The sequence below is a fragment of the Lacihabitans sp. CS3-21 genome, from assembly GCF_024343675.1.
In the GTDB taxonomy this organism is placed as follows: Bacteria; Bacteroidota; Bacteroidia; order Cytophagales; family Spirosomataceae; genus Leadbetterella.
The window spans coordinates 1-57,671 of sequence record NZ_RJUD01000022.1 but is presented as its reverse complement, the minus strand read 5'-3'; the positions used below and the strand labels follow the sequence as shown (position 1 = coordinate 57,671).

General features: G+C 36.8%; 42 protein-coding genes, 1 tRNA gene, 2 rRNA genes and 2 pseudogenes (1 of these 47 running past the window's edge). 22 read left to right on the top strand and 25 right to left on the bottom strand.

Annotated elements, in window-relative coordinates; translation table 11 throughout:
• Positions 1-216, bottom strand: a pseudogene (locus EGI24_RS12990) (hypothetical protein); its annotated part reaches 281 nt to the left of the window's first position; the annotation flags it as partial.
• A 91-nt stretch (positions 217-307) separates the two neighbouring features.
• Positions 308-380, bottom strand: a tRNA-Met gene (locus EGI24_RS12985).
• A gap of 165 nt (positions 381-545) precedes the next feature.
• On the opposite strand from EGI24_RS12985, the gene EGI24_RS12980 reads away from it, so the two are divergent.
• Together EGI24_RS12980 and EGI24_RS12975 are read left to right on the top strand one after the other, a co-directional pair.
• Positions 546-1,496 (top strand): alkaline phosphatase family protein, encoded by a 951-nt coding sequence (locus EGI24_RS12980; RefSeq protein ID WP_255048853.1) that lies wholly within the window; start codon positions 546-548, stop codon positions 1,494-1,496.
• An 87-nt stretch (positions 1,497-1,583) separates the two neighbouring features.
• Complete coding sequence (locus EGI24_RS12975; RefSeq protein ID WP_255048852.1) at positions 1,584-2,846, top strand: sorbosone dehydrogenase family protein; 1,263 nt, start codon at positions 1,584-1,586, stop codon at positions 2,844-2,846.
• A gap of 66 nt (positions 2,847-2,912) precedes the next feature.
• On the opposite strand, the gene EGI24_RS12970 is transcribed toward EGI24_RS12975, so the two are convergent.
• Entirely contained in the window at positions 2,913-3,377 is a 465-nt protein-coding gene (locus tag EGI24_RS12970) for a lipocalin family protein (protein ID WP_255048851.1), read from the bottom strand.
• Positions 3,378-3,623: 246 nt separating this feature from the next.
• Here EGI24_RS12970 and EGI24_RS12965 point away from each other — a divergent pair, with 246 nt between their 5' ends.
• A complete protein-coding gene (locus EGI24_RS12965; RefSeq protein WP_255048850.1) occupies positions 3,624-4,205 on the top strand; it encodes a TIGR00730 family Rossman fold protein in 582 nt (193 codons plus the stop codon).
• 75 nt (positions 4,206-4,280) lie between these two features.
• On the opposite strand, the gene EGI24_RS12960 is transcribed toward EGI24_RS12965, so the two are convergent.
• The 3 genes from EGI24_RS12960 to EGI24_RS12950 are packed head-to-tail and all read right to left on the bottom strand — an operon-like array spanning position 4,281 to position 8,805.
• Entirely contained in the window at positions 4,281-4,751 is a 471-nt protein-coding gene (locus tag EGI24_RS12960) for an FKBP-type peptidyl-prolyl cis-trans isomerase (RefSeq protein ID WP_255048849.1), read from the bottom strand.
• A 13-nt stretch (positions 4,752-4,764) separates the two neighbouring features.
• Positions 4,765-7,923: a PVC-type heme-binding CxxCH protein gene (locus EGI24_RS12955; protein ID WP_255048848.1), complete on the bottom strand. Its 3,159-nt coding sequence runs from the start codon at positions 7,921-7,923 to the stop codon at positions 4,765-4,767.
• Positions 7,924-7,950: 27 nt separating this feature from the next.
• A complete protein-coding gene (locus tag EGI24_RS12950; RefSeq protein WP_255048847.1) occupies positions 7,951-8,805 on the bottom strand; it encodes a ThuA domain-containing protein in 855 nt (284 codons plus the stop codon).
• 299 nt (positions 8,806-9,104) lie between these two features.
• On the opposite strand from EGI24_RS12950, the gene EGI24_RS12945 reads away from it, so the two are divergent.
• The gene (locus EGI24_RS12945; protein WP_255048846.1) at positions 9,105-11,591 is read left to right on the top strand and encodes a DNA translocase FtsK; all 2,487 of its coding nucleotides are present in this window, start codon (positions 9,105-9,107) and stop codon (positions 11,589-11,591) included.
• A gap of 67 nt (positions 11,592-11,658) precedes the next feature.
• Complete coding sequence (locus EGI24_RS12940) at positions 11,659-12,303, top strand: outer membrane lipoprotein carrier protein LolA (RefSeq protein ID WP_255048845.1); 645 nt, start codon at positions 11,659-11,661, stop codon at positions 12,301-12,303.
• On the opposite strand, the gene EGI24_RS12935 is transcribed toward EGI24_RS12940, so the two are convergent.
• Both EGI24_RS12935 and EGI24_RS12930 read right to left on the bottom strand, forming a co-directional pair.
• Entirely contained in the window at positions 12,304-13,836 is a 1,533-nt protein-coding gene (locus EGI24_RS12935) for a trehalase family glycosidase (protein ID WP_255048844.1), read from the bottom strand.
• Between the two features lie 54 nt (positions 13,837-13,890).
• Complete coding sequence (locus EGI24_RS12930) at positions 13,891-14,310, bottom strand: nucleoside-diphosphate kinase (protein WP_255048843.1); 420 nt, start codon at positions 14,308-14,310, stop codon at positions 13,891-13,893.
• Positions 14,311-14,432: 122 nt separating this feature from the next.
• On the opposite strand from EGI24_RS12930, the gene EGI24_RS12925 reads away from it, so the two are divergent.
• The 7 genes from EGI24_RS12925 to EGI24_RS12895 all read left to right on the top strand — a co-directional run bounded on the left by EGI24_RS12925 (position 14,433) and on the right by EGI24_RS12895 (position 21,489).
• On the top strand, positions 14,433-15,479 hold the full coding sequence (locus EGI24_RS12925) for a bifunctional oligoribonuclease/PAP phosphatase NrnA (protein WP_255048842.1): 1,047 nt from the start codon (positions 14,433-14,435) through the stop codon (positions 15,477-15,479).
• 28 nt (positions 15,480-15,507) lie between these two features.
• A complete protein-coding gene (locus EGI24_RS12920) occupies positions 15,508-16,344 on the top strand; it encodes an FKBP-type peptidyl-prolyl cis-trans isomerase (RefSeq protein WP_255048841.1) in 837 nt (278 codons plus the stop codon).
• A gap of 76 nt (positions 16,345-16,420) precedes the next feature.
• Positions 16,421-17,254, top strand: a complete 834-nt coding sequence (locus EGI24_RS12915) for an FKBP-type peptidyl-prolyl cis-trans isomerase (protein WP_255048840.1) — start codon at positions 16,421-16,423, stop codon at positions 17,252-17,254.
• Positions 17,255-17,479: 225 nt separating this feature from the next.
• The gene (gene ahcY / locus EGI24_RS12910; RefSeq protein ID WP_255048839.1) at positions 17,480-18,793 is read left to right on the top strand and encodes an adenosylhomocysteinase; all 1,314 of its coding nucleotides are present in this window, start codon (positions 17,480-17,482) and stop codon (positions 18,791-18,793) included.
• Between the two features lie 63 nt (positions 18,794-18,856).
• Positions 18,857-19,417: a GNAT family N-acetyltransferase gene (locus EGI24_RS12905; RefSeq protein ID WP_255048838.1), complete on the top strand. Its 561-nt coding sequence runs from the start codon at positions 18,857-18,859 to the stop codon at positions 19,415-19,417.
• 186 nt (positions 19,418-19,603) lie between these two features.
• Complete coding sequence (locus EGI24_RS12900) at positions 19,604-20,761, top strand: 1-deoxy-D-xylulose-5-phosphate reductoisomerase (protein WP_255048837.1); 1,158 nt, start codon at positions 19,604-19,606, stop codon at positions 20,759-20,761.
• Positions 20,758-21,489 carry an RluA family pseudouridine synthase gene (locus tag EGI24_RS12895; protein ID WP_255048836.1) on the top strand — a complete coding sequence of 244 codons (732 nt, stop codon included), beginning with the start codon at positions 20,758-20,760 and terminating at the stop codon, positions 21,487-21,489. The genes EGI24_RS12900 and EGI24_RS12895 overlap by 4 nt, the downstream gene beginning before the upstream one ends.
• Here EGI24_RS12895 and EGI24_RS12890 read toward each other — a convergent pair.
• Positions 21,486-21,641: a hypothetical protein gene (locus EGI24_RS12890; protein ID WP_255048835.1), complete on the bottom strand. Its 156-nt coding sequence runs from the start codon at positions 21,639-21,641 to the stop codon at positions 21,486-21,488. The two genes, EGI24_RS12895 and EGI24_RS12890, sit on opposite strands and share 4 nt — an antisense overlap.
• A 145-nt stretch (positions 21,642-21,786) precedes the next feature.
• Positions 21,787-23,706 (bottom strand): glucosamine-6-phosphate deaminase, encoded by a 1,920-nt coding sequence (gene nagB / locus EGI24_RS12885; RefSeq protein WP_255048832.1) that lies wholly within the window; start codon positions 23,704-23,706, stop codon positions 21,787-21,789.
• A 214-nt stretch (positions 23,707-23,920) separates the two neighbouring features.
• Between nagB and EGI24_RS12880 the strand changes: the two genes are divergently transcribed.
• A complete protein-coding gene (locus EGI24_RS12880; RefSeq protein ID WP_255048830.1) occupies positions 23,921-26,311 on the top strand; it encodes a TonB-dependent receptor in 2,391 nt (796 codons plus the stop codon).
• Positions 26,312-26,316: 5 nt separating this feature from the next.
• The gene (locus EGI24_RS12875) at positions 26,317-27,213 is read left to right on the top strand and encodes a DUF4249 domain-containing protein (RefSeq protein ID WP_255048829.1); all 897 of its coding nucleotides are present in this window, start codon (positions 26,317-26,319) and stop codon (positions 27,211-27,213) included.
• Positions 27,214-27,217: 4 nt separating this feature from the next.
• Here EGI24_RS12875 and accD read toward each other — a convergent pair whose 3' ends face one another.
• Together accD and EGI24_RS12865 are read right to left on the bottom strand one after the other, a co-directional pair.
• Positions 27,218-28,066: an acetyl-CoA carboxylase, carboxyltransferase subunit beta gene (gene accD, locus EGI24_RS12870; RefSeq protein ID WP_255048828.1), complete on the bottom strand. Its 849-nt coding sequence runs from the start codon at positions 28,064-28,066 to the stop codon at positions 27,218-27,220.
• Positions 28,067-28,212: 146 nt separating this feature from the next.
• A complete protein-coding gene (locus EGI24_RS12865) occupies positions 28,213-29,313 on the bottom strand; it encodes a M48 family metalloprotease (protein ID WP_255048827.1) in 1,101 nt (366 codons plus the stop codon).
• Positions 29,314-29,534: 221 nt separating this feature from the next.
• On the opposite strand from EGI24_RS12865, the gene EGI24_RS12860 reads away from it, so the two are divergent.
• Positions 29,535-31,520 carry a hypothetical protein gene (locus EGI24_RS12860; RefSeq protein ID WP_255048826.1) on the top strand — a complete coding sequence of 662 codons (1,986 nt, stop codon included), beginning with the start codon at positions 29,535-29,537 and terminating at the stop codon, positions 31,518-31,520.
• Here EGI24_RS12860 and EGI24_RS12855 read toward each other — a convergent pair.
• The 4 genes from EGI24_RS12855 to mnmD all read right to left on the bottom strand — a co-directional run bounded on the left by EGI24_RS12855 (position 31,510) and on the right by mnmD (position 35,980).
• Positions 31,510-32,781: an aminotransferase class V-fold PLP-dependent enzyme gene (locus tag EGI24_RS12855; RefSeq protein ID WP_255048825.1), complete on the bottom strand. Its 1,272-nt coding sequence runs from the start codon at positions 32,779-32,781 to the stop codon at positions 31,510-31,512. The two genes, EGI24_RS12860 and EGI24_RS12855, sit on opposite strands and share 11 nt — an antisense overlap.
• Positions 32,782-32,863: 82 nt before the next feature.
• Positions 32,864-33,763, bottom strand: coding sequence for a Fic family protein (locus tag EGI24_RS12850; protein WP_255048824.1), 900 nt, complete (start codon positions 33,761-33,763; stop codon positions 32,864-32,866).
• Between the two features lie 168 nt (positions 33,764-33,931).
• A complete protein-coding gene (locus tag EGI24_RS12845; RefSeq protein ID WP_255048823.1) occupies positions 33,932-35,278 on the bottom strand; it encodes a sugar porter family MFS transporter in 1,347 nt (448 codons plus the stop codon).
• A gap of 69 nt (positions 35,279-35,347) precedes the next feature.
• The gene (mnmD, locus tag EGI24_RS12840) at positions 35,348-35,980 is read right to left on the bottom strand and encodes a tRNA (5-methylaminomethyl-2-thiouridine)(34)-methyltransferase MnmD (protein ID WP_255048822.1); all 633 of its coding nucleotides are present in this window, start codon (positions 35,978-35,980) and stop codon (positions 35,348-35,350) included.
• A gap of 80 nt (positions 35,981-36,060) precedes the next feature.
• Between mnmD and bshC the strand changes: the two genes are divergently transcribed.
• The 6 genes and pseudogenes from bshC (at position 36,061) to leuB (ending at position 43,073) form a co-directional block, all read left to right on the top strand.
• The gene (bshC, locus tag EGI24_RS12835; RefSeq protein ID WP_255048821.1) at positions 36,061-37,605 is read left to right on the top strand and encodes a bacillithiol biosynthesis cysteine-adding enzyme BshC; all 1,545 of its coding nucleotides are present in this window, start codon (positions 36,061-36,063) and stop codon (positions 37,603-37,605) included.
• 279 nt (positions 37,606-37,884) lie between these two features.
• Positions 37,885-39,282: a 3-isopropylmalate dehydratase large subunit gene (gene leuC / locus EGI24_RS12830; RefSeq protein WP_255048820.1), complete on the top strand. Its 1,398-nt coding sequence runs from the start codon at positions 37,885-37,887 to the stop codon at positions 39,280-39,282.
• 48 nt (positions 39,283-39,330) lie between these two features.
• Positions 39,331-39,924, top strand: a complete 594-nt coding sequence (leuD, locus tag EGI24_RS12825) for a 3-isopropylmalate dehydratase small subunit (RefSeq protein WP_255048819.1) — start codon at positions 39,331-39,333, stop codon at positions 39,922-39,924.
• Between the two features lie 88 nt (positions 39,925-40,012).
• The gene (locus EGI24_RS12820; protein ID WP_255048817.1) at positions 40,013-41,524 is read left to right on the top strand and encodes an alpha-isopropylmalate synthase regulatory domain-containing protein; all 1,512 of its coding nucleotides are present in this window, start codon (positions 40,013-40,015) and stop codon (positions 41,522-41,524) included.
• 26 nt (positions 41,525-41,550) lie between these two features.
• Positions 41,551-41,937 (top strand): annotated as a pseudogene (locus EGI24_RS12815) (GxxExxY protein).
• 65 nt (positions 41,938-42,002) lie between these two features.
• Positions 42,003-43,073: a 3-isopropylmalate dehydrogenase gene (gene leuB / locus EGI24_RS12810; RefSeq protein WP_255048816.1), complete on the top strand. Its 1,071-nt coding sequence runs from the start codon at positions 42,003-42,005 to the stop codon at positions 43,071-43,073.
• Positions 43,074-43,149: 76 nt separating this feature from the next.
• On the opposite strand, the gene nth is transcribed toward leuB, so the two are convergent.
• The 7 genes from nth to EGI24_RS12775 form a co-directional block, all read right to left on the bottom strand.
• Positions 43,150-43,677, bottom strand: a complete 528-nt coding sequence (gene nth / locus EGI24_RS12805; protein ID WP_255048815.1) for an endonuclease III — start codon at positions 43,675-43,677, stop codon at positions 43,150-43,152.
• A 185-nt stretch (positions 43,678-43,862) separates the two neighbouring features.
• Positions 43,863-44,525, bottom strand: coding sequence for a hypothetical protein (locus EGI24_RS12800; protein ID WP_255048814.1), 663 nt, complete (start codon positions 44,523-44,525; stop codon positions 43,863-43,865).
• Positions 44,526-45,039: 514 nt separating this feature from the next.
• Positions 45,040-46,875 (bottom strand): RagB/SusD family nutrient uptake outer membrane protein, encoded by a 1,836-nt coding sequence (locus EGI24_RS12795; protein ID WP_255048813.1) that lies wholly within the window; start codon positions 46,873-46,875, stop codon positions 45,040-45,042.
• A gap of 11 nt (positions 46,876-46,886) precedes the next feature.
• Positions 46,887-50,027 (bottom strand): TonB-dependent receptor, encoded by a 3,141-nt coding sequence (locus EGI24_RS12790; protein ID WP_255048812.1) that lies wholly within the window; start codon positions 50,025-50,027, stop codon positions 46,887-46,889.
• Positions 50,028-50,113: 86 nt separating this feature from the next.
• On the bottom strand, positions 50,114-51,493 hold the full coding sequence (locus EGI24_RS12785) for a Gfo/Idh/MocA family protein (RefSeq protein WP_255048811.1): 1,380 nt from the start codon (positions 51,491-51,493) through the stop codon (positions 50,114-50,116).
• Positions 51,494-51,501: 8 nt separating this feature from the next.
• Positions 51,502-54,114 carry a family 20 glycosylhydrolase gene (locus tag EGI24_RS12780; protein WP_255048810.1) on the bottom strand — a complete coding sequence of 871 codons (2,613 nt, stop codon included), beginning with the start codon at positions 54,112-54,114 and terminating at the stop codon, positions 51,502-51,504.
• Between the two features lie 35 nt (positions 54,115-54,149).
• Positions 54,150-55,049, bottom strand: a complete 900-nt coding sequence (locus EGI24_RS12775; RefSeq protein ID WP_255048809.1) for a PmoA family protein — start codon at positions 55,047-55,049, stop codon at positions 54,150-54,152.
• 322 nt (positions 55,050-55,371) lie between these two features.
• Between EGI24_RS12775 and EGI24_RS12770 the strand changes: the two genes are divergently transcribed.
• Positions 55,372-56,538: a LacI family DNA-binding transcriptional regulator gene (locus EGI24_RS12770; protein WP_255048808.1), complete on the top strand. Its 1,167-nt coding sequence runs from the start codon at positions 55,372-55,374 to the stop codon at positions 56,536-56,538.
• Positions 56,539-57,127: 589 nt separating this feature from the next.
• On the opposite strand, the gene rrf is transcribed toward EGI24_RS12770, so the two are convergent.
• Both rrf and EGI24_RS12760 read right to left on the bottom strand, forming a co-directional pair.
• A 5S ribosomal RNA gene (gene rrf / locus EGI24_RS12765) occupies positions 57,128-57,239 on the bottom strand.
• A 148-nt stretch (positions 57,240-57,387) separates the two neighbouring features.
• Positions 57,388-57,671, bottom strand: a 23S ribosomal RNA gene (locus tag EGI24_RS12760); the annotation flags it as partial.

The window sequence follows — 57,671 nt, the reverse complement described above, 5'->3', positions numbered from 1 at the left end:
TAAAATAAATGGCAGATTTAGGTAAAGAATACTAACTATATCGAACCTAATGCCGCCCTGTAAAATCTTTGTGAACTCTTGAAAGCTTATATTATCAAAAAAATCGAGATTGGAAAAATAGAAGTGTACGCGAGACAGGGAAAACAAAACGAGAATGGCTAAGATTCTGAAAACAAGAACAGAAATAGGCAGAAATAAGTTGGATTTTGAATTCATAATTGGCTTGTTTTCAACTAATCTACACGATCTAAAAACCAAAAATAGCTATTTGAAGAAAAGAAAAAAGGAGGCCGAATGACCTCCTTAGTAGCGGGAACAGGACTCGAACCTGTGACCTTCGGGTTATGAGCCCGACGAGCTGCCAACTGCTCCATCCCGCGATATTGGACTGCAAAGGTAATACAATTTTCTTAAAAATCAAGCATTTTGTTAAATATTCAATAATTTAAAGACATCAAATTATAAAATCTTTGTTTCACAACGTATTACCTTTCATATTGAAAATAAAATCTATTAGTTTCGAACCCTTTAACAATTCATCCCCCATGAAATATATAAGCACTTTGGTTTTCTACTTTTGTTTGATTAGTTTCTCCTTTGCCCAGCAAAAAAAAGTACTAGTCATACTGGTTGATGGAATCCCATACGATGTAATTAAGAAGGTAAAAACTCCTAATATAACCAAAATTGCCCAAAAAGGTGCTTTGGACAAAGCCTATGTTGGAGGAGAAAAAGGTGGAAAAACTGAGTCTCCAACGATTTCGGCGGTAGGTTATAACTCCATGCTGACAGGAACTTGGGCCAACAAACACAATGTTTGGGGTAATGGAATAGAGGCTCCTAACTACAATTATCCTACATTTTTTAGGGTGTTCCGAGAGGCAAAACCAAATCTCAAACTGGGTATATTTTCAACTTGGCTTGACAACCGCACAAAACTTTTGGGTGAAGGATTAGTGGCCACAAATAATCTACATATCGACTATAAATTTGATGGTTATGAAAAAGATACCGTTGCTTTTCCTCATGACAAAAACGCCCTTTACATTAAAAATATAGACGAACATGTAACGAGCATGGCGGTGGAAACTATCAGAGAAAATGCACCTGATATTTCGTGGGTATATTTGGAATACACCGATGATATGGGCCACAGGTTTGGAGACAGTCCTGAATTCTACCAATCTGTTGAAAATATGGACAGACTAGTTGGAAAAATGTATGAGGCGGTCCAATATCGAGAGAAGAATTTTAAAGAAGACTGGCTGGTAATTATCACTACCGACCATGGCCGAGACGCTCAAACGGGCAAAAATCATGGTGGACAGTCTGATAGAGAACGTGAAACCTGGATAGCCATTAATAAAAAGCCAAAAAATACAAGATTCAAAAATGGCTTGGCTATAGTAGATGTTTTTCCATCAGTATGTAAATTTTTAAACATCGGAATCCCGAAATCTGTAAAAGAAAACTTGGAGGGTGTTTCCTTTTTTTAAAGTCTAAAGTTGGTTTTGGAAGAATTATTTGTGGGTTTTTCAAAAAATCCATTTACTTTTATAAAACATTTATTCTTCCTTAAAAACATGAAAAAAACTTTGATTTTGGCCGCAATGGCTGTGTTCGGTATTCTTGCTCTTAAACCCTCTGAACTAATCCAGAAGAAAACACCGAACGATCTTCCCAAAAGTGAAATCTCTGTCCCAGCTGGTTTTGTAACAACAATTCTTGGAACGGAACTAGGAGCCACTCGTCATTTAACAGTTTCGAAAAATGGAGTAATCTATGCCAAACTTTCGAAACTAAAAGACGGAAAAGGCATTGTAGTTCTTAGAGACGAGAACAAAGATGGTAAAATAGACAAAACAGAGATGTTTGGCGAATATCCTGGAACGGGTATTACCATAAAAAATGGCTACCTATATGCATCATCCAACACCGGGGTTTTTAGATATAAACTCAATGAAAAAGAGGAAGTTATCAATCCAAATGCCCCAGAAAAACTTGTGGAAGGCCTGCAAGACAAAGGTCGTGACAATGCCAAACCGTTTGTGTTAGACAATGCCAACAATATGTACGTAACCATAGGTTCTCCTAATGATCCTTGCCGAGAAAAAGGCACAGGAAAAGGTATGATGCCTTGTACAATTTTGGATTCTGCAGGTGGTATCTGGAAATTTCATGCCGATAAACTCGGCCAAACATTCGCAGATGGTCAAAGATATGCTACTGGTGTTAAAAATGCTGTTGGAACAGCATGGAATAACAAAACGAATACTTTGTTTGCGACAATTCATGGTCGCGGGCAGTTTCATGACTTTTATCCGCAATATTACACGCCTAAACAAAGTCAGGAACTTCCTGCTGAAACTTTATATGAGCTGAAAGAAGGAGACGATGCTGGCTGGCCATATATCTATTATGACCAATTTCAGAAAAAGAAAATCATTGCACCAGAATATGGCGGTGATGGCAAAATGACTGGAGGTGAAAAAGCTATTGACCCTTTAGTTGCTTTTCCAGCACATTTGGGACCAAATGATTTGCTATTTTATACTGGAAAAATGTTTCCTGCAAAATACAGAAACGGAGCCTTTGTTGCTTTTCATGGCCAATCTCCAGAACTAAAAAAGGGATATTTTGTAGCATTTGTACCTTTCATAAATGGAAAACCGACAGGCAAATGGGAGATTTTTGCTGACAATTTTGCAGGAACGGATTTGGTGAAACCTACTGGGCCAATTCAACATCGCCCATGTGGATTAGCACAAGGCCCCGATGGAGCATTGTATGTAAGTGATGACCTTGGAGGAACAATCTTCAAAATAACATACAAAAGCAAAAAATAGAAAACACAAAGAAAAGTGGATTCCATTAGATAAATGAAATCCACTTTTTCTTAAATAACAATTATTTTATTTGACCTGAGTAAATATTACAGTAAGCGTAGTGGCTTCTCCTTGAAATACTTCATCGTACGTCCAAGTAAATTTACCATCTGCAAACACAACTTTACCTTTGTAAGGCGTCATGTCATCTTCAATAATATCAAGAGAAATGTTATCTGTCAAAGTAAATGTTCCAGTTTTAGAAAAAAGGAATAAAGATAGTCCATCTTCATCAACGCAGCCATTAGGCTCCGTTACTGAATACTTCCCATCTTCAGTGAAAGACATTGTAATCTCCTTTGTACATGGATAAAACGCATTATAAAGAGCCCAAAAATCTAATGGTCCTGAAGAATCTTTAAAAACACCGCTGGAAATTTTCCAAGTTCCTACAATTTTTGCGTTAGGACCAACATCCTCTTTTTTACAGCCTATCAAACCTATAATTAATACAGATACGATGGCGAATGATTTTAGTTTCGAAAATTTCATATTTAAAATTTAGTTAAATCGGCTACTATTATATCTAAAAGTAAGTAAAAATTCTTTTAAGATTCAAGAAATTGAAAACTTTAGATTTCATTACTTTTAGAATAAACTAGTTCAATAAATACTTCATAGCAAATAACACGCCAAATATTGATTAAATGGAAATTTCAAATAACAACCACCTTGCAAAAAATTGCTGTAATTTTGAGAAACCAATTTTTTATTTATTAAAAATATTTAGACCTAAAAATGAAATCAATTTTAGTGTATTGTGGGGCCAACACTGGCAATAAAGAAATTTATGTAGAAACTGCCAAAAACCTAGGATTGGCACTCAATAAAAGAAACATAACGCTAGTATACGGTGCTGGAAATGTAGGACTTATGGGCGTTATTTCAAGAACTGTCATGGAAAACGGCGGAAAAGCAATCGGTATAATTCCAGATTTTCTGGTAAAAATGGAAGTAGCGAATCCCAACTTAACTGAAATGATTGTAGTAGAAACCATGCACCAGAGGAAAGCCAAAATGGAGGAAATCTCTGATGGAATCATCACTATGCCTGGCGGGTTTGGCAGTATGGACGAACTTTTTGAGATTCTCACTTGGGGACAATTGGGCCTTCATCAAAAACCGGTGGGGATTTTGAATGTAAACGGGTTTTATGATCCTCTTCTCAAACAAATGGATGTGATGGTAGGAGAGGGTTTCTTGAAAAAGGAAAACAGAGATCTTTTGGTAGTAGATGAGAATATCGACCACCTTTTAGTAAAAATGGAGAACTACACACCTAAATATGCCGAAAAGTGGCTCAAAAAAGAGCAATTATAATAATTTTCCTAAATTGCTCTACGATCTTCTAGAATATTCAAAAACCGCTATGTAGAACAATTTAGGGAAATCGTTCTACCTTGCTGCTAAAACTTCAATTTCGAAAATCAACGGTGCGTTTGGTGGAATGTCACTTCCTGCTCCAGCCGCTCCATATCCTATAGAAGAAGGAAAAATCAAAGTACCTTTTTCGCCTACTTTTAGTTTAGCGATGCCTTCATCGAATCCAGTAATTACTTGCCCAACACCCAAAATAAAATTAAAAGAACCTGCATCAAACTGCTTATCATTGAGCAACCTTCCCGAATATTTTACTTTTACCGATTGTCCTTGTTTTAAAGACATTCCATCTTTTGCTTCCTGGTTAAGTATGAACCTCAAGCCACTATTAGACTTGAAATCCACCTTTATTTCCTTCTTCTTTATATAATTTTCTATCTGTACTTCTTCTGATTCTTGCATTATATTTTCTTTAACTTTCTTCGTTCCGCAGGCCATTGATATTGCCACAATTCCAAATAAGGTAAATAATTTAAATTTATTCATTCACAAATTTACGCTATTTTTCCATTGGATGCATTTCTAAAAGCTGCCTAGGACTATAAAAATCTTTCTTTTTTGCTGTAGCCGCCCTTACCTGCTTCACTTTTTCTTCTTGAACAGGCGATGCTTGGTTTCCGAACGAATTTCTGACATAAGTGGCTACAGCTGCTATATCTTTGTCATTTAATAAACCGCTGTAGGGGGTCATAGGTACTTGTCCTGGGAATTTTTTACCATTTACTTCTATTTCTCCCATCAAACCATTCAAAACTATCTTTATGAGTCTTTCTTCACTTCCCTTTACCCAGTTTGTCCCTGCCAATGGAGGAAAACCAGATGCAGGAAGTCCTTTACCATCTAGTTGGTGACAGGTTCCGCAGTATCCTTCTTTGTTATAGATTTCTCTTCCCAGGTTAAACATTTCTAAGTCTTTTCCTTTCAAAGTACTAGCGACCACAGCAACCTTTTCTTTTACTACAGCTTTTCCACTGAGATGTGCCACTGAAGTTTTGTGGGCATGAATCATCCATTCGTCTAAAGGTTTTTTCTCGGCTGCTGCCAAAACAGGTAAACCCTTCGTTTTTCCTATCCATGAAGCGGCAACAATAGCATCCAATCTGACCCTACTATTTTCATCTTGAGCTGCTTGTGTCAACAACAGAACATGATCTGGCACTTGATGTGTTGTAAATCTTAAAACCTCCACCGCTGCTGCTCGTGCATGATAATCTTTTGCTTTCAGCATTTGTTTTAAGAGTTTTTGATCTACTTTGCCTAAACCCCAAGTAACCCAAAGTGCCTCTAAAACATGATGTTCATACTTAGAATCATTTTTGTCCAAAGCAGCCACCCAAACAGTCACTTTTGGTAAAACTTCTTTAGGGTTTCTTCCTCTCAGCTCTCTACGCGTGCGGTATCTGGTACGATATTCAGGTAGTTTGAGATTATCTAACAATGTTTCTATACTTGCTCCATCTATTTTGGCTGGGATAACGAATGGCCTTGAAGGGTAGGTGACTCTGTAAACTCTCCCATGCACATGGTCTCGTAACGGGTCACGGGCGTTGTGCTGCATGTGGCCAATGAGAATATTGTGCCAATCAATAACATACAATGAGCCGTCAGGAGCTATTTCCATATCTACAGGTCTGAAATTTCGGTCTTCGCTAACAATCAAATCTTGACGGTGCTTGGTTTTATAACCTGTGCCGTCATCTACGATACTGTGCTGTTTTGTTCCTAAAAAACCAATCGTATTGTTTATCAGCATGTCTCCCTGTACTTCGTCAGGAAAATGTCTGCTCCAAAGAAATTCTAAACCAGAAGTTGGACGCACCATATGATCTTTTTCTATCAATTGAAATCCTTTATGGGTAGCCTCTCCATATCTAGGCAAAACAGTTCCTGGCATCATCCACCTAACGTCTGGACTAGATGTTTCTGCAAAAAAAGGCTGTCCCCAATGATCAAAAGCTATACCCCAAGGGTTTGGAATGGCAAGCTGAGCTGTTCTTTCTAGTTTTTTTAATTGTGGACTATATCTGTAAAAGCCGCCATTTGTGGCTCTTACCGTTCCATAAGAAGTTTCAACATTGGTGTGTAAAAAAACTCCTTCACCCATATAAATAGCCCCAGAAGGATCCGCACAAAATGCACTGCTATTATGGTGTGTATCGTGGTCGTCAAATCCACTTAGCAAAATTTCCACTTTGTCTGCTTTGTCATCACCATTGGTATCTGTAAAAAGCTTAAGATTTGTGCCTTGAGAAACATAAACGCCCTCAGGGGCAATTTCAAAGCCCAATGGAAGATGTAAACCCTCCACAAAAATCGTTTGTTTGTCAGCTTTACCGTCGTTGTTGGTGTCTTCCAAAATCAATATTTTATCATTTGGCTTGCTATCACCTGGTTTGTAATGCGGGTAGCTCGGCATGGTAGCTACCCAAAGACGCCCTTTCCCATCAAAAGACATTTGTACGGGGTTGGCCAAATCGGTAAATTCTTTTTCTGAAGCAAATAGTTCAATTTTATAACCAGCCGGCACTTTGAGCTTATCCAAGGCATCTTGTCCATATAAATATTCAAGACTACCGTTTTTCTCCGGATTAAAATTGGTTTTTACTGGTGGTAAAACCCTCGTTTTTTTATCCTCTGCTGCCACATCGAGTTTTTCGCCTTTTGATGCCGCTAGCCAAATGGCTCTATCTCTGATATCAGTCATTTCTCTGATTTTGGCTATTTCATCAGGATAGTTGTCCGGTCCAAAAGGATTGTATCTCCGGCCATAAGTATGCACACCATTCGGTATTTTGTAGTCGTTGTGCCACATCCAATTTTTTTCCATTACTGCGGCATGGATTAGGCTTCTATTTTGATCCTTCATTGCTTCAGCGTGGCCAAAAATAGAATCCGTAATAAGAAGTGAGAATTTTTTATATCCTTCCTCATTTAATTGCGAACCATCTATGGTTAGTGCCTCCTTTGTGGTGGCATACCATTTTTTTGAAGGGGTAAAGGCGTCTACAAATAGGACATCATTTTTTGCACATATTTCTTGCATTCCTTGGGTGTACAACCATAAATTTGCGTTTTCCTTAACGCCATTTGGTAAATCAAATTGAGCTGATAAATTCTCAAAAGCTATTGGAGAAACAATGGCCAGTTTTGGGGCTTCTTGCCCATTATATTTTTGGCTTTTAGTATGTTTTACAAATGCATCTAGTTCATTCTTGAAGTTTTGTAAGCCCGTTGGTCCTTGAAAAGACTCACTGTATCCAAAAAAGCCAATGATTACGTCAGTTTTCAAACGGCTTAGCCATTGATCAGGAGTTTCAAAATGACCTTCGCTCTCCGAATTCTTAGCATATTCGGTCTGGAATTTCTCGGCACCTGGAAAAGCCCAAGGTAAATTTCTGCTTGCATGAGGCCTGAAACCGGGTGTATCACCTCCATCGCACATGTTTCTGATAATAAGGTTTTTATCTGGATTTCGAACATATATTTCTGTCTCGAAATGACCATAATTCATCATTCTAGAACCCAAATTTCCACCAACCATTGAAATATGATTCTCGTTTTTCAGTTCTATGATGCTTGGTTTATACCAAAGGAATGAGTCAAAATTTGAAAAAGTAAAAACAAAGAATAGGAGAATAAATTTTATACTAAAGGCCATGACTTTTATGGAATAATGTTTTAATAATTAATTGACCATGCCTCTGTAAGGCACATTGATTTCTATTTTTCCTTTCCATTTCTTAGGCACTTTTTGTCCAAGTTCCCAATGAATGGCATTAATGAGTAGTCGCTGGAAAGCCTCTACTGAAAAATCCTCTGGATGTCCAAGTGTAGTAGTGAAAACTTTGGCTCCGAAAGAATTTGTTCCAACCCAAGCTACAGGATTATCTATGGCGGCTTTGTCAGGGTTAACCGATTTGCCCATCAAAAGCCACTCAGACCCTTTGGTCGGATAGTCTGGTAAAACTCTATACAACCACGAACTGACATGAAAATTTGGAGATACGCCTTTGAGAATAGGGTGCTTTTTTGCGGCCTGAATTACAGAAACATCGGTGGTGCTATTGTGCCCATAATGCGTGTGAGCAGCCTTACCGCCCCAGCCTGGAGGAGCATTGAGGGCAAACTCACCGAAGGCATTCCATTTTTCGGATTCATGACCTTTAGGAAAGTTGAATGCATGGGTTGTAGTTCTGAAACCTATGATGGGCTTTCCAGATTTCAAATAATCATCTATCATTGCGAGTTGTTCAGGAGCCAACTGCCTCCACCTCAAATAAAATACGGCTAAATCGGCATCCTTTAGAATTTCTAAACCTGGAATGTTTTTTTCAGCGTTTTGATTGGGATAGGATTTAAGCACTTTTACGCTAAAACCGTAGTTTTTTTCTAATTCGGCTGCCAAAATTGGCAATGTTTCTTCTCCGCTGTACTCATGATCGCCACATACAAACACCACGAGAGGTCTTTTCTGAGCCAAAGATTTTTCGCTAAAAGATAGAACAAGGACAAGTCCTAAAAGTACGATTAATTTATGCATTTCTTATGGTTGAATATTGTCGAATAAATTTAGTCATTTGGTTTTAATAAAAAAAATTAATAACTTTCTTACATTAAATATTTCATCGAAAAGGTTCATACCGTCTATAGGACAATATTAAAATATGAAAACAATAAATCATTGATATTTAATTAATTAGTTCCTATTAAACTATGGGAATTTGAAAATTAGCATTAGATTTAGACAATTTTTATCCAAAAAGAAAATGAAGTTTAGCTGATGTTCGTTTAAAATGTTTTAAATTTGTTGAACATTCGCTTTCCCATAAAAATACTACGATGTCCAATTCTTTCAGAGCAAAAAAGAAGGCTTCCAAGCCCTCTGAAAAGCGTCCGTCTTCCCTGAGTTCGGGACCCATTATTCCGCAAAATGGCCAATTGCCTTTTATTGCTGGGGTATTCCTTATTATGTTGTCGGTTTTTCTATTGATTGCTTTCTTTTCCTATGTTTTCACAGGTTCTTCGGACCAAGATGTACTGCAAGAAAGTATGCAAAATGTCCTATCAAAACTTGACAAAAAGACCAATAATACGCTTGGTTGGTTTGGGGCAAATATAGCTCATTGGTTTATTTATATTTGGTTTGGCATTTCTGCCTTTTTGTTAATTCCAATACTGTTTTTTTCTGGTTTTCGACTTGTTTTCAAAGAAGACCTATTTCCTTTTAACCTAAACAGATACACAATTGGGTCTGTATTTTACTTGTTTTTCATCTCTATTTTCCTAGGCTATTTTGTTTATGTTTTTGAAATAAAAACACTTACACTTACGGGCAACTTGGGCTTTCATACCAACGAATTCCTTTTTGCCATGTTTGGCTATGGGGGTATCCTTGTTATCCTATTGGCTCTATTTATTTGGTTAGTTTTTTTTCATGGTTTTACCAAAATCGACGATTATGTCTTGAGCAGATATTTCCCTAAAAAACGAAAATTTACGTTCGGAAATGAGGAAGAAGAAGACGACGCTGTGGAAGTTGAAGATGACCTAGATGAAACCAAATCCACCTCGCTAGCAGATATGATTTTGGATAAAATAAAACCACATCAAAAAGTTGAATCTAGCTCAACTATTACTGAAAAAGAAGTTGTTTTTCAGCCATCTTCTTTAGCAAAAGAACCTTTTAAAGGTGGCAATATAGCTTTCACTGTAGAAGCTCCAGAAGAAGAAAAACCTTCTGATGCAGATACTAAAGTGAGTGCTTTGTCCAAAATACAAATAGAGGAAGATTCTGATGAATTGTTGAAGGAATTTGGAGAATATGACCCCAAGCTCGACCTTTCAAACTATCAGTATCCACCGCTATCTCTTTTGCAAGAATATGGCAATAATGGCCCAAAAGTAAGCAACGAAGAACTAGAAGCCAACAAAAACAAGATTGTAGAAACCATAAACAATTTTGCTATTGGTATTGCCTCAATAAAAGCCACCATCGGGCCTACGGTAACGCTTTATGAAATTGTACCCGAAGCTGGTGTAAGAATATCTAAAATTAAAAATCTCGAGGATGATATTGCTTTGAATCTCGCAGCATTGGGCATTCGTATAATAGCTCCAATGCCAGGCAAAGGTACAATTGGTATAGAGGTACCCAATAAAAACCGTGAAATGGTTTCCATTAAATCGGTTTTGGCTTCTGACAAATTCCAAAAATCGGGCTATGAATTGCCCATAATTTTAGGAAAAACAATTTCAAACGAAATTTTCATAGCCGATTTAGCCAAAATGCCTCACTTGCTGATGGCAGGTGCTACTGGACAAGGAAAATCTGTAGGATTGAATGTAATTTTGACCTCCTTGCTCTACAAAAAACATCCATCTGAGGTAAAATTTATTTTGGTAGACCCCAAAAAAGTAGAACTTACCCTATTTAACAAAATAGAAAGACATTTTTTGGCCATGTTGCCCAATGCCGAAGAAGCTATAATTACCGACACTAAAAAAGTAATAAATACACTTAATTCGCTTTGTATTGAGATGGACAACCGATACAATCTGCTAAAAGATGCTGGGGTAAGAAATATAAAAGAATACAACGCGAAATTTATCAAACGTCGGTTGAATCCTGAGAAAGGTCACAAGTTTTTGCCCTATATTGTTTTAGTTATAGACGAATTGGCTGACTTAATGATGACTGCAGGCAAAGAAGTCGAACAGCCGATTGCACGTTTGGCTCAGCTTGCTAGGGCTATTGGCATCCACTTGATTGTTGCTACACAAAGACCTTCGGTAAACGTTATCACTGGTTTGATAAAAGCCAACTTCCCTGCAAGGCTTTCTTTCAAAGTTACTGCCAAAGTAGACTCTAGAACTATTATGGATACTGGTGGAGCGGAGCAATTGGTGGGAAATGGAGACATGTTGCTATCCACAGGTTCTGAAATTATACGTATTCAATGTCCGTTTGTGGATACGCCTGAAGTCGAAAGCATCTGTGAATATATTGGAGAACAACGAGCATTTGAGTCGGCCTATCTTTTGCCAGAATTCTATGGGGATGACGAACCTGATACACTGGATTTTGATCCAAAAGAATTAGACCCACTCTTCGACGATGCCGCACGGCTTTTGGTTATTCATCAACAAGGAAGTACTTCACTCATACAAAGAAAAATGAAGCTCGGTTATAACCGTGCTGGCCGAATTATTGATCAACTTGAGGGTGCAGGAATTGTGGGACCTTTTGAAGGGAGCAAAGCAAGAGAAGTTTTGATTAAAGATTTAGAACATTTAGAAGAAATTTTACGAAATTTGCAGCGGAGCTAAAATGATTTACGTAGGTTTAGGTAAACTATTAGCTCAAGATGAAGTCTAACCTATAAACAAACTAACAATGATGAATAAAGGATTTTTGATAATAGCCGTTTTGTTCTTTGGATGGACTGCTAGTGCACAAGACAAAAAAGCCGAAGCAATACTTGATGCCATGAGTGCAAAATATAAAGCCCTGAAAACTTTCAATGCAAATTTTACTTACGGCGTAGAGGGTTCTAACATGAAATTGACAAATGTTTTTACTGGAAATGTGACTGTAAAGGGAAATAAATTTAAATTAAAAACCGCTGGTCAAGAGATATTTAACAATGGCAAAGACATATATACTTATGTGAAAGAAACCAATGAAGTTAATATTTCTGACTTTAACCCGAATGATGATAGTGATTTTTCTCCTACCAAAATTTATAGCATCTACAAAAAAGGCTATAAGTATATTTTTAAAGAAGAGAAAAAAGAAGGAGCGGCCTCATACGAAGTGGTTGAACTCTCTCCTACCTCAGGAAAATCTAACGTAGCAAAAATACAAATATCTGTAAATAAGAGCGATAAGAGTATAAAAACTTGGAAAGTTTGGGATAAATCTGGCAAAAAGACGGTTTTCAGAATCGATAAATTTGTTCCAAATGTGCCAGCTGCTGATGCACTTTTTACTTTTGACAAAGCCAAATATCCTGGTGTTGAAGTTGTGGATTTAAGATAATCACTTTTTCAGAAGAACCAATAAAACACTTAGGCTCCCGTCAATTCTCTGTTGATGGGAGTTTTTTTGTAAAATCAATGGCTGAGCAACATTATAACTTTCTTCAATCTTCCCAAATTTTGCAAAATATTCCCAATTGGTGTTTACCCACCTTTCTTTAATTTTTTTAGCTAAATCTAATTTTTCATTCTTTTTAAGTGATTCTATTGCAAAAAACTGAAACTCGGCAGCTCCTATTCCAGAACCATTTAACTCATTCAATAAACCACCATTTTTCAAGAATTCTCTCTCTAATTTTTCTGCAACTCTATCCGCTTGTTTCTGATCTGCCAAACCTACCAAAAGTGGAAAAACGGCTGCAAGTGTGGACAGCTCTCTCTGTTTTTGATTTACAAAATCGAAATCGTAATAAAATCCTTGTTTATCATTCCAAAAATATTGATTAAAAATAGCTTTTCTTTTCTGAGCTAACTTACCAAAACTTTTAGCGTAATCTTCCTTTCCTTTTGCTTTATAGACCTCACTCAATGTAACTTCCATGAAATATAAAAGGGCATTCAAATCAACAGGTAAAATATCTATGGCTCTATTGACATCAGAATCAGAAGACCATCTTTTACCTTCTACCCATTCAGATTCATGTGATGCTCTAAGGTTTTTATAGAAATCTTTTGTGGTCTTTCCATTGAAAGGTTTTTCTACCATAGACGTATTTTCATTATCTAAATACCGATTCAGTAGATTATTGTTAGGCAAAAAAACCACTTTTTGATAAGCTTTTTCTCCTCGTCCTTGAGCTTGTTTTTGCTTCAAAACCTCCTCTTTTGACTCTGAAGACATCCAATATTGGTATTCTCGCATAAGCTGAGTACCAAAAATCTCCAGCTGCTTCGGATCTTTTTCCGCAAGTTTATTTATCATTAATGCAAATACTGGCGGATTACTTCTTGACATACAATAGGTACGATTTCCTGCAGGTACATGTCCAAAATCTTGAATAAACTGTGCACTATTGATAGCTTGATTCAGAGCCAATGTGTCTTGATTTAAGGTTTGGAGAGCTAAAAGTGTCAAATAACTTCTGAAATAATTTAATTCCTCAAATTTGCCTCCACCTGCAAAGTAGCTTTTTCGAGTTGGAATCAATGAGCCACCATCGTCTTTGGGTTCTCGCATTAAAGCTAACAAAGTGGTTTCTATATATTTTTCAAAGGCCAAACTTGATTTTTCTTCACTCACTGTATAATTCGGCAAATTGAAGTTTTCATATATAAATCTCTTTAAATCAAACCCTTTTACTGATTTTGCCTTTTCAAAACTTAGAAGAATAGAGTCTACTTTAAACTTTGGGACGGCATCGGCAAACACCTTGGAATCATTGAAAATTCTCTGGTTTTGTACCTCTAAGAAAAGTTCGCCCCATTTCTTATCGGGTGACTGATACTCTTTTTTAGTAACCGTCTCTCCACAAGAAATAAGTAAAAAAAACAAACCAAAATACAACAAAACCCTCATTTTGAACAATTTATTCATAAAAAATGGCATCTCGAATATCCGTAGATGCCATTTTCTAATATTTTCTAAAAATTAATATCTCTCTGTACCACTGAAGAAAAACGCACTTTCTATTGCAGCATTTTCATCAGAATCCGAGCCATGCACAGCATTTTCAGCTTTTGATTTAGCATAAGCTTTTCTAACTGTACCATCTGCCGCCTCAGCTGGATCAGTAGATCCTATCAATGTTCTGAAATCTGCCACTGCATTTTCTTTTTCTAATATCATGGCTACAATTGGTCCTTCTGACATCATTTCACACAATTCGCCATAAAAAGGACGTTCAGCATGAACTTCATAAAATTTTCCGGCCTGAGCAGCGGTCAATTGAGTCTTTTTTAAGGCAACAATTCTGAATCCGCCTTCTTCTATCATTTTCAAAATTCCTCCCACATGATTATCAGCAACAGCATGTGGTTTTACCATAGAGTATGTTCTATTATTTAGCATGTTAATTTATTTTTTTGCAAAAATAATACATTTTGGCCTCGTTTCAATAAGTTCTATTATTTGTAGCAAGTAGAGATTTTAAGAAAATAGCTTCGTAAATTGCGAACGAATTGAAAAATAATATGGTAGAGTACTTTACAGACGACAAACACAAGCTGGATTTATATTTAGATTGGACAAAAAAAGCAAGAAATATTGTAATCACAAGTCATCAAAACCCCGACGGCGATGCCTTTGGCTCAGCTTTGGGACTTTGGAATTATATCAAGAAGTTTGATTTTGAAAAAGTCACTTTTATCAGCCCTACTGACTACGCAGAATTTATAGCATGGATGCCCGGCGTTCCTTCTATTGTGGTTTACGATAATAAAAACAAAGCACTAGCTAATGGGCTAATAGCCGAAGCCGACTTGATTTATTGTACGGACTTTTCATCTGGTTCAAGGATGAAAGACATGAAAGATGTCGTACTGAATTCTTCTGCCAAAAAAATAATCATTGACCACCACGAACAGCCCGAAGATTTCGGAGATTTAATATACTGGAACGAACACGCTTCATCCACATGTGAGCTTATTTATCAAATGATTGTTAAACTAGGTCATGAGTCTATGATAGACCTTGAGGTTGCCACTTGTTTATATACAGGTCTTTTGACCGATACTGGTTCATTTAAATATCCAGCCACTACGCCTGAAGTACACAGTATTGCTGGCAAATTACTGGCAAAAGGCGTAGTCCCTTCATCCATTCATAGGAGCCTATTTGACCAAAATGATTTTGAGAAACTTCAGTTTCTTGGCTATGTATTGAGCAAAAAAATGACCTATTTGCCCGAATACCGAGTTTGCTACACTTATATATCAGAAAAAGAATTAAAAAAATTTAACTCAAAAAACGGCGACACAGAAGGAATTGTAAACTACGGCTTATCCATTGCTGGCTCGGTAATGTCGGCCATTTTTATCGAAAAAGAAGGACTTATCAAGATTTCATTTCGTTCAGTTCATGACTTTTCAGTTGCTGATTTAGCACGAGATTACTTCGAAGGTGGAGGACATAAAAATGCTGCCGGTGGAAGGTCAAGTCTTTCACTAGAACAAACTGTCCAAAAATTCTTAACTTTGCTGCCTTATTTAAAATCTCAAATAGAATTACAACCAAATTAACATTTTTATAATCATAAAATACAAACAGATGAAATTTACATTTAGCGTTTTGACAATCCTTGCTGTTTTGGGCTTGGTTTCTTGTGATAAGTTCAAAGTAACCACCACAAAAGACGGTGACAGATTGCAAATCCATGAAAAAGGAAAATCAGGCAAAGTCGGTAAAGACGGCGATATTATTTCTTTTGATTTAATTATTAAAACGGCCGCTGATTCGGTTATTAAGGACAGTTACAAAGAAGGACAAGCTTTTATAGTTCCTATCCAAAAAGGTGCGTTTAAAGGTTCTTTTGAAAACGCTCTTTATCATATAGGAGAGGGAGATAGTACAACTGTACTTGTAAACGCTGACTCGCTATTTAAGTTAATGGGACAGCCGCTTTCGCCAGGAATTGCTAAAGGAAGCGATTTGAAATTCATCGTGAAAATGCACAAAGTGCAAACAAGAGCTGAATTTGACAAAGAGTTGGCCGATAAAAAATCTCTTGAGCCAAAAACCGTTGCTGATTATGCTGCGAAAAGCATGAAAAACGCACTAAAAACTGCCGAAGGTATATACTACACTGAAAATAGTGTGGGCACCGGGGCAACGCCAGTGGATGGTGAGACCGTAGTAGTAGAATATGTTGGCAAGTTTATGGACGGCAAAATATTTGACCAATCAAATGGTCAGCCTTTCGAAGTGCCACTAGGTCAAAGCAAAGTAATTCCTGGTTGGGAATTTGCTTTAAAAACAATGAAAAAGGGTGGAAAAAGTACATTTATTATCCCTTCGGCATTGGCATACGGAGAGCAAGGTGGTGGTCCAATACCCCCTAATACTCCTTTAGTTTTTGATATTACCTTAAATGATATCAAGAAATAATAGCTTGAGTTTATCGTTTTATATTTATTAAATAGTAGTTGAAATGTTTTTATTGAAGAGGTTCGCAGTTTTAATAGTGTCGAGTATTTTATTGTCTTCTTGTTTAGGAAAATATGTGGAAACTGACCTAGACCTTTTAGCAAAAAATGAAGAGTTGAAGATAATAGAATATGGACAAACCAATTCTTTAACACTCACTAAAAATGCTGCAACGGGCATATACTATAATATTTCAAAAACCAACAGTGCTGGTCTTGCAGTTTCTTCCGCCTATGATTTGCATGTTGCCTACACTTTGAAAACAATTGACGGTAAAGAAATTGTAAAGAAAACAACTGCCGATTCAGCTATGTTCAATTTTTATACAACACAGGCATTCGACGGATTCAAATTTGCCTTGTTGTTGCTCAAAGAAGGAGAAAAAGGAACATTCTTAATTCCATCCTATCAAGCATATTATGAAAATCCGCCCACTGGTGTAGAGAAATATGCTGTAATAATTGCTGAAATAGAATTAGTAGATTTGTTGTCAGAAGATGACAAAATCAATAATTATGTTAAAAAGAAAGGTTTGACACTTACAGAAAAAACAACCTCTGGCTTGCGATTTATTAGAACAAGTGCAAAAACCACCAATGATTCGCTGAAAACTGGAGATAATGTTTCTGTAAAATATAACGGCATGTTCTTAAACGAAACCAGCTTTGACAGTGGAACTTTTGGTTTAGTAATCGGTTCTTCTTCGGCCATCGCCGGATTTTCGGAGGGGATTTCAAAACTCAGAAAGGGCGAAAAGGCTAGAATCATATTCCCTTCTTCAATTGGGTATGGTACCAACGGCAGTGGTTCTATTCCGCCATATACTCCATTGATATTTGATATAGAGATTCTTACCGTAAATGGTTTATAGTAAAAGTATTCAATATAATTCTTAAAAAAAGACTTGGTAAGGCCAAGTCTTTTTTGTTTTCAGACACCCAAAAAGTGATGCTTTTTGAACAAAAACAACTTTCGATAAGTCAAAATAGATATTTTTACTAAATTTCTTTTAGTTTGTAGATATTTTATATTATTTTTGCAATGTTATTAGACAATAGCAACATATTATCAAGTATTTATAGATAAAATACCTTTTATGAAATCAGAAAATGCATACGTTCCTTACAAAGTTAAGGACATCTCTTTGGCCGAATGGGGTCGTAAAGAAATACAATTGGCCGAAGCAGAAATGCCAGGTTTGATGGAAATCAGAAAAGAATATGGTCCATCTAAGCCTTTAGCAGGTGCAAGAGTAGCTGGTTGTCTTCACATGACTATCCAAACTGCCGTTTTGATCGAAACTTTGGTAGAACTTGGAGCTGAAGTAACTTGGTCATCATGTAATATCTTCTCTACGCAAGACCATGCTGCCGCTGCTATTGCCGCTGCAGGTATTCAGGTTTATGCTTGGAAAGGCCAAACAGCCGAAGAGTTTGACTGGTGTATTGAACAAACATTGTTTTTCGGAGAAGAAAAACAACCGCTAAACATGATTCTTGATGATGGTGGTGATTTAACCAACATGGTTTTTGATGTTTATCCAGAACTCGCAAGTGGTATCAAAGGACTTTCTGAAGAAACTACTACAGGTGTTCACCGTCTTTACGAAAGAATGAAAAACGGCACATTGTTGTTGCCTGCAATCAATGTAAATGACTCAGTAACAAAATCTAAGTTTGATAACAAATATGGCTGTAAAGAGTCGTTAGTTGACGCTATCCGTCGTGCTACTGACTTGATGTTGGCTGGAAAAGTTGCAGTAGTAGCTGGTTATGGCGACGTAGGTAAAGGTTCTGCTGAATCATTGAAAGGAGCTGGATGTAGAGTGTTGGTAACCGAAATTGACCCAATATGTGCTTTGCAAGCAGCTATGGACGGTTTTGAAGTAGTAACTATGGACGAGGCTTGTACAAGAGCTCAAATCTTTGTGACTGCTACTGGTAACTACAAAATCATCAGAAGCGAGCATTTCTTAAAAATGCGTGACAAAGCAATCGTATGTAACATCGGTCACTTCGACAATGAGATTGATATGGCTTGGTTAAATCAAAACTATGGTAGCACTAAAAACGTCATCAAGCCACAAGTAGATATGTACAATGTAGAAGGTAAAGATATTATAATTTTGGCTGAGGGTAGATTGGTGAACTTAGGTTGTGCTATGGGTCACCCATCATTCGTGATGTCTTGCTCGTTCTCCAACCAAACATTGGCACAATTGGAACTTTGGAACAATACAGCTGCCTATGAGAAAAAAGTTTACGTATTGCCAAAAGCATTAGACGAGAAAGTTGCAGCTTTCCACTTGGCTCATGTAGGTGCTAAATTAGACATCTTGAGCAAAGAGCAAGCCGACTACATCGGTGTTAGTGTAGATGGCCCATTTAAAGCAGAAATGTACAGATATTGATATACATTATTGTTTCTTAAGACAACCATTCTTACCTTTGGTGAGGATGGTTTTTTGTTTATTATGAAATTTGAAAGGGCGTATTCGGACGAAAGTATAAGGCAGATTTTAAATCTGCAAAAACGAAATCTCAAGAAACATTTGTCAGATGCCGAAAAAGAATCTCAAGGGTTTGTGACAGCTGAACATACTTTTGAGCAATTGAAAAAAATAAATGATGCCGAGCCTTCTGTTGTAATTACCGAAAATGGTATAGTTGTAGCATATGCCATAGCCATGCTTGAAAGTGCCGCCAAAGACATGCCAGTTTTCGACGAACTGTTTTCAACCGTGGCTAGTTTGACTCACAAAAATCGTCCTATGATTAGCTACAAATACATTTTTGTAGGCCAACTCTGCATCGACAAAAACTACAGAGGGCAGGGTTTGGTAGAAAAACTCTATGCTTTTTACAAAGAAGAACTAAAGTCCAATTACGATTTCGCTGTAACAGACATCAGTGAGTATAACCCGCGTTCACTAAAAGCCCACCAAAAAAGTGGATTTGAAATAATACATTCGTTTTTCGACAGTTTTACAGAAAGTAACTGGAATATTGTGGTGATGGATTTTGCAGATCAATAGAAATTGATGCCATAAACAAACCGTAGAAAAAGAACCAGCGATATTCGTAATTGCTTGCTTCTGTTTTATCTGTGTGCCATTATCCCTATTATTAAATATATATAACACACATATTCCTTGCGAATAGCCACTTTTAGCTCTAAAACCACTACTTTTGCAAACCATTTTAGTTTTTAAGGATTTTTGATGAAGAAAAAAATAGCCATATTAGGTTCTACAGGTTCGATCGGAACACAAGCCTTGGACGTAATTGCTGCCAACAGTGACCTTTTCGAGGTGGAGGTGTTAACTGCTCAATCCAATGCTGATTTGCTAATAGAACAGGCGGTTAAATTCAAACCAAATGTGGTCGTTATAGGTGAAGAAACACTCTATGACAAAGTAAATGCCGCCCTTGATCCATTGGATATCAAAGTTTACTGTGGTCAAAAATCTCTAGCATCAGTAGTAGAAAACGAAAATGTTCATACGGTTTTAACAGCTCTTGTTGGGTATTCTGGTCTGATTCCTACAATCAATGCCATAAAAGCAGGTAAACATATAGCTTTAGCAAATAAAGAAACATTAGTAGTTGCTGGTGAGATAATTACAAAGCTAGCAATAGAAAACAAAGTTGATATCCTTCCTGTTGATTCTGAGCATTCGGCCATATTTCAATGTTTGGTAGGCGAATATGTTAATCCTATCGAAAAGATTATATTGACTGCCTCGGGTGGCCCTTTTAGAGGAAAAAATAAGGTTTTTCTTGAAAATGTAAAAAAAGAACAAGCCTTAAAACACCCTAACTGGGACATGGGAGCCAAAATAACCATCGACTCCGCTAGTATGATGAACAAAGGGTTGGAGGTTATTGAAGCCAAGTGGTTGTTTGACCTTAAACCAGACCAAATAGATGTGGTCGTTCATCCTCAAAGTATCGTGCATTCGTTGGTGCAGTTTGAGGACGGCAGCATAAAAGCCCAACTAGGTTTGCCAGACATGAAATTGCCAATTCAGTACGCTTTGGGTTTCCCTAAAAGACTAAAGTCTGATTTTCCAAGATTTGATTTTATAAATTACCCAAATCTGACTTTCGAAAAACCCGATTTGGAGACATTTAGAAACCTGGGTTTGGCTTTTGAAGCATTAAAAAAAGGCGGAAATATGCCTTGCATACTAAACGCTGCCAATGAAATTGCAGTGGATGCGTTTTTGAAGGATAAAATCGGATTTTTAGAAATGTCTGACATCATATCATACTGCATGCAGACCATTCCTTTTGTAGAAAAACCAACTATAGACGATTATATAGAAACAGATAAATCAACAAGACAAGCAGCTTTAACAAAAATATCAAAATCATGAAGCAAAAAGAGCCATTTCACGTAATATATGAGGACAATCACCTGATAATTGTAAACAAAGCAGCAGGAGTGCTGGTGCATGAAGATATTACTAAAGATAAAACTCTTGAGGATTACGTAAAAGAATACATTAAAGTAACTCACAATAAACCTGGGGATGTTTTCTTGGGTACTATTCATAGACTAGATAGACCTGTAAGTGGAATAGTGGTGTTTGCAAAGACCTCCAAAGCACTCACAAGAATGAACGAGATCTTCAGAAAAAGACTGGTACAGAAAACATATTGGGCAATAACCTACAAAAAACCAGAAAAGAAGGCAGGCAGACTAGTACATTGGCTAAAAAAAGACAGTGCATCAAATACAGTGACTGCCTATGATACAGAAGTTCCCGACTCACAAAAAGCCGAGCTTACTTACCGATACATGGGTAACATCAATAAATATCATTTGATAGAAGTAAGCCCAATCACTGGCAGACCACATCAAATTAGGGTACAGCTGGCATCATTGGGTTGCCCAATAAAAGGTGATGTAAAATACGGATCGCCAAGGGGTAATCAGGATGGATCGATAAATCTCCACGCAAGACGAATTTATTTCATGCATCCAGTAAAAAACGAGCCCATTATATGTAGGGCAGCTGTACCAGAGCAGCCATTTTGGGAAGAGTTTCTAAGCCTCGATGATGAGGATATCAAATTAGAAAATCTCGGCTTTATACATTAAGAAATAACTTCTTGCTTTTCGAGTATATCCGACGAGGCTTGTTCAAATATTTTCTTCACGCCTTCAAAAGCACCAGTGATTATTCCTAAAGGGAGTATCAGCGGCATGAAAATTAGCCACTGAACAGTCATAAAAAAATTTATTTTCTTCATAATGGTTGGTTAAGTACGTGACCCTTCGAAAAGATATAAATTTCGTCGCAAGAAACGTACCATTTGACCATAAAGTAAAATAAAATATTTGAATAATACAAATTTTTGATTAAAGTATTTTAAAAAATACCTTAATCAAAAATCATCAATATTTCCATCTTACAAATGCTTCCATAGCTTCGTATTCTGCTAATCCAAGTTTATTATAAAGTTCGGCTGTTGTACCATTTCTTTCCTCCGCTCTTTGCCAAAATTCTCGAGCATCTGATCCTTGAAACACAACACCATCTTTTTGTGATTGATGCTTGAATATACCCAGCCTTTTCTGAATTACTTGATCAGGACTCATTGGTACGGCCATCTCAATCTCATGTATTTCCCACTCAGCCCATGCTCCACGGTATAACCAAACCCAGCAATCCTTCATGAAGTTTTTATGCTTCAAGTCTGAAACAGCCTCCATAATAGCATCAAGACAAACTTTATGTGTTCCGTGTGGGTCAGCCAAATCACCAGCGGCGTATATTTGATGAGGTTTTATTTTCTCAATCAAGTCTTTGGTAATTTCTATATCTATTTTACCCAGTGGAGCTTTTTGCACCTGCCCTGTTTCATAAAATGGCATATTTAGAAAGTGAGCGTTTTCTACAGGAATTCCCACAAATCTACAAGTATTTTTAGCCTCTCCTTTACGTATTAGACCTTTTACATGTCTCACTTCCGAGGTGTCAAGTTCACTGTCTTTTTTGTTTTGAAGAAACGATTTTGCATTTTCAAATATCGTGGAAGTTTCATCATTGTTAATTCCAAACTGCCTATTGAAGTCAACCACAAAATCAATAAATCTTATTGCTTCATCGTCTGAAACTGCAATATTTCCAGATGTTTGATAAGCTACATGGACTTCATGACCTTGATCCACTAATCTTTGAAAAGTACCACCCATTGAAATAATATCATCGTCGGGGTGCGGACTGAAAATTATAACTCTTTTTCTTTCTGGAAGAGCTCTTTCAGGTCGATTTGTATCATCCGCATTAGGCTTTCCTCCTGGCCATCCTGTGATAGAATGCTGAAGTTGATTAAATACTTCAATGTTTATTTCGTATGCTTGACCATACCCTGCCAGTAAATCTGACAAGCCATTGTCGTTATAATCTTTGTTGGTAAGTTTGAGTACTGGCTTTTTCAAATCTAAAGCTAAACTACAAACCGCTTTTTTAGTCAATTTGCTGTCCCAAATAACATCTTCCACTAACCACGGAGACTTCATCCTCTTAAGCTCGGAAGCAGCAGCACTATCTACTACAAACAACACATTATTGTGATTCTGTAAATAAGATGACGGATTATGCTCTGATACAGAACCCTCAACAGCATCAGCTATCATAGTTGCCTTTCTCTCTCCCCAGGCTAAAAGTACTACCCGCTTTGCTTGTAGTATTTTAGAGACACCCATTGTGATGGCTTTCTTTGGAACTTTAATGAGTTCTCCTCCAAAATCCATAACGGCTGCGGCCCTAGTGGAATGATCTAACATCATCAAACGAGTTTTGGAGTTAATTAAAGACCCAGGCTCATTAAATCCTATGTGTCCGTTTCCACCAATTCCCAAAAGCTGAAAATCTAATCCTCCTAAATCATCTATTTTTGCTTCATAGCTTCTGCAAAAATCTTCTATTTGATTCTGAGGAATATCTCCAATAGGTAAAAAATAATTCTCCTTTGGAATATCCACTAAATCAAACAATTGTTCCTTCATAAATCTCCAGTAACTTTGAATAGCGTCTGGCTCCATCGGATAGTATTCATCAAGATTGAATGAAACTACATTTTTGAAGCTCAAACCTTCTTCTCTATGCATTCTTACCAGTTCAGCATAAACTGTTTTAGGAGAAGAGCCTGTTGCAAGACCCAAAACACACCTTTTTCCTTCTTGTTGCTTTAATTTAATCAAATCCGCAATTTCATGTGCCACCGATTTCGATGCTTCTCTTGGATCATTAAAAATTCTCGTTGGTATTTTTTCGTATGCTATCGGTTCTTTGAAAAGAGGATTACCCATAATGAATCAATTAGATGTTTTTTTAACAAAAATAATACAAATTTTCTCTTTCGGATTATACTTATTAAAATATTTTAAAAACTAAATATCATAAATTGTATAATTTATAGATATTCTTGTGACTAAATCATAAAATAAACAATTAAAAACTATTTAACTAAGTGAAACGTTAAAATAAGACATCCAAATAATACAAGAGACTGAATATCAAATAATGTCAAACATTTATAAAGAACATTTTCCCGTTAAGCTTTTTTATTTCCTACTAATTTACGCAATCGGAATTTCAAATATTGCAATTAGCCAAAATAATTATACCATTAGTGGCAAAATAAGCGATGCAAAGAATGGTGAAGGCATGATAGGCGTGAACGTATATTTAAAAGAACTGAAAATTGGTACAAGTACCAATGTTTACGGCTTTTATTCCATCACTGCTCCAAAAGGTAAGTACACATTAACAACTAGCTACATTGGCTACAATAGCGTATCCAAAGAATACGTTTTGGAGCTAAATCAAACACTGAACATCGAGCTTATAGAGGAAGGTAAACTGCTGGAGGAAGTGGTAATAACCGGAAAACGAGAAGACGATAATGTAAAAAACATTGAAATGTCAGTAAATAAGGTAGAAATGAAAACCATCAAAAAAATGCCAGCCTTTTTAGGAGAGGTAGACGTGATACGAAGCATTCAGTTTCTTCCAGGGGTAAGTTCTGTGGGCGAAGGTTCATCAGGTTTTAACGTCAGAGGTGGTGGAATCGACCAAAACTTGGTATTACTTGATGAAGCTCCTGTTTATAATTCTTCTCACTTGTTTGGATTTTTCTCAGTATTTAACCCTGATGTGGTGAAAGACGTAAAACTGATAAAAGGTGGGATACCAGCTACCTATGGTGGAAGGGTTTCATCCATATTAGACGTAAGAATGAAAGAAGGAAACTCAAAAAAACCTGAATTCTCTGGTGGCTTGGGCACTATTTTTTCGAGGTTTGCTTACGAAAGACCTTTTTTAAAAGAAAAAGGAAGTTTTATTGTCGCCCTAAGGAGATCTTATATCGATATTTTAGCTAAGCCATTTTTAAATGCTGACCTAAAAGGTTCGAGGTTTTATTTTTATGATTTTACGGCCAAAACCAATTACAAAATAAACGACAAAAATACCATTTTCCTTTCTGGATATTTTGGTAGAGATGTATTTGGTGCTGATTTTGGTTTCAATTGGGGAAATTCTACGACTTCTTTTCGCTGGAATCACGTTTTCAACAATAAATTATTCCTGAATACCACAGTTTTTTACTCCAACTATGACTATTCTTTAGATTCGGATTTATCTAATGAAAATGCCCAAGATTCTTTCGAATGGAAATCTAACATATTGAATTATAGCATAAAACCTGATTTTAATTATTACCTAAATTCTAAAAATACGATATCATTTGGTGGCCAAGCCATTTATTACACTTTTAATCCTGGCCAAGCCACAGCTGTTTCTGGTGGAGAATCTCGGTCTATTGGACTGGATAGTAAATATGCCATCGAATCGGCCCTATACGTTGGAAATGAACAAAAACTGAGCGATAAACTAACGATAAACTATGGACTGAGGTATTCTTTCTACAGCTATATGGGCCCTGGAACAGTTTATACTTTCAATGAAAACACCACTCCAGGGGAAAGAAAACCGATAACTTCTACAAGGACATCAGAAAAAGGCGAGGCAATAAAAAATTATGGCAATTTGGAGCCCAGAATAGCATTTAATTTAGGAATTAACAACAGTACTTCCATAAAATTAGGGTATAACCGATTAGCACAATATATTCACTTACTTTCAAACACTGTGGCGTCTTCTCCTTTAGACGTTTGGACACCGAGTAGCAACAATATCAAGCCACAACTTTCTGATCAAGTAGCATTGGGTTTATTCAAGAATTTCTCTGAAAATCTGTATGAGACTTCCGTAGAAGTTTATTACAAAACGCTTAAAAACCAAATAGATTATATCAGAAATGCAGACCTTTTGTTAAACCCAGCAGTGGAGGGCGACCTCATGTATGGCATAGGAAGAGCTTATGGAGCCGAATTTTTTGTAAAAAAGAATAAAGGCAAATTTAACGGTTGGATTAGCTATACACTCGCAAGAACGGAGAGAAAAGTGGATGGCCTAAATAATAACGATTGGTATGCAAGTAGAATTGACAAGGCTCATAATATCTCTGTGGTTGGCATCTTAGATTTATCCAAGAAATGGTCTATGGGTACAACTTTGTCTTTTTCAAGTGGAACACCAGCAAGTTTTCCAACCAACAAGTTTGTATGGCAAGGAATTGCCCTTCCACACAACTATACCGATGATAGAAACACCTACCGAATTCCGAACAGCCATAGACTAGACTACTCAGCAACACGTAAAAACAAACATGCCTTGTTTGGAAAAGGCGAAAGTGAGTGGGTATTCTCGGTATATAATGTTTACAATAGAAAAAATCCGTTTTCGGTGTATGTTCGTCAAAATCCAGATGATCCTTCGAAAACCGAGGCTGTTAAGTATTCGGTTTTTGCCGCTATTATTCCTGCGGTAACATACAATTTCAAATTCTAAAAACAATGAAGAAAGTTATATCAATTATAGGCCTTGCAATCGGTTTATTTTCATGTGAACAAGTAATAGATTTAGAAGTAAAAGACGGGGTAAATCAGCTAGTTGTGGATGCTTGGCTCACAGATGAAGTCAAAGAACAGCGTGTTAAACTTACTGTTTCTCAGCCATATTTTGAAGAATCTGATCCAAAGCCAGCACTTGGAGCCGAGGTAATTGTGTTTAACCAAGACAGCACCGCTCATGTTTTTACTGATAAAGACAATGATGGTGTTTATACCTATAAACCTGAAGCGGGTAAGTTTCTAAAAGACAATGAGCAGGCGGCCCTATATGTAAAATACGAAAACGAAGAGTTTTATTCGTTGTCACAACTCAAAAGAGTACCAAAAATAGACTCTGTTGGATATGAAGTGTTCTCGTTTCCAATAACTCCGCAAGATGGAGGTCCAAAAGATGGATTTCTTGCCCAGTTTTATGCCAATGACATCGCTGGAGCTGGAGACACTTACTTAATAAGGTCTTACAAAAATGACACTTTAAGATTTAAGCCAGCTGACATAACTTTGGCTTACGACGCTGGCTTTTCACCGGGCTCTAAGTCTGATGGTTTGATGTTTATTTTGCCTATAAGACAATCATTGAATCAAACTTTGTTTTTGGATAAAGACAAATTGAAAGTCGAACTTTTTTCTATTCCTACCGAGGCTTATTACTATTTGCTACAACTAAGGCAAGAATCCTCTAACGGAGGAATATTTGCTACGCCATTGAGTAATATTCCTACAAACATTATTAACCTGAATAGCAAGTCTACAAAAAAAGCTTTAGGGGCGTTTTTTGTCTCAAAAGTTAGCACTTTTGAGACCACAATAGAAAAAAGTAAGGCTAAGCCGAAACAGTAGAAACTTATTTTTTAGCCAATAAAGCTAAAAGACTCGCTAATTTGTCTTTGAGGTCTTTACGATCAACAATGAAGTCCAGAAAACCGTGTTCCAAAATAAACTCTGCAGTTTGGAATCCCTTCGGAAGATCTTTTCCAATAGTTTCTTTGATAATTCTTGGTCCAGCAAAACCGATCAATGAACCTGGTTCGGCCACATTGAAATCTCCTAACATAGCAAAAGAAGCTGTTACCCCTCCAGTGGTTGGGTCAGTTAAAAGTGATATATATGGCAATTTAGCTTCTTCAAGCAAGGCTAATTTGGCGGAAGTTTTGGCCATTTGCATTAACGAAAATCCTGCTTCCATCATTCTAGCTCCGCCTGACTTTGAAATCATCAAAAATGGCGTTTTGGTTTTAATAGCATGACTGATTCCTCGGGCAATTTTTTCACCTACTACAGAACCCATGGAGCCTCCAATAAAACCAAAGTCCATACATGAAATAGTTATTTCCTGACCATGCATTTTACCATAAGCAGTACGGCAAGCATCTTTTAGCCCGGATTTCTCAACAGTGGTTTTTATACGATCGGGATAAGCTTTTGTATCTACAAATTTGAGCGGATCGCCAGATATCATGTCTTTATCTAACTCTGTGAAAGCCCCTTCGTCAAATAGCAAATTGAAATAAGCCTCTGAACCTATTTTGTCGTGATAATTGCAATGAATACAAGTAAATGCATTTTGCTTGTGTTCACGGGTATGCATCACGTTTTTACACTCAGGACATTGATACCAAAGTCCGTCAGGAGTTTCGCGTTTGAGCTCAGTGGGAGTATTAATCCCTTTTTCAGTTCTTCTAAACCAAGACATAAAATGGTAAGATTTTGGAGGGGCAAATATAAAAGAATTTTCATGCCCGAAATGCAGAAAGCGGGTTTTTTATTTGAAAAACCCACCGTTGTTAATCAATTATTTCAATTTACTAATTTCTCAAAAGCGTTGATTTAGAAATGTCTTCAGAAAATCTCTTCGTCGTTTTTGAAGTATTTCGTACCCTCTACGCCTCCATAATATATTACCCTTGCCTTACCCTGCTTTTGCCCAGCTATGAAGTCAACTATAATCCTATCGCCGTTTCTGTAAATGTATGTACTTTGGAAACCGTGCATTTTACCCTGGTAAAAACCTCCAATGTATTTATCTCCATTTTTGAGATAAAGTGTTCCTTTGCCGTTATACATGCTATTAGAAAATGACCCTTCGTACTTCTTTTTTCCATCTTTGTAATACTCTGTACCTTGACCATGGCGTTTGCCCATGTGCCAGTCTCCTTCAAATTTCTCAGAGGTTTTTGAATTTATGGCCACACCATATCCTTCTAAACAATTGCCATCCACACAACCTTTTTTACGTAATGGAGTCATTTCGGTGTTACTCGAAACAGTGGTTTCTATTATCATTTCATCAAGTACCTTTTCGGCTGGCACTTCTATTCCCCTTTCCAATTTAGTTGCCTGGATATCAGGATATAATTCTCGGGCATTCATGTAGCCTTTCTCAATTGATTTGAGCCTCAAACTTCTAGCAGGGTGCGTAGTAGTGGTATATTCGGTCGTTAAACTTGCTATAGCAGATTGTGCTTCTTTGAGTTTGGCCCCCATTTGATACATTACAAAACCCGAAAACTCGTCTGCTTCTAACTCTTTTTCGTGTTCAGAACCACCTTGTTTTATGGTATGACCTTGCAAATGGTGGCCTATTTCATGTGCCAAAATACTCAAAGCACCCCAATCTGTTTTGGTTACGTTGCTTAATTTATTGATAAACTTAGGGTCGTAAACTATCAACCTTTCGCCATTGCGAGTGGCGGCAAAGCAATTGTCGGTGTTTGGACATTCCATCACATAAAAATTCTGCTTTAAACCTGATCTTCTAACGATGTTTTCTATGGCTTTACTCACCTCAGGCCGAGTAGAAAAAGCAACCCAATTGCATATTTCACGCTCATTGATAGCCTGTCCATAATAGTTTTTCCCAACGATTATTCCAGTATTGTTTTGGGCAAAAGAGACGAAATTAATTAGGGTAAAAAGCAAAACAACAATCGAAGCTTTCATGTATAGGTTTAATAAGTTTTGTACATAAACGAAATTGGCTCTCAAAATAATATTCATATAGAGAGTATTCTTCCTATTTAAAAAAATAATTGCAGAAAAATAGCTTCAAAAATTCGTTATTTTAGACAGAAGATTAGTTTTCTTGAGTAACTTTTTGATTCAAAAAGATTTAAAACGTCTATATTTTGACCAATTATTAATAGTTTTGTTATCAAATACCTATGATAATTAAAGATACGATGGAAAACAACCCCATTCAAAGTCCCTTTGATGTGTGGAGAAACGGCCATTCTGAATACAAGAGTGCCTATTTTAATCATGAAGCAAGTTTTATAAAACAGTTGATTCCTGAGATTTCGGTGGGTCTAAATGTGTTCGAGATATTTCAGATTCTCCAATCCCGTTTTGGGACGGATAAACTTGGACAAGCTATCAATCCAGGCTATACATTCCCGAGTCCGCTAGAAGGAAAAATAAACGGTGATTGGCTAAAAACTACCAATATGGTAGGCGTAAATATACGGACGATTGGCAATTTCTTAAATCTTATAAAATACTTACTTACTACTGGCAATTGCCACGATTCTATCCATATTTTGCCTATTTGGGAGCCTGGGGTGGTGTCGAGTTTGTATGGGAAAATAAGTTGGAATATCAATCCTGAGTTTTTTAGTGAAGAATTAAAAAATGCCATTCCGAACCTGGATACTGTTGAAAAACAGCTCAAGGTGGTTACAAATTTGATTCACATGATGGGAAAATCGGTGGGTTTGGATGTAATTCCGCACACCGATAGATTCTCGGAGTTGGTGTTTTTGCACCCGCAAATGTTTGAGTGGGTAAAACGAAAAGAGCATCACATATTAGCAGTAAATACTCAAAACGGTTGTGAAGTAGAAGACATTATTTGGGAGTATCTTGTTCAAAAAGGTACTGCTGATGGTAGCCTAATATCGTATAGTAAAACTGTGTTTTTTGACTTTAAAAATCCAATTTTAAGTGAGAAACAAAGGCTTGAAGTTTTGTTTGGACATGTTGCCGATCGGGAAAATAGATTGCATAGGCGACTAGAAATGATGCAGCAATTGCTCTACCATGGATTGGAAACCTTGCCCGTAACCATGGCTCCTCCTTACAGAGGGCTGCATTTGGTAGAGAACGATTTTATTTATGATAAAATGGGTAACAAATGGTACAATTACCAATTTGATAAACCCGAGGCTATGTCAAGAGTCTTTGGACCTCTGACCAGATATAAATTCTATCATGCCGAAAGCAATCAGCAATTAGAATTTGACAACCCCAATATTCCTGCTTGGGAATATGTTTGCCAAAAATATTATGAGTGCCAACAAGCTTACAATTTTGATTTTATGCGTGGCGATATGGCCCACGTGCAACCAAGGTCCAATGGCGTTCCTGAGCAAATTGATGCCTTTTATGACCCCTTGAAAGCAATCAAAAATTATGTGGTGAAACAAGGCGTAAAGCACTTCGGTTTTTTTGCAGAAACCTTCATAGCACCGCCCGACACTATGGGATATGGTAACGAAATAGATCACCTAGAAGCCATAGAAGCCGATAGTACGCTTGGGGATTTACAAGCTACACCCGTTGGTTCTGAGGTATTTATGACTATATTGGAAGAATACATAAACATAGCCGAGACCAGAGAATTTGCACCGAATTTTACGATGATTACGGCCGATAAAGACGATCCTCGTTTTGATGGGTTTTATAAAAAAGGCAATCATTTGAGATATTTTGTGGGTATTTTCTTACCTGTTTTGCCTTCGTATATGTCTTTGGGCTTTGAATGCCGTAATCCACATCTAGAACGTGGGCCAAACGAGGAGTACAGTAAACTCTACGTTTTTCAAATAAATGACGACGCCGAGACAGATAAAGTGACCCACGGGCCTTTTGTTTGGGGTAAAAACTATGGACTTTTTGCTGAAATAGAAAAAATGAAGCTTCTATTCGAAACCATACAAAAAGAAACGCAATTCACCGATTTTGAATGGATTTCTAAACCTTCAAAAACCAATTTTGTGGCGGAGTGGAGCATTGGGAATTATTTGTTTGTGGTGAATTTTCATGCTAATGAAAAACTTTCCCTCTCTGAGAAAGAAAATTATGAAATCGTATATACTTCGATTTCATTGGAAAAAAATCATGAATGCCGTATTTACAAATCTAAAGTTTAGAAACATACATTAACCCCTCCAAAAGTCTATCCAAATCACGGAGAGAAGTGTAAACATGGGGTGTAACTCTGGCTCCGTTTATTTTTTCCCATTTGGTGGGCGAAGTGTGTACTTTGAATTTCTCAAAAAGTTTGGATTCTATTACGCCCGCCTCCATGCCTTCCATGCCCACGTTGGCTATGGCACAGGAGTATTGGGCATCTAGTGGCGTAAACATTTTCACTCTCGGAATTTTTACGGCTTCTTTGGTCCAATATTCTTTTAGGTAGCGAATGCGGTCTTCCTTACGTTTGTTTCCGATGGTGTGTTGAAAGTTCAGGGCGGTGCCGATTCCCTGCTCAATCATGAAAGAACGCGTGCCCAAATTTTCATATTTTCTGACGTTTTCGCTAAATGGGTCTCCGTTTGGAATGAGCGGAAAAACGTTTTTTATTTCCTGTTTCTTGATCCAAAGCATCCCAGAACCTATCGGAGCAGAAAGCCATTTGTGAAGGCTAGTGCCGTAAAAATCGCAGTTGAGGTCAGGAATTTTGAAATCTAATAAGGCAAAAGAGTGTGCTCCATCCACCAACACTTTTATGCCTTTCTTTTTGGCATCATCGGCAATTTTCCTGACAGGTAAAATCTGGCCATTCCAGTTTACCACATGCGTAAGATGTACGACTTTGGTTCTTGAAGTGAATTTTTCTGTATATTTTTTTATAATTAATTCATTATCAGCCAAAGGCAAGTCAATGTCAACATAAACCAACTCTATGCCGTCTCTTACTTCTCTTTGTCTCCATGCATGCAGCATATTGGGGTAGTCATACTTTGAAAGCACCACTTGGTCTCCTTTTTGAAGTGGCAAACCCAAAATAACCGTGTCGATGGCTTCTGTTGCATTGCGATTGATGGCAATTTCTTCAGCCGAAACTCCAGCAAATTTTGCCAGATTTTCCCTTAATGGCTCTCTTCCCTGGTCCATTATTCGCCACATGTAGTAGGAAGGACCGTCGTTGGCGAGTTTGTTGTAATGCTCAACCGCATCTTGTACCACTTTAGGAGACGGACTTACTCCGCCATTGTTGAGGTTCACGATTTGTTGAGATGTCGTATAGGCCATCCTAATCTGAGCCCAAAAGTCCTCGTCATCCACACTTGGGTTGGCTGAACTAACATAATCACTTATTTCTTTCAAAAATCCTGCATCTGGAATCTTAAGAAATGGCAAAAAAGCAGAAGAAATAAGCTTCGATGAGAACGAACGTCTGTTTAGCATTGGTTTATTGATGGGTTTGGGAGAGTAAGTTTGTGAAAAAGTGGGAGATTTTAAAGAGAAAGCACGAGAAAATTTCCCTCTTTCAATTATGATCAAACTCAATCTCAAAATAATTCAATAGCATTTTAAAATTGTCTTGTGCTGTTAAGCAGGTATCCAACAAATATTCCTTTATGTTGTCCCATTCCTTTAAGCCACGGTAGTAAAAGAGTTTTAATTCCTCGTCAATGATAAAAGGTACGACATTATTTGCTAAACATTCTTTAAACATGACTAGCCTTCCTACTCGACCATTGCCATCTTGAAACGGGTGAATAAGCTCAAACTTCTGATGAAAATCGATAATATCAATAATGGATTTTTGCTTCAAACTGTTGTAGTTAGACAGCAGTTCTTTCATTTTGACAGAAACATCTTTGGGTAAACACGTTTCATTACCACCTACTTCGTTCGGCAGTTTTTTGTAATCGCCTACTTTAAACCAATCTTTTCGACTGTCCGAAGTTCCAGATTTCAGCATAAAATGTAGCTCCTTAATATAGCTTTCTGTCAATTTTAAGTCTGCATTGTCTATGATAGAATCTATACATCGGAAGTGGTTAGTCGTCTCTATGATGTCGTCTACATTTATTGATGCAGTAGAAACCCCAATGGTGTTAGTTTCAAAAATATACCTTGTTTGGTCTTGTGTAAGCTTACCTCCTTCAATTCGGTTTGAAGAATAAGTAAGGTCAATCTGAGTGCGGTGATAAATACCACCTTTCAGTTTCATGGCTTTTTGCTCTTTTAAGGTTTTAAGGAGCTTATTAAAATGAGAAATTTCAGTTTTAGATTTTAGTGGTAACACCGCATCTTCAGGAATATTCCAAGTTTTGCCTGTCAAGAAACAACCACTTATCTTCCCAGAAGCACAATTATACCTAACTGTCCTTTCTGGAATATTCCATTTCTTTGCAAACTCACCTACTGATATATAACTCATGCATATTTGCCCTTATCGGCAAGATTTTTTGAAAAAAGCTAGGTAAAAGTAAGAAAACTTGCCGATATCAGCAAGTCTTTTTGGTTTGGAAATCAACATCTCGCCTTAGAATCTAAAAAATGCAAGCCCACTGGACCTGTACTTTTACTTCAAAAAAACCTCAAAATATCAATTATATTTTTTCTCAATATCTTCCAAACTTAGTCCTTTGGTTTCGAACACTACGAATTTGGCGAAAAATAGACCTAAAAGTACGACAATCATGTAAATGAAGAATATGCCGCCGTTCTTTCCTAAGGAAGTAGCACGCATTAATGGAAACGAAATGGCCACCATCAAATCGAAAAACCAGTGATTAAAACTCCCCATGCTTGAAGCAAATCCTCTGATTTTTAATGGATAAACCTCGGATATCAATAACCATCCCAATGGCCCTAAACTAATGGCGAAGAAAATAATATAGGTATAAATTCCGCCTACCAACATCATTTGGCGTAAACCTGCCGGCAAGCTGCTCTCAAACAAAAATGCCAAGCCAACAGTACCCAAACAAACGGCTGTACCTATCAAACCTGTAAAAAGCAAGGGTTTACGGCCCCATTTGTCGAGAAACTGCATTCCTAAAATGGTGGCCAGCGAGTTTACAATTCCTACACCAACAGTGGCCAATGTAGCCTGTGAATCACTAAAAAGTGACTTAAAAATATCTGTTGAATAATAAATGATGGCATTGATACCCGAAAACTGTTGAATGGCAAATATCCCAATTCCGATGAAAAGCGGAATTCTCAATTTTGGCATGAATAACTCCATCCAGCTCGACTTATTTTGCTTTTCTTCTTCTAGCAATTTCAAGGTTTCATTGTATTCTGCTACGGCTTCATCAGGCGTTCTAAGCTGATTTAGGACTTTCAGGGCTTCTTCATTTCTTCCTTTTGTGAGTAACCATCTTGGGCTTTCGGGTACCAATAACATTCCCACAAACAATATAATGGCAGGGACAAATCCAGCCCAAAACATCATTCGCCAAGCATTTTCTGCCTCGCCAAAGATATAGCCCACTACATAAGAGAGTAAAATACCCAAAGTAATAGCTAACTGAAAGAAGGTCACCATTCTACCCCGTTTATCTTTCGGCGACAGCTCCGCCAAATATAATGGAACCGTGGCAGCCACTATACCAATGGCCAAGCCCAAAAGCAACCTACCTGCAATAAGCGAGTTGGTATCTGGAGCAATGGCAGCCAATATAGAACCCACAACAAAAACCAAGGAAGCAATAATGTTGATCTTTTTTCGACCCAATTTGTCGGTTAAAAATCCAGAAATAAAGGGTCCAAACATGGCCCCAAAAAGAACGGCTCCTACCACCATGCTTTCTTGTGAAGGCGTAAGTTGTAGTTGCTCTCGAAGCGAAGGAAGTGCAACATTGATAACTCCAGTATCGAATCCGAAGAGTAGGCCCCCAGTAGCTGCAACTGCAGCAATGAAATAAATGATCGTGTTTTTGTTCATAGGTTTTGGAATGTATTTTCCACAAAACTATGAAAATTTTTGGCATTAATTTAACTTTTTAAAGAACCATCAACACAAGTTTATTGCCCTCAAAATCTCCCTTTTATGTGGTGGGCCTTGGTGTTTTTCTATTTTATAGCCAGCTTGCTTAAGGTTTTTCTGTACCATTACCTTTGAACAATAAGTGGTCAAAATCCCATCTTGAACAAGCAATTTTCTTAGTTTTTTGAAAATTTCAGCAGTCCAAAGCTCTGGCTGGGCATCGGGAGCAAAAGCATCAAAATAAATCAAATGGAAAGTTTGATTAGCTTCATAATTTTCTACTTCAATTTCTTTTTTCTCAAAACTAAAATATTTTGAAAGCTGCTTGGGCCTCTCCCACTCACAAGTATGATAGATTTGCAAATCCTCATTCAGTCCTTGAAATAAACCTGACCGAATTGGATAAGGCTCTAATCCCACATAAGAAGTTGAAATTTGATGCTCATCGGCCATTTTCTGACTCAAAAAAGCATTCAGGCCAGTACCGAATCCGACTTCTAAAATTCTAATTGCATTGAATTTCTTGATTGCATCCAAATATCCAAGGTTTATATAAACCCACTCCGATTCTGTTTTCGCACCAAAAACCGAATGGTAATATTGTTTAAATTGCTCCGAATAAACAGTTTTGGAGCCATCTTCTGTAGTTCTGACAATCATTTCTGTTAAATTTGGAACAAATATAAGTTTTGAAACCCAATCGTGGTTTTCTTTGTTTTCATTTTTAAAATCAAACTATTTTGGAAATTACTCATAAGCAGATACCCTTTTCGCAAGCCTCTCATTTTCCTAAACTTTTCATAGATTACATAGACAGAAATCCTCAGTTGAGTGATTTTTATGATTCCTTTCCTGATCTTGAAGGTTTCAAAGAAGCAATTTCCAAACGTAAATTTAACTACAGAAAAGAGTTGGTCGATGCTTTGAAAAATCAATATCAAGGAATTGAAAATCAGCCGAATATCAATATTCTGCTCGACGAAAATACGTTTACTGTAACTACAGGACACCAACTCAACATTTTTACTGGGCCGCTATACGTGATTTACAAAATAGTAAGTACCATCAATTTGGCTAAAAAACTAAAAGAGGCTTATCCAAATTACAATTTTGTGCCTATATATTGGATGGCTACGGAGGACCATGATTTCGAAGAGATTTCTTACTTTAATCTTTTCGGACAAAAACACAAATGGGAAACAGAGCAAAAAGGCGGAGTAGGAAAAATGAATCCATCCGAATTATTGCAAATTATTGAAGGTTTGAGAGATAAACCTGAAGTCTTTTTGAGAGCTTATGGAGATAATAGTACCTTAGCGGGAGCCGTTAGACAGTATATGCACGAATTATTTGGTGCCGAAGGCTTGATTTGTATCGATGGTGACGATAGAATTTTGAAGAGTATCTTTGCTCCTATCATGAAAAAAGACATCACTGAGAACGCAGCTGAAAAGATTGTGGCCAAAACCTCCGCTCGTCTTGAAAACCTTGGATACAAAACTCAGATACATGCCCGCAACATTAATTTCTTCTATTTGGACGAAAACCTGCGTGATAGATTAGAAAAACAAGGCGAAAAATATACGGTTATAAACACAGATTTGAGTTTTTCTGAAGCTGAAATTCTAAAAATTTTAGAAAAAACTCCTGAAAAAATAAGCCCTAACGTAGTTTTAAGACCAATTTACCAAGAAACCATTTTGCCTAATCTTGCCTATCTTGGTGGGCCATCCGAAGTCTGTTATTGGTTACAATTGAAAGATATCTTTGAACATCATCAGGTACAATTTCCAATTCTTTTGCCAAGAAACCTTGGATTAGCCATAAACGAAGGCACAAAAAAAAGGATGGAAAAATTAGGTGTAGAAGCCGAAGAACTGTTTCAAGACGATGTGACTTTGAAAAGAAATTTTGTAGAGAAAAACTCCGTAAATTCACTTTCACTGGCTGTTGAAATTAACCAAATAGCTGCGGCTTTTGACCAAATTATAAAAAAAGCAGCCGAGGTAGATCCCACACTCAAACCTGCAATGGAATCTGAAAAAGTGAAGAATGCAACTTCCCTTGAGCATTTGGAGAAAAGAATTAAGAAAGCTGAAGAGAAAAAGTTCGAGACTTCATTGGCTCAATTGCAAGGATTAAAAGAGAAATTATTTCCTGGTGGCGGTCTTCAGGAACGTTCAGAAAACTTCCTGAATTTTTACCTAAATGACCCACAGTTTATTTCAAAAATTTCACAAACCTTTGACCCTCTGGATTTTAAATTCAACATTATTTTTGTTTGAAACAATGCCTTATTTCAAAATAAAGCATTTTAGTATTGAAAAATTACCGCAATTGCTTTGAATAGAAGATGTGTTTATTTTACATTTGTGCTTCTTTTATTCAATCATAGGTTATACAATATACACAAAGCGAGGGAAGATTCTTCTCTCGCTTTTTTATTGTTTATTTAGACCATTTTGCTATTTGAACCAAAAACGCTATTATTTGGTCGAATTGAATAATTACGCTTTCCTTTATTTGCTGCAATTTTGTACTCGAAAATTTATCAAAAGAAAAATATGTCTAAGAAAACTCTTTTTGACAAAGTTTGGGATGCTCACATGGTAAAACACATAGAGGATGGCCCAGATGTATTGTTTATCGACCGTCATTTTATCCATGAAGTTACTAGTCCCGTGGCGTTTTTAGGGCTGGAGTCTCGCGGAATAGGAGTGTTGTTTCCTGAAAGAACTTTTGCAACTGCTGACCACAACACGCCTACTATCAATCAGCACTTGCCTGTTAAAGATCCACTTTCGGCTAATCAACTTAAAGCTTTAGAAACCAATTCTGGTAAATATGGAATTTCACATTGGGGTTTAGGAAATCCAAAAAACGGCATTGTACACGTAGTAGGACCAGAAAATGGTATTACACAACCGGGCATGACTATCGTTTGTGGTGACTCACATACTTCTACGCACGGTGCATTTGGTGCCATTGCGTTTGGAATTGGTACTTCTGAGGTGGAAATGGTGTTAGCATCGCAATGTATTATGCAACCCAAGCCTAAGAGAATGAGAATTAACGTCAATGGTAAACTTGGAAAAGCAGTAACCCCTAAAGACGTAACACTTTATATTATTTCTCAAATTTCTGCTTCTGGAGCCACAGGATACTTTGCTGAATACGCTGGAGATGTTTTTGAAAACATGACCATGGAGGGACGTATGACGGTTTGTAATATGTCGATCGAAATGGGTGCTCGTGGTGGCATGATTGCACCAGACGAAACTACTTTTGCATTCCTTGAAGGCCGTGAACAAAGCCCTAAAGGCGACGAATGGACAAAGCAAGTAGCTTACTGGAAAACCCTGAAAACAGACGAAGGTGCTGAGTTTGATCTAGAGCTAACTTACGATGCCGCAGATATAGAGCCTCAAATTACTTATGGTACTAATCCTGGTTTGGGAACAGGAATTTCAAGAAATATTCCGAAAGCAAGTGACGTAAAAGATGGCGAAGCCAGCTATAAAAAATCATTGGCTTATATGGGATTTGCCGAAGGAGAAAGCATGATAGGCAAAGAAGTTGACTACGTATTTTTAGGAAGCTGTACAAATGGTCGTATAGAAGACTTCAGAGCATTTGCTTCGATTGTAAAAGGACGTAAAAAAGCGGATAATATCACAGCTTGGTTAGTCCCTGGCTCACATATTGTAGAAGCTCAAATCAAAGAAGAAGGAATTTTGGATATTCTGACTGAAGCTGGTTTTGCTCTTCGTCAACCAGGATGTTCAGCATGTTTGGCTATGAATGACGATAAAGTTCCAGCAGGAAAACTTGCAGTTTCTACTTCAAATAGAAACTTTGAAGGTCGTCAAGGACCAAACTCAAAAACCCTTTTGGCTTCTCCATTAGTAGCAGCCGCAGCAGCAGTGACTGGCAAAGTGACTGATCCAAGGGTATTTTTGTAATTAATAGTAAAAGAAATTTGCCGGTCAATCGGTTAAATAAATAATAATATGGCATACGATAGTTTTAATATCTTAACATCTAGTTGTGTTCCACTTCCATTAGAAAACGTGGATACAGACCAGATCATTCCTGCTCGCTTTTTGAAAGCGACCAAAAGAGAAGGCTTTGGGGATAACCTTTTTAGAGATTGGAGATATAATGGAGATGACACTCCAAAGGCCGATTTCGTTTTGAATAACCCAACTTATTCAGGAAAAATTCTTGTAGCTGGTCGCAACTTCGGCTCGGGTTCAAGTCGTGAGCATGCTGCTTGGGCTATTTATGATTATGGCTTCCGTTGTGTGATTTCAAGCTTCTTTGCTGATATTTTTAAAGGGAATTCACTAAACATTGGCATCTTACCAGTAACGGTTAGTCCTGAATTTCTTGACAAAATATTTAGATCCATCGAAAGCGACCCAAAAACAGAAGTAATAGTTGATTTACCAAATCAAAAAGTAACGATTGCGGCCACGGGTGAATCAGAATCATTCGACATCAACGGTTACAAAAAGCATAACATGACCAACGGTTTCGATGATATAGATTACCTACAATCAATGAAGGCAGAAATCGCTGAATTTGAAAAAACTCGTATTTGATAAAACCCAATTTTTGAATTTATTCAAAAGAGTACAATAAAATAATCCATGCTGTTGGTATAATAGCCAACAGCATAATTTTTACGTAATGAGACATATCGAAATAATGGACACCACACTCCGCGATGGTGAGCAAACCAGTGGAGTATCGTTTTCTGTTTCTGAAAAACTTACCATAGCCCAACTTTTGCTACAAGAAGTAAAAGTAGACAGGATAGAAGTGGCTTCTGCCAGAGTCTCAGACGGTGAACTTCAAGCAGTAAAGCTCATAACCAGTTGGGCCGCAGAAAATGGTTTTCTTGAAAAAGTAGAAGTCCTGACATTTGTAGATGGTCGTGCTTCAATAGACTGGATGTTGAATTCTGGTGCTAAAGTGATGAATCTCCTTACCAAAGGCTCTATGAATCACCTCACGCATCAGCTCCAAAAAACACCTGAACAGCATTTTAAAGAGATCGAAGAAGTAATAACCTTGGCAATAGAAAACGATATTACTGTAAATGTATATCTCGAAGACTGGAGCAACGGTATGAGAAATTCACCAGATTATGTTTTTCTGTTTTTGGCATTTCTGACCAAACAACCTGTAAAACGTATACTTTTTCCGGATACTTTGGGTGTTTTAACTCCTTCTGAAACATACACTTACTTGAAGTCAATAATCAATGAATATCCAAATACACATTTTGATTTTCATGCCCATAATGACTATGACCTTTCTACTGCCAATGTAATGGAAGCCCTTCGTGCAGGTGTTCATGGATTACATCTTACGGTAAACGGCATGGGAGAGAGAACAGGCAATGCGGCTCTTTCAAGTGCGGTAGCTGTTATTAACGATTTTATGCCAGAGTTTAAGACATCTGTGGTGGAGAAATCATTATATTCCATAAGCAAAATTGTTGAATCGTTTTCAGGTCTAAGAATTCCAGCCAATAAGCCGATAGTAGGAGAAAATGTATTTACACAAACTGCTGGAATTCATGCCGATGGCGACAAGAAGAACAATCTTTATGTGAGTACTTTGAGTCCTGAGCGGTTCGGTAGAAAAACTAAATATGCCCTTGGAAAGACTTCTGGTAAAGCAAATATTGAAAAGAACCTTCAAGAATTGGGTATAAAACTTAATGATGCAGACCTCAAAAAAGTAACCCAAAGGATCATTGAACTTGGTGATAGAAAGGAGAACGTAACCAAGGAGGACCTACCCTACATCATTTCTGATGTATTAGACACAAGTGCAGTTAATGAGAATGTAAAAATCCTTAATTACGTACTTACACATTCTAAAAACCTTCAGCCTTCTTCTACTTTACAAGTACAAATTGGCGATGAAATTTTCCAAGAAAATGCTCAAGGAGACGGTCAATACGATGCTTTTATGAATGCCTTGAAGAAAATCTATATCAAAAAAGGCAAAGAGTTACCCTTGCTGACAGATTATTCTGTAAGGATACCACCCGGTGGAAAAACTGACGCTTTGTGCGAAACCATAATTACTTGGAGCATCAACGGAAAAGACGTAAAAACAAGAGGGCTTGACTCCGACCAAACGGTGTCAGCAATTGAAGCGACTAGGAAGATGCTGAATATTATATAAGTTGAGGTCACAAAGTTTCACGGAGTATGACACAGCGTTACACAGAAATTAATGAACTTTCTGGGCAAATATTGAAACATGCTTTTGACATTCATACAGCACTTGGGCCTGGGCTTTTAGAAAGTGCATACAAAGAATGTTTAGCATATAGACTTAATAAAGATGGTTTATTTGTTGAAAAGGAAAAACCAATGCCTTAGATTTTTGAAGAAATCAAACTTGATCAAGGTTACAGGTTAGATTTGCTCTTAAACAATAAAATTGTAGTTGAACTTAAAACTGTGGACTGCTTCACTGATGTACATATTGCACAAACTCTTACTTACATGAGATTAGGCGGATTCGATTTGGGATTATTAATAAATTTTAAGGTAAAAAGCCTCAAAGATGGCATAAAAAGGTTAATTCTATAAAAATAAAAACTCTGAGGTACTCTGGGTAAAACTTAGTGTACCCCTGTGATACAAAACAAAGCAAGATGAAAAAACACATTTTAGTAGTGCCAGGAGATGGCATCGGACAAGAAGTTACCGTAGTTGGTAAAAAAGCATTAGAAAAAATCGCTGCCAAATTTGGCCATGATTTCACTTATGATGAGGCTCTTATGGGCCATGTAGCTATCGAAGCTACTGGAGATCCATTACCAGCAGAGTCCTTAGAAAAGATGCGTGCATCTGATGCCATTTTATTTGGTGCGGTTGGCCATGCCAAATATGACAATGATCCTCATGCAAAGGTTCGTCCTGAGCAAGGACTTTTAAAAATGCGTAAAGAATTAGGCTTATTCGCTAATTTACGCCCAATCAAATTATTTGATGAACTTTTAGGTGCCTCAAGTATTAAACCCGAAATTTTGAAAGGAGCAGATATTCTTTTCTTTAGAGAGCTTACAGGAGATGTTTACTTTGGAGAAAGAGGAAGACTAAACGAAGGTACTACCGCCTACGACACCATGATTTATAGCAAATATGAGGTGGAAAGAATCGCTCGTAAGGCCTTTGATGCTGCCATGACACGTGGTAAAAAACTAATGTCGGTTGACAAAGCAAACGTATTAGAGTCTAGTCGACTTTGGAGAGAAACCGTACTTGAAGTGGCCCAAGATTATCCTGAAGTTGAGCTAGAGCACCAATTTATTGATGCTGCCGCGATGCTTTTAATCAAAGATCCAAAACGCTTTGATGTAGTGGTGACAGGAAATATCTTCGGTGATATATTGACCGATGAGGCCTCTCAAATAGCTGGCTCTATGGGAATGCTTGCCTCAGCTTCTGTTGGTGAAAGCACGGGCGTTTATGAGCCTATTCATGGCTCTGGCCATGACATCGCAGGTAAAGGAGTTGCCAATCCAATGGCCTCTGTTCTATCCGCAGCCTTGTTGTTAGACATTTCCTTTGGCCTAAAGGCAGAATCAGAAGCCCTTATTAATGCCATTGATGGTGTTTTGAAAGCTGGATGGAGAACACGTGATATCGCGGATAAAACCACCCCTGCCGATAAAATATTAGGTACGGATGCAATTGGAAAAGAAATATTAGACAGAATTTAATATTCTTTCTGAAACACCAAAAAGCCACTTCAAATTACTTTGAGGTGGCTTTTTGAATATAAGGCCAAACTAAAAATCAAATTGAGGTTTGATAAAAATTACAATCGGCATTTAAAATACATTCGTCACATTTGGGATTTGTAGGACGACAAATCTCACGCCCTAGAAATGAAATTGGCATTCCAACCGCCCACATATCCTCTTTGAGTTGAGTCATTATTTGTTTCTCAATTTTGATTCCATCCTTTAATTCAGTTGCTAAACCCAATCTCGGTGCAACTCTAATCACATGTAAATCCACAATTACCCCTTCCGATTTGCCACCAGATTCACGTAATATAACATTCGCAGACTTGCGTCCAATACCCTTAAGAGCAACCAACTCAGCCAACGTCTTGGGGATATTATCATCGTCCTTTATAATTTGTGCTATTTCCAAAAGCCATGAAGCCTTGGTATGGAACTTTCTTATCTTAGAAATAAATGGAATAAGGGAGTCCATATCCGCTTTTGAAAGACTCTCCATATCAGGAAAAGCCTCAAATAAAGCAAGAGAAATCTTGTTGATATTAGCATCGGAATCCTGAGCGGACAATACCACCATTACCAACAGTTGATAGAGATTCTGGTATTCTAAAGGGTGCCTTTTGTTGCGATATAAAGCTAACAAAGGCTTAAGAATCTTATTCCAATCTTTCATTATAAATAAATTTTCGTTTTTAAAGTTCGAAAATTAAGCTTTTCAAAATTACTTTTCAAAATTTGCTAAGAAACTAATCCAATTATGAACTAATATTTCCAATAATATCCGCTTTGATTATCCTTTCTTAAACCAAAATTGACTTTCATTTTATTGAACTTGTAGCTCGGATATTTTTCCCGAACAAGTTGTTCAAAATCAATAAACTTCTCTAAAGACAGCATATAATTTTTGGGTTCTTTCTCCAAATCGACTAGAAAGACACTTGCCCAATCGATAATTTCGGGATTCTGTATTGCCATTATTTCTGAAGCCAAAGAATCAAAAGCCCTATCAAAATGCTCAAAAGTTGGCTCATTCAATGTTTTTAATATAGCAACTTCACGCTCCCAATTTCCCAAGATTGTGTTTAATTGCTGAGATTCAAAAGAATTAATGACTTCAAATTTTCCTTTTTCTAAATCAACTTTTACCTCCAAATCTGCTTTATCCTTCATATAGATATAGAAACTCTTTTTTTTGTCAAAAGATACTTGATGGATACCTTTAAGCGAAGATTCTAGAACCAGAACTTTCCCATTATGGGCTTCGAATTTTCCTGAATCCAGAACTACACCATCTTTAATTAATTTTGAATATAGATTTAAGGATGTTTCATTTTCTAAAACAAGTCTAATTTCGCTTGCGAAAGCGTAGTTAGCTATAAGAAAGAAGCAGAGTAAACACCTTATGATGGAAAATTCGGAGATCATCTAATTTTTAAATTCTTTGATAAATAAAGAAAGTAAATATCGTGAATAAAAATTGCGTGTCGAAAATATAATTCTAATAAAGCCATTTTAAACCGAGATGAAGAATTATAATGAGGTGGCTTATAAATTATTGCGTTTAAGTCCATCAAAGACAAAAATGCCAATTTGCCATTGCTTTAGCATTTACGTAGCCGAAGTAACAGGAGATAAAACTTAATTGGAATCATTCATTCTTTTAATAGAGCCTAATATTATGGGAAAGGTCAATCAACTCCATTTTCCGAAATTATCTGTTGCTTTATCATATATTCTAACTCTGTTCCGTATAGTGAAAATATCATAAATTTAAAATTATTCGGCACAGTACAACCAATTGTAATTCCGTATTAATCCAAATTGCCAAAAGAGAATTAAGGCGAAAAATAAATGAGCCTAAATTTAATCCTGAAATATAAAAAAACAAAAAACCCTGAAGAATCCTCAGGGTTTTTGTGTTTACTTTTTAACCAATATTCTATTCCATTATCTTGTCTAATGCTGGTTTATTTGATTCACTGCCAGCATACCCCAAGTTTTGATTTATTTGGCCCAAGCTATTTGCCAAAATTGCCGCTCTAGGAATCGGCCATAATACATGGTATGGACTTATTGTGTAGCTATCTCCTCTAATGTTTTTTACTTTGTTATAAAAGTTGTTTTTCTCTACAACTCTGTCAAAAAAGAAATTAGCGGTTGAAAAGTTTTGCAAAGAATAAGTTTTGCCATTATAACTTTTACCTGACTTAGCCATTTGATAGGCTATACGGGTTAATTCTGTTTTACGAGGTTCTTCATAATACAACTCTCTTCCCCTCTCATCGAGTATGGTACCGATGTCTATTATTTTATTCTCAGAATATGGGCTACAGTTTGCCCTAGTTCTTACAGCGTTAAGGTCAGCAATGGCCAAGGCATTATTTCCTTTAAACCAATGAGCCTCTGCTCTTAAAAGATAGGTCTCTGCTAAGCGATATACGTACCAGTCTGAATTTCCACCTTGAAACGGTATTCTGATCTGGTCTTCTACATATAGTTTGTAATGAGGCCAGTTAAACCAATTCCTAATTGTATCCCCATTACTTATCAATAATTTGCCAGTTGCATCTTTTAGCTGTAGAGATTTTCCATAAAAAGGAGATACCCCTTTGATAGCCGTATTATTATAAACCAAATCTTCCATCCTCATCCAATTACCGGATTTAGTATCATGACGAAAATCTTTTTCATCATCCCAAACCCCATATTGAGAATAATTAGTGGCTCTACACCTTCCTATACCACGGCCGAATCTTGTACTTAAATCAAATTCCACTTGACCAGGTACCAACCCCGACCTTCCATCAGGAGTTAGGATTGCACTATTTGAAAAGAATGGTACGGCCTGACGCATTGAGGTAGTTCCAGTAGTAGAAGCACTTGTTAAACCAAAACGATCTGTCACCGAAAACAAAACTTCGGTATTCGCCGAAGAGAATTTATTAGCAGGACGATGCAAATCCCATGTAACATTTTTTGTAGAATTACTGGCATCAACTCCAAACCTTCCTGTTACTAATTTATAAGTGCCACTGTTTATTACCTGGTCTGCAATAGCTATGGCTTCATCATAAAGTCCTAAAGACAAGTTGACTTTTGTTAGCAAATGGCCAATTGAAGCTTTATTTACATCTCCTTTGTCACCAGCAAATGGCACATTTTTAAAAGCAAAATCAAGGTCTCCTTTAATTTTAGCTAATATTGCCTCTCTCTTTACAGTTTGAAAATCGAGTTTAGGACTTGTAATTTCTTTAAAAGAAGTTGGCACATCCCCAAATTGATTAACCAATCTATAATAGTGATAAGAACGATAGAAGTATGCCTTTCCAAGTAATTGATTTTTAACCTCGTCTTTCATGGAAGCAACCGTCGGAATTTTATCAATTATAGTATTCGCTAATCGAATACCCAACCAATGTCTTTCCCAGTACCACCCAATTCTGTTAAAATCTGCACTATTAAGATTGGCATCTGGTGTAATCAACACGTTCAAATCAACCGCAGGTCCAAATTTATCGGTGGTTCCTTCCACTGCCATTTCTGAAAACAGCAACTCTGTAATGATTGGTGAACCGTCTCCATACCATTCCTCTTTTAAATTAGCTGAACAGGCAGCCAAGGCTGATTTAAAACCAGCTTCATCTATAAAAGTGTTTTCTGGTGTAAATAAAGATAGCGGCTGAGGAGTAAGCCAACTGTCTTTACAACTTGTGCTTACTGCCAGAATTAAAGCAGCTGCTAAGGTTATTTTTTTATTTTTAAATATATTTTTCATAAAAAATCAATTTAGAATGTGATGTTTAGACCAAGTGTTGAAGTACGTGGCATTAAATTTTGATAAAATGCGTTATTAGTTTCGGTATTTGCTCTTGATTCAGGATCGAAATAATCCCATGGCGTAAATACTGCTAAGTTGGATACATTCACATAGAATTTCATACTTTCAAATTTGACCTTATTGGCGATAGCCTTAGGGAGTGTGTATGCCAAACTAATATTATTTAATCTAACAAAGGAAGACTTTCTCCAAACCGTATACGCAACAGCTCCCCCTGCCGCTGACATCATCTTTGCATAGTCATTTATTGGGTTTTCAGGAGTCCAGTAGGGCCTATTATAAAACTGAGAGCGGTCGTAGAACAAATCCACGTTTTTAGCCTCATTGTAGGCTGTATATTGGCCAATACGGCCATATAAAGAGAATGAAAAATCGAAATTTTTGTATAAATTAAATTCATTTCTTAGGTTAAATGAAAACAAAGGATTTTGATGACCCAAAAATTGTCTATCATCTATGGTATACTTACCATCTTTATTTAAATCTTCAAGTTTGAAGTCGCCAGGAGTAAAACCATAGGTTTTAGCTAAATCTCTCTCAGATTCCTGCCAAACACCCAAAACTTTGTAGTCCCATATTTGATTAATTGGTTTACCAATAAACCATCCGTTTGCTCTATCGTCTTGATCTACCATAGTGACATTTCCACTTGCATCTTTAACTGGCACAGCACCGTACAGTTTCAAGATTTTGTTATTGTTGGTCCAGAAACTAACATTCGAACGCCATACAAAATTTTTCTTTTTGTAGTTTTCAGTATTTATCGCTACTTCGAGTCCGTTGTTTCCAACAGAGCCTAAATTTGAAATTACACTAGCAAATCCTGTAACATTAGGGAGTGAACGGAACAATAACAAATCATTTGTTTCTCTTATGTAGTAATCCACCGAGCCAGATATCTTGCTATTTAAAATTCCAAAATCTAAACCAAAATTGTACGAACTATTTTTCTCCCATTTCAAGTTGGGGTTGGGCATATTTGTAGTTCTTACAGTTCCAGTATTATAAGTTGCCCCACCTGGTGTAGTGTAGCTATAAACTCCTGTGGAAAGGGCAGAAAGAGATGCAAACCTATTGGCAGAGCCATCGCCATTTAATATCTCGCGGTTTCCATTTACCCCATAAGAAATTCGAAGTTTTCCATAATCTAAGTATTTTTGAAGCCCTTTAAAGAATTTCTCGTCAGTAAATTGCCATCCAACGGCCAATGAGGGGAACATTGCTCGTTGATTGGAAGCTCCAAAGCCCGAGTATCCATCTCTACGCATTGTAGCTGTTAGAAAATACTTTGAACTGAAATTGTAATTAATTCTTCCCATTAAAGCGTCTCCTGTATAATAAGTATCGTTGCTTGTTATAGATGGAAACAAAGTTGCTGCACCCACATTATGGTAAAGTAAGTTATCACTTGGTGAATAATTCTCAGCATTGATTACATTTTGCCAAATTTGGGCTTTTTCAGCATTCACCAAAAATGTAGCATCAAAATTGTGTTTTCCAAATGATTTATTCCATCTTAAAATATTATCAAGTTGCCATTGAAACGAGGTGCTATTTTCTCTCCTTGATATACCACGGCGATTAGTTATTCCTGGCTTATTTGCCGAAACATGATCTAAATAATTCAGAAACTCGAACCTTGGAGTGTAATTAATCTGGTATGAAAAACCATAACCTAAATCTCCTTTTATAAAAATAGAACTAAATAGGTTATTAACTCTTCTATCTCTCGAATTAAAAACTTGGTCAAGAAATGGATTGGTGTTATTACCAACGTCATCATTGGTACTTTGACGTAATGTAACACCATCATCTTGATATAACTGACCAAAAGGTGTGGTACGAATAGCATTGCCCAAATCAATAGGAATACTACTTTCGTCACGATTTGCAAATTGTAGGTTTAGGCCTACAGAAAGAAATTTGGTAATTTTATTCTCTAAGTTTACCCTTGCCCTGAAGGTTTTAAATACATCTCCAACCGAAAGTCCCTCGTTAGTCAAATAACCCAAAGACATATAATAATTTGTACTTGGCGTACTGCCTGAGATACCAACGGTATGATCTTGTTGTATCGCATTGTCATTTACCAAAATATCCTCCCAGTCAGTTACTCTACCCGCTTTGTAGTTAGCTATTTCGACAGGGAGAAGCTTTATTCTATTAAGCCAAACATCCACTGGATCCCCTTTGTCACTTCCTAACCATTGTGTCAAATTTACATCTGAAGGAAGGTTACGAGGGTCATAAAAAGTATGTTTTTTAGCAGGATCATGCCCATTCATGCTCCAAAGTACATCTCCACGCCATTTCAAAAAATCATCTGCATTTAAAATATGGTTGAATTTTCCAACCTTATTCATAGCAAAATTTGAATTAAGCGTGATTTGAGGTTTCCCTGATTTTCCTTTTTTGGTGGTTACCAAAATTACTCCATTTGCAGATCTTGCACCAAACACCGCGGCAGAACTTGCATCTTTTAGAACGTCCACCGTTTCGATATCATTGGGATTGATGTCGTTTAAAGAACCCGGATATATAACTCCATCTACCACTATCAAAGGCGAAGTAGAAGCTGTTAATGAAGCACGGCCTCTAATTAGAAAACTTCCACCACCTCTTGGAGATGCATTATTTGATACATCTAAACCAGGAGTGTTACCACGTAACATATCTTGTACTGTCCGTGGGTTTTCGTTTTCCATTTTAGTGGCTTTTATTTGACCTACGGCACCCGTTAAATCACTTTTTTTCATAGTACCATAGCCCACAACCACTACTTCATTGAGATTCTGACTGTCTTCAACTAAGCTAATATTGATTTGGTTTCTGGTTCCGATTATCTCTTCTTTGTTAATATAGCCGATAGATGAGAAAACCAAAACTGCATTTTTTGAGGATATATTTATGGAATAATTTCCACTCCCATCAGTAACTGTACCTTGTGAGGTACCTTTTACTTTCACACTAACTCCTGGCAAGCCGTCGCCCGATGGGTCTGACACTTTACCTGTCAATTGCCCGGTTTGAGCCGTTACTATCTGCATGCACAGAAACAATGCAGATAACAAAAGATAAATTTTCTTCATAATTTAAGAATTGATTAGAAATTGATAAAAATTATAATTTTTGAATAGAATACATTTTTAGAGATTTTAAAAAATAAATTCGACAACTACTTAATTTTAAACTGATTAGTTCCATACGGTACCCTTTGTGGCCGCCCCAACATAGCATTTGCTTTTTCGCTATTGGTAAATCTTTCAGTCTTTGGATCCCATTTCAATTTACCTGGCAGTTTCATTGCGATATGACTAATCAAACAAATTGAGCAAATACGATGAGCAATTTCAACTGGAGATAATACCGGAGTCTTGTTTTGAATTCCTTCAAGCCAGTTTAAATGGTGTTCTTCGCTTACCTGGAGTTTTATTTCATTATCTTTTATTACTGAATTCAATATTTTTGGGTCGCTTGCATCCAAAGCCTTAGAGCTTTTAGCTGCTGCAACTGGGTCAGATGCCGATGCAACATAATTACCTCTAGAAACAAAAATCCAACCCTCTGAGCCTTCAAAACGAATTCCATTTGGATAGCCACCACTTGTATACATCGAGACGCCGTTTGCATATTCAGCCTTTACCATAAAATCGCCATGGACATTCCATAAGCCAGATTTTGGAAACTCGGCTATGGCTTCAACAGAAATAGGACCCGTATATTCGGTATTCATTCCCCATGATGCTATATCATAATGATGTTGTCCCCATCCGGTAATCATACCAGATCCAAACTGCTCAAGTCTTAACCATCCTGGACGACCATATCCTACTTGCGGATGAACCCCTATTTCAGTGTAAGGCACATAAGGAGTAGAGCCTAGCCAAGCATCATAGTTCAAATTTTTAGGAATAGGCATTTCAGGTGCAGATGGCCCAGATGGGTCACCTGGCAATCCTACTTTTATGGTGTGTAGCTTTCCTATTCTACCGTTTCGGACTAACTCAGCCCCTATTCTAAATTGAGATGTAGAACGTTGTTGAGTTCCTACTTGAAAAACAACTCCTTTTTTCTTAACTATTTGACAAAGCTGTCTACCTTCCGTTATGGTTAAAGAAGTAGGTTTTTGAAGATATATATGCTTGCCTGCTAATGCCGCTTCCATTGCAGGCTGAGCATGCCAATGGTCTGGAGTACTTATCATTACAGCATCTATATCTTTGTTTAGGAGCATTTCACGGTAATCGTCATACATCTTGGTATCCATGTATTTGTTATTCCCTGTCTTTTGCCCATAATATCCATCAATGAGCCTTTTGGCATCTTCCAACCTATTTCTATCTACATCACAAGCTGCTATGATTCTTGCTGCATCGTGCTTAAATGTTTCTGCCAAGTCATGTTCACGAGCTATTCTGCCACATCCAATTTGACCTATGTTTATCTTATTGGAAGGAGCATTTTTCCCAAATACTGAAGAGGGTACAATGGTTGGCAAACCAATAGTCGCTACAACTCCAGTCAGAGTTTGTTCAATAAATTTTCTACGTTTCATATTTTATTTTATTTAACCGTGAATGTTTTACTAGCTCTACCAAATTTATTGAAAGCCCTAACTTTTATTAGGCCATTAACTTTTATCGGCTTTGTATATTCTTTAGAATTTATGCCCGGTTCAGAACCATCCTCCGTGTAGCGTACAGTCAAGCCTGGAAAAGCTAGATTTGCTTTCAGTAAACCATCTTCTATTACCGCTCCGGGTGGAGCTATACGATAATTATACCCACCAAATAAAAAGTCTAAACGTGGAAATTCTCTCTGGCCTATTTGATTGGAAATATCTGCCCAACCCGCCCATATTGCTTTTACGCGTTTAGCTATATTACTTTCACTTTCCCAAGCCGGAGCAATAGACCAAGATTTTTCTGCAAAAGCAAATAATTTAGGAGCCAGGTAATATTCAAGCATTTTCGACCCTTTAATAGTTTCAGACCACAACTGGGCTTGCATGCCCACAATGTTTTTTTGTGCGTCAATCTTCAGGTGATTTCTTACCAAATTGGCATCAATTTTTTGAGATTTACGTCCGAAAATTTCATCTTTTTCTGTCAGACGGCTGTATTTATCAAAATTTATGGATTTAAAAACATCATATGGGGTCATTACATAAGGGTCTATTGCGTCTTGATAGCCCGCCCATACTAATCCGGGTTCAGTAGGGTCAGAATTATAAGAAAGATCGAAATATAGATTGGTTGCGTTGCACAATACCACCTTGTAACCAGCATTGGCAATTCGATAACCAAGGTCAATGTTTTTTCCAGTATTGTCCCAAACCAATGGCAATACCTTTTTATCTTTAAATTTTGGATTGACCTGAATATTATTTTGACTGTCTTTATTCAATACGATTTCTTCCCAACCAGCTACTTCCAGATCGTATTTTTCAAAAATTGCCAACGCTTTTTCAAGGAAATATCCTTGCAGTTGACGGGCATCTTTAATTTCAGGCAGCGTTTTCATCAATTCCATACAAAGAGGTGATTTAGCCCAAGCTCCGTTGGGTACTTCGTCTCCTCCGGTATTGAAAGTCGTTAATTTCAAACCAGCCTCCTGATACATAGCTACAATATCTTTCACGATTGTATCGTAGAAGTGATACACAGATGGTAGTGCTACGCATACAATATTGTCTTTGTACATCTGTGCTGATAAGTAAACCGATTTGTCGTTCGGGTCAATCAATCGAAATTCCTTAGCTTTCTCTTTTTCGCCCTTGGCCATATAATAATCGTATCGTGCTTCCATGGCCTTAATAGCAGCACGGGCATGACCTGGCATTGAAATTTCAGGAATAACTTGGATATGCCTTTGGTCAGCATATTTAATTATTTCTTTAAATTCTTCTCTTGTGTAGTAACCCTTTCCGTAGTTATTTTCAGTATCAGGATGAGGTCCAGAACCATATGATGGAGTAAGCCAGTTTTTTGAATCAATGGTATGTCCACGTTTACTTCCTATCTGTGTTAATTCAGGCAGACCATTTATTTCTAAACGCCAACCTTCGTCTTCAGAAAGATGGAGATTGAGTTTATTAATCTTGTACATAGCCAAAAGATCAATAAGTCTTAATACGTCTTCTTTTTTGCTAAAATTTCGAGAAACATCTAGCAGAAAACTCCGAAAACTAAATCTGGGTGCATCTAAAATCTCTACACTTTCGATAGTAATTTTTTCCTCATATTTTGCTGGTATAAGAGCTGATAGGCTTTGAATTCCATAGAAAACGCCTGCCGCATCATTTCCAGTAATATTTATCCCTTTCGATTCATGCACAGCAAGTGAGTAGGCCTCGTTTGAAATTTCATTGACTATTAATGGTGCTGTTTTGAGGCTAATAGAGTTTGCATCTGTTCCAACTCCTTCTTTCATCTTCAATTTCACTCCTAAATATTTATCCATCAAAGTCACCAAATAAGAAGCCTCATTTTTAAGTGAATTGCTATAATAAATGGTTGAAGTTTTTTCTAGTATTACAGACCCTTTTCCTGATTTTATAGAATAAGGACTCGGTATGATTTTGCCAATATGGTCAGTAGGAAGATCAGGAATATTTTGATTTATCAGGTATTGATTAGACGCAGTAGGTATTGTGGCAACAAATGCAGAGTCGGAGAAGATATCTGAATAATCTGTTATGGAAGCAATATTTAAATCTTTGGCGATAATTTTTGAATCATCATAAACAATGTAAGCACCTTGAGGGGCATATTTTTCATTAAATAGAATACCTGCGGCTTCGTATTCAAAAATAAGAGAGTCGCCTTGACGAAGGGTAAAACTACTATCAGGTACATAGCGGTATAAATCGCCATTGAGATGTTCAATTTTCCCTTGAGTCAATTCACCTGATTGCATCGGTTTTAAAAAACTTTGGTTAAAATACAAAGCCCAGTTCCCTGTTTTAATGGTTTCAGCTCCATTATTAATAAAAGTGAAGGCTGATTTGTTGGTCTCTGTTTCGCTCTTTGGATTTTTGATTAATCGCCATTTTATAGTTAGTTTTTCAAGCTCACTTGTATTTTTCAAATTTGAGCTAGAACAACCTATGCTTGAAGTAATTAGCCAAAAGAATGAAACAATCAAGGTGATATAAGTGAAATTCTTCCTTTTCATAATATTATTTTCAATGATTTAAATTTGGTACAGTTTTACTTTGATTTATATAGTTCAAATTGTTCTGCAATTTTTGCCGTTGTCACATCCCCAGCATGTACCAAAACACGATATTTCAATTTGATGGTTTGACCTTTTTTTAAGGTTGTTTCCTTGTCATTCTCTGGCCAATACATAGGTGTTGGTGAAAAGAATCCATAGTCTCTTGTAAACCATGGTGATGGATACCAATCATTAGAGGGGTGCTGCATTATTGCCATGCCTTCAATTTTATCGCCCCGTTTGCCGTAAAAATCAATCCAAGGTGATTTTTTGCCAAAAGTGCCTTTTTCCCATTTATCGCCATCGGCATTAATCATGGTGCCACCATTTGTAACAGCAAGGTCAGCATCCATGCGACCGCTAAAAAGTGAATGGTTCGTTTTATCTATTGTTACATCCATGAGCATTTCCATAGTAACATCAAAATCAATTTGAAAAAGCTCTTTTGAAGGGGCTGAAATCGTAATTTTACGAAAATCTTTTATAGGGGAATCGGCATTGGGCCTACGCCAAATGTTTTCAGTTTCAATTACAACTTTATTATTTCCAGATTCAACTATATCAGCTCTCAAAGAAATTATTTGTCCCCTTTCGAGTCCTTCTTGCCAATAATTTCCGCCATTTACCTTATCACAACCAAAAAACAAGGAACTATGATGAGGAAAATTACCATTACGCATTGAGGTAACACTACCATTGGAAGGGCCATTAACAGGGAAAAAATAAGGATATTTTTCGTCTTGAGAGAAAATATAACTTGTAAAAAAATTGTTGTCAATATTTACATCAATTTTTGAATTTAGTTTTGTTGCTGAAATATTAATTTGAGCAGTCCCTTTTGGCCCAAATATGATAACCAATAATATTGAAATAATTATTTTAATTTTCTTCATTTTAATTTAAGTTCTGAATATTAGAATATGATTTAAGTGCAATTATAAATTATGACATAAAATACTCCTGTTTTTTTAAGTTGGGTTTAAACTAACAATATGCCTCAACCTAATCCCTTTTTTTTAAGAATTAAAAGAATTTATTAAATTTTTTTAAGAATTAATGTTAAATTTGTATCGAAATTGTTTTCGAAATCACTTGCGATAGATAAAATAATTTTAAAAAAAAGAATGAAATTTCCTTACGTCTAAATTATTTATTCGAAAACATTCTTTTCAAATAAACATAAGTTTAAACTACAAATATTAAAATAGTACAAAAATGGAATGTCCCAATTGTAAACTAAATGAAGATTTAGAATTTACTCGAAAAGTAGTAAAAGCTGGAATATTAAGAGGGGCTCAAAGATATTATTGCAATCACTGTAAAACCCATTTTAGTGAAAAAAGAAAAGTAAAAATTGAAAATAAAAATTCACATCAGATAACAATTTTGGATATAGCCAAACACTTAGGAATAGCTCCATCAACAGTATCAAAGGCCCTAAATAATAAATCAGATATAAACTTTGAAACTAAAAACCTAATAGTTAAACTGGCCAATGATTTAAATTATAAACCTAATCATTTTGCTAAAAGCCTTAGTCGTGGAAATTCAAATACAATCGGTGTAATAATACCCAATATTGAAAGACCATTTTTTGCGGCAGTATTGGCAGGTATACAATCTGTAGCCAGCAAAGCTGGTTATAGCGTGATTATTTGTCAAAGCGACGAAACTCATCAAACTGAAATTCTGAATATACAAACACTTATGGCTAGCCGTGTGGATGGCCTTTTGATTAGTCATACAAAAGAAACTTCAACTTTTGAACATTTAAAAATCCATTTAAATAAAGGTGTGCCAATAGTCCATTTTGACAGAATTAGTAACGAAATAAATAGTTCAAAAATTACACACCAAAATAAAGAAGGAAGTTTTCAATTGGTAGAACATTTAATTGAAAATGGATGTAAGCGAATTGCAATCCTTGCTGGCCCTAAAGAATTATTAATAAGTAACGATAGACTTGATGGTTATCTAGCTGCATTGAATAAATACGGAATTCCTATTGACAATAATTTAATATATAATTCAAATTTTCAAAAAGATGAAACCACAAAAGTATTAGACATTTGGTTATCATTAGAAAACCCACCAGATGCGATTTTCACGGTGTTTTATTTAAACGCTATTGAAATGATGGTCGAAACAAAAAAAAGAAATATTAAAATACCAGAAGATATTGCTTATGTAGGATTTGGAGATGATTTAATTGCAGAATTATTTGAGCCATCATTAACTGTTTTTCACCTTTTTCCATTTAAAATGGGTGAAAACGCTGCAAACGTTTTAATTGAAAATATAATAAACAATGAACATTCTAAATCCAAAACTTTAGAAATTACGGGAAAACTAATAGTCAGAAAATCTTCATTAAAATCTTAATTTAGGCATAATGGATTAGTAGAAAAAGTAAGAAAAAACTTTACTGAAAAATTTAAAAAAAAAGATATCAATCATATCATTCAAAACATGATCTATATGGAATTTGGCAAGACCTTATACAAAAAAACCAAATATACTGTTGAGGTATTGTAATAAATAACTGGCATCTAAATCGAATACTTAAAAAAATGTAACACCAGCTTGGTACTCGCCTAGAGATGTCCGACCCCATTTAAATAATATAGCAAATGCGGCATAATTGGTGTAAGAATCACTTCGCTTAGCGACTCTATTGAAATTCATTTAAACAAAAAAACCCCAACATTTACATGTTGAGGTTTAATTATAATAAAAAACCGGCGGCCACGCCTAGTGATCTATCGAAACGTCGAAACGCTACTCTCCCGGGACTCGGCATCCCCGTTTGGACGGGGACGCCGAGTCCAAGTACCATGCTGGGGTGGAATCAGACCGGTGCGGTAGGAATCAATTCCGAGAGGAACGGCATTCAGATATAAACGATCTGTTCAATTACGTATAAAACAAAAAAAACCCCAACATTTACATGTTGAGGTTAATTATAATAAAAAACTGGCATCTACCTACTCTCCCGGGTTTGATCCAAGTACCATCGGCGGTGCGGGGCTTAACTGCTCTGTTCGAAATGGGAAGAGGTGATCACCCGCCCTATTGACACCATGAATATCTTCTGGTTGTCTTTTGGACATCTAAATTCTTTTGACATTAATGCTTCTCTATTCACTCCCACCTTTCGGTGTCTGAGCTGCTCCCTGAGCGTAGTCGAAGGGAGTCGAAGAAACATTGTGATTGAGAAAGACTGAAAATTAAAATTTAAGAGCTCTCGGTTCATTAGTACTACTCGGCTGCATACATTACTGCACTTCCACCTGTAGCCTATCTACGTCATAATCTCTAACGTTCCTCAAGGGAAGTCTCATCTTGAGGTGGGTTTCACACTTAGATGCTTTCAGCGTTTATCCCGTCCCGACTTAGCTACTCTGCCGTGCCCTTGGCAAGACAACAGATACACCAGCGGTCAGTCCAATTCGGTCCTCTCGTACTAAAATCAGAGCCTCTCAAACTTCCTACGCCCACCACAGATAGGGACCGAA

Coding starts and splice junctions, on each gene's coding strand:
- leuC (WP_255048820.1), top strand. CDS start 37,885: ATGTCTAAGAAAACTCTTTTTGACAAAGTTTGGGATGCTCACATGGTA.
- EGI24_RS12955 (WP_255048848.1), bottom strand. CDS start 7,923: ATGGCCTTTAGTATAAAATTTATTCTCCTATTCTTTGTTTTTACTTTT.
- nagB (WP_255048832.1), bottom strand. CDS start 23,706: ATGGGTAATCCTCTTTTCAAAGAACCGATAGCATACGAAAAAATACCA.
- EGI24_RS12905 (WP_255048838.1), top strand. CDS start 18,857: ATGAAATTTGAAAGGGCGTATTCGGACGAAAGTATAAGGCAGATTTTA.
- EGI24_RS12930 (WP_255048843.1), bottom strand. CDS start 14,310: ATGCTAAATAATAGAACATACTCTATGGTAAAACCACATGCTGTTGCT.
- EGI24_RS12855 (WP_255048825.1), bottom strand. CDS start 32,781: ATGCTAAACAGACGTTCGTTCTCATCGAAGCTTATTTCTTCTGCTTTT.
- EGI24_RS12935 (WP_255048844.1), bottom strand. CDS start 13,836: ATGAATAAATTGTTCAAAATGAGGGTTTTGTTGTATTTTGGTTTGTTT.
- EGI24_RS12960 (WP_255048849.1), bottom strand. CDS start 4,751: ATGAATAAATTTAAATTATTTACCTTATTTGGAATTGTGGCAATATCA.
- EGI24_RS12875 (WP_255048829.1), top strand. CDS start 26,317: ATGAAGAAAGTTATATCAATTATAGGCCTTGCAATCGGTTTATTTTCA.
- EGI24_RS12780 (WP_255048810.1), bottom strand. CDS start 54,114: ATGAAAAGGAAGAATTTCACTTATATCACCTTGATTGTTTCATTCTTT.
- EGI24_RS12945 (WP_255048846.1), top strand. CDS start 9,105: ATGTCCAATTCTTTCAGAGCAAAAAAGAAGGCTTCCAAGCCCTCTGAA.
- EGI24_RS12975 (WP_255048852.1), top strand. CDS start 1,584: ATGAAAAAAACTTTGATTTTGGCCGCAATGGCTGTGTTCGGTATTCTT.
- EGI24_RS12775 (WP_255048809.1), bottom strand. CDS start 55,049: ATGAAGAAAATTAAAATAATTATTTCAATATTATTGGTTATCATATTT.
- EGI24_RS12900 (WP_255048837.1), top strand. CDS start 19,604: ATGAAGAAAAAAATAGCCATATTAGGTTCTACAGGTTCGATCGGAACA.
- EGI24_RS12770 (WP_255048808.1), top strand. CDS start 55,372: ATGGAATGTCCCAATTGTAAACTAAATGAAGATTTAGAATTTACTCGA.
- EGI24_RS12790 (WP_255048812.1), bottom strand. CDS start 50,027: ATGAAGAAAATTTATCTTTTGTTATCTGCATTGTTTCTGTGCATGCAG.
- EGI24_RS12800 (WP_255048814.1), bottom strand. CDS start 44,525: ATGATCTCCGAATTTTCCATCATAAGGTGTTTACTCTGCTTCTTTCTT.
- EGI24_RS12820 (WP_255048817.1), top strand. CDS start 40,013: ATGAGACATATCGAAATAATGGACACCACACTCCGCGATGGTGAGCAA.
- EGI24_RS12785 (WP_255048811.1), bottom strand. CDS start 51,493: ATGAAACGTAGAAAATTTATTGAACAAACTCTGACTGGAGTTGTAGCG.
- EGI24_RS12925 (WP_255048842.1), top strand. CDS start 14,433: ATGGTAGAGTACTTTACAGACGACAAACACAAGCTGGATTTATATTTA.
- mnmD (WP_255048822.1), bottom strand. CDS start 35,980: ATGATTGTCAGAACTACAGAAGATGGCTCCAAAACTGTTTATTCGGAG.
- EGI24_RS12890 (WP_255048835.1), bottom strand. CDS start 21,641: ATGAAGAAAATAAATTTTTTTATGACTGTTCAGTGGCTAATTTTCATG.
- EGI24_RS12940 (WP_255048845.1), top strand. CDS start 11,659: ATGATGAATAAAGGATTTTTGATAATAGCCGTTTTGTTCTTTGGATGG.
- EGI24_RS12850 (WP_255048824.1), bottom strand. CDS start 33,763: ATGAGTTATATATCAGTAGGTGAGTTTGCAAAGAAATGGAATATTCCA.
- EGI24_RS12865 (WP_255048827.1), bottom strand. CDS start 29,313: ATGAAAGCTTCGATTGTTGTTTTGCTTTTTACCCTAATTAATTTCGTC.
- nth (WP_255048815.1), bottom strand. CDS start 43,677: ATGGTGGTATTGTCCGCTCAGGATTCCGATGCTAATATCAACAAGATT.
- EGI24_RS12845 (WP_255048823.1), bottom strand. CDS start 35,278: ATGAACAAAAACACGATCATTTATTTCATTGCTGCAGTTGCAGCTACT.
- EGI24_RS12860 (WP_255048826.1), top strand. CDS start 29,535: ATGATAATTAAAGATACGATGGAAAACAACCCCATTCAAAGTCCCTTT.
- leuD (WP_255048819.1), top strand. CDS start 39,331: ATGGCATACGATAGTTTTAATATCTTAACATCTAGTTGTGTTCCACTT.
- EGI24_RS12895 (WP_255048836.1), top strand. CDS start 20,758: ATGAAGCAAAAAGAGCCATTTCACGTAATATATGAGGACAATCACCTG.
- leuB (WP_255048816.1), top strand. CDS start 42,003: ATGAAAAAACACATTTTAGTAGTGCCAGGAGATGGCATCGGACAAGAA.
- EGI24_RS12965 (WP_255048850.1), top strand. CDS start 3,624: ATGAAATCAATTTTAGTGTATTGTGGGGCCAACACTGGCAATAAAGAA.
- accD (WP_255048828.1), bottom strand. CDS start 28,066: ATGTCTTGGTTTAGAAGAACTGAAAAAGGGATTAATACTCCCACTGAG.
- EGI24_RS12950 (WP_255048847.1), bottom strand. CDS start 8,805: ATGCATAAATTAATCGTACTTTTAGGACTTGTCCTTGTTCTATCTTTT.
- EGI24_RS12880 (WP_255048830.1), top strand. CDS start 23,921: ATGTCAAACATTTATAAAGAACATTTTCCCGTTAAGCTTTTTTATTTC.
- ahcY (WP_255048839.1), top strand. CDS start 17,480: ATGAAATCAGAAAATGCATACGTTCCTTACAAAGTTAAGGACATCTCT.
- EGI24_RS12795 (WP_255048813.1), bottom strand. CDS start 46,875: ATGAAAAATATATTTAAAAATAAAAAAATAACCTTAGCAGCTGCTTTA.
- EGI24_RS12920 (WP_255048841.1), top strand. CDS start 15,508: ATGAAATTTACATTTAGCGTTTTGACAATCCTTGCTGTTTTGGGCTTG.
- EGI24_RS12970 (WP_255048851.1), bottom strand. CDS start 3,377: ATGAAATTTTCGAAACTAAAATCATTCGCCATCGTATCTGTATTAATT.
- EGI24_RS12980 (WP_255048853.1), top strand. CDS start 546: ATGAAATATATAAGCACTTTGGTTTTCTACTTTTGTTTGATTAGTTTC.